Annotated in this window: 46 protein-coding genes and 1 pseudogene; 22 read left to right on the forward strand and 25 right to left on the reverse strand. The window is 45.0% G+C overall.

What is annotated here, in order from left to right; all coding sequences use genetic code 11:
- The 3 genes from ACX0G9_RS25020 to ACX0G9_RS25030 all read left to right on the forward strand — a co-directional run.
- The coding region (locus tag ACX0G9_RS25020; protein WP_459067706.1) for an alpha-L-fucosidase at positions 1-774 on the forward strand (774 nt) is incomplete at its 5' end.
- A 3-nt stretch (positions 775-777) separates the two neighbouring features.
- Positions 778-4,329, forward strand: coding sequence for a VCBS repeat-containing protein (locus tag ACX0G9_RS25025; protein ID WP_459067707.1), 3,552 nt, complete (start codon positions 778-780; stop codon positions 4,327-4,329).
- 232 nt (positions 4,330-4,561) lie between these two features.
- Positions 4,562-5,086, forward strand: coding sequence for a DinB family protein (locus ACX0G9_RS25030; protein ID WP_459067708.1), 525 nt, complete (start codon positions 4,562-4,564; stop codon positions 5,084-5,086).
- Here the strand turns inward: ACX0G9_RS25030 and ACX0G9_RS25035 are convergent.
- The 6 genes and pseudogenes from ACX0G9_RS25035 to ACX0G9_RS25060 form a co-directional block, all read right to left on the reverse strand.
- Positions 4,998-5,213, reverse strand: a complete 216-nt coding sequence (locus ACX0G9_RS25035) for a GDCCVxC domain-containing (seleno)protein (protein ID WP_459067751.1) — start codon at positions 5,211-5,213, stop codon at positions 4,998-5,000. The two genes, ACX0G9_RS25030 and ACX0G9_RS25035, sit on opposite strands and share 89 nt — an antisense overlap.
- A gap of 11 nt (positions 5,214-5,224) precedes the next feature.
- Complete coding sequence (locus ACX0G9_RS25040; protein ID WP_459067709.1) at positions 5,225-6,079, reverse strand: helix-turn-helix domain-containing protein; 855 nt, start codon at positions 6,077-6,079, stop codon at positions 5,225-5,227.
- A gap of 22 nt (positions 6,080-6,101) precedes the next feature.
- On the reverse strand, positions 6,102-6,656 hold the full coding sequence (locus ACX0G9_RS25045; protein ID WP_459067710.1) for a hypothetical protein: 555 nt from the start codon (positions 6,654-6,656) through the stop codon (positions 6,102-6,104).
- A 154-nt stretch (positions 6,657-6,810) separates the two neighbouring features.
- Positions 6,811-6,912: pseudogene (locus tag ACX0G9_RS25050) on the reverse strand (hypothetical protein); the annotation flags it as partial.
- Positions 6,913-6,924: 12 nt separating this feature from the next.
- Positions 6,925-8,319: a HAMP domain-containing sensor histidine kinase gene (locus tag ACX0G9_RS25055; RefSeq protein ID WP_459067711.1), complete on the reverse strand. Its 1,395-nt coding sequence runs from the start codon at positions 8,317-8,319 to the stop codon at positions 6,925-6,927.
- The gene (locus ACX0G9_RS25060; RefSeq protein WP_459067712.1) at positions 8,319-9,017 is read right to left on the reverse strand and encodes a response regulator transcription factor; all 699 of its coding nucleotides are present in this window, start codon (positions 9,015-9,017) and stop codon (positions 8,319-8,321) included. Before ACX0G9_RS25060 ends, ACX0G9_RS25055 begins: the two co-directional genes overlap by 1 nt.
- 168 nt (positions 9,018-9,185) lie before the next feature.
- On the opposite strand from ACX0G9_RS25060, the gene ACX0G9_RS25065 reads away from it, so the two are divergent.
- The gene (locus ACX0G9_RS25065; protein ID WP_459067713.1) at positions 9,186-10,061 is read left to right on the forward strand and encodes a universal stress protein; all 876 of its coding nucleotides are present in this window, start codon (positions 9,186-9,188) and stop codon (positions 10,059-10,061) included.
- A 61-nt stretch (positions 10,062-10,122) separates the two neighbouring features.
- Positions 10,123-11,763, forward strand: coding sequence for a tetratricopeptide repeat protein (locus tag ACX0G9_RS25070; protein ID WP_459067714.1), 1,641 nt, complete (start codon positions 10,123-10,125; stop codon positions 11,761-11,763).
- 49 nt (positions 11,764-11,812) lie between these two features.
- Here ACX0G9_RS25070 and ACX0G9_RS25075 read toward each other — a convergent pair whose 3' ends face one another.
- Complete coding sequence (locus ACX0G9_RS25075) at positions 11,813-13,195, reverse strand: chloride channel protein (protein ID WP_459067715.1); 1,383 nt, start codon at positions 13,193-13,195, stop codon at positions 11,813-11,815.
- A 313-nt stretch (positions 13,196-13,508) separates the two neighbouring features.
- On the opposite strand from ACX0G9_RS25075, the gene ACX0G9_RS25080 reads away from it, so the two are divergent.
- The 12 genes from ACX0G9_RS25080 to glgP all read left to right on the forward strand — a co-directional run bounded on the left by ACX0G9_RS25080 (position 13,509) and on the right by glgP (position 22,726).
- Positions 13,509-13,940, forward strand: coding sequence for a hypothetical protein (locus ACX0G9_RS25080; protein WP_459067716.1), 432 nt, complete (start codon positions 13,509-13,511; stop codon positions 13,938-13,940).
- 161 nt (positions 13,941-14,101) lie between these two features.
- A complete protein-coding gene (locus ACX0G9_RS25085) occupies positions 14,102-14,662 on the forward strand; it encodes a helix-turn-helix domain-containing protein (protein ID WP_459067717.1) in 561 nt (186 codons plus the stop codon).
- Positions 14,663-15,033: 371 nt separating this feature from the next.
- On the forward strand, positions 15,034-16,446 hold the full coding sequence (atpD, locus tag ACX0G9_RS25090) for a F0F1 ATP synthase subunit beta (protein WP_459067718.1): 1,413 nt from the start codon (positions 15,034-15,036) through the stop codon (positions 16,444-16,446).
- Positions 16,447-16,457: 11 nt separating this feature from the next.
- Positions 16,458-16,862, forward strand: a complete 405-nt coding sequence (locus ACX0G9_RS25095; protein WP_459067719.1) for a F0F1 ATP synthase subunit epsilon — start codon at positions 16,458-16,460, stop codon at positions 16,860-16,862.
- 2 nt (positions 16,863-16,864) lie between these two features.
- Positions 16,865-17,194, forward strand: coding sequence for an AtpZ/AtpI family protein (locus ACX0G9_RS25100; protein WP_459067720.1), 330 nt, complete (start codon positions 16,865-16,867; stop codon positions 17,192-17,194).
- Positions 17,184-17,498: an N-ATPase subunit AtpR gene (locus ACX0G9_RS25105; protein WP_459067721.1), complete on the forward strand. Its 315-nt coding sequence runs from the start codon at positions 17,184-17,186 to the stop codon at positions 17,496-17,498. The genes ACX0G9_RS25100 and ACX0G9_RS25105 overlap by 11 nt, the downstream gene beginning before the upstream one ends.
- Entirely contained in the window at positions 17,488-18,189 is a 702-nt protein-coding gene (locus ACX0G9_RS25110; protein ID WP_459067722.1) for a F0F1 ATP synthase subunit A, read from the forward strand. The genes ACX0G9_RS25105 and ACX0G9_RS25110 overlap by 11 nt, the downstream gene beginning before the upstream one ends.
- 7 nt (positions 18,190-18,196) lie before the next feature.
- On the forward strand, positions 18,197-18,466 hold the full coding sequence (locus ACX0G9_RS25115; protein ID WP_459067723.1) for a F0F1 ATP synthase subunit C: 270 nt from the start codon (positions 18,197-18,199) through the stop codon (positions 18,464-18,466).
- A gap of 7 nt (positions 18,467-18,473) precedes the next feature.
- A complete protein-coding gene (locus ACX0G9_RS25120; protein ID WP_459067724.1) occupies positions 18,474-19,232 on the forward strand; it encodes a F0F1 ATP synthase subunit B family protein in 759 nt (252 codons plus the stop codon).
- A gap of 25 nt (positions 19,233-19,257) precedes the next feature.
- Entirely contained in the window at positions 19,258-20,805 is a 1,548-nt protein-coding gene (locus ACX0G9_RS25125; RefSeq protein ID WP_459067725.1) for an alternate F1F0 ATPase, F1 subunit alpha, read from the forward strand.
- A complete protein-coding gene (locus tag ACX0G9_RS25130; RefSeq protein WP_459067726.1) occupies positions 20,805-21,695 on the forward strand; it encodes a F0F1 ATP synthase subunit gamma in 891 nt (296 codons plus the stop codon). Before ACX0G9_RS25125 ends, ACX0G9_RS25130 begins: the two co-directional genes overlap by 1 nt.
- An 11-nt stretch (positions 21,696-21,706) precedes the next feature.
- On the forward strand, positions 21,707-22,726 hold the full coding sequence (glgP, locus tag ACX0G9_RS25135; RefSeq protein ID WP_459067727.1) for an alpha-glucan family phosphorylase: 1,020 nt from the start codon (positions 21,707-21,709) through the stop codon (positions 22,724-22,726).
- A gap of 152 nt (positions 22,727-22,878) precedes the next feature.
- Here the strand turns inward: glgP and tkt are convergent, their stop codons facing one another.
- The 5 genes from tkt to ACX0G9_RS25160 all read right to left on the reverse strand — a co-directional run bounded on the left by tkt (position 22,879) and on the right by ACX0G9_RS25160 (position 32,189).
- Positions 22,879-24,882: a transketolase gene (tkt, locus tag ACX0G9_RS25140; protein ID WP_459067728.1), complete on the reverse strand. Its 2,004-nt coding sequence runs from the start codon at positions 24,880-24,882 to the stop codon at positions 22,879-22,881.
- A 408-nt stretch (positions 24,883-25,290) separates the two neighbouring features.
- Positions 25,291-26,043, reverse strand: a complete 753-nt coding sequence (gene ppk2 / locus ACX0G9_RS25145; RefSeq protein ID WP_459067729.1) for a polyphosphate kinase 2 — start codon at positions 26,041-26,043, stop codon at positions 25,291-25,293.
- Positions 26,044-26,134: 91 nt separating this feature from the next.
- Complete coding sequence (locus ACX0G9_RS25150; RefSeq protein WP_459067730.1) at positions 26,135-28,597, reverse strand: phosphoketolase family protein; 2,463 nt, start codon at positions 28,595-28,597, stop codon at positions 26,135-26,137.
- A 63-nt stretch (positions 28,598-28,660) separates the two neighbouring features.
- On the reverse strand, positions 28,661-29,698 hold the full coding sequence (locus ACX0G9_RS25155) for a class I fructose-bisphosphate aldolase (RefSeq protein WP_459067731.1): 1,038 nt from the start codon (positions 29,696-29,698) through the stop codon (positions 28,661-28,663).
- A gap of 598 nt (positions 29,699-30,296) precedes the next feature.
- Positions 30,297-32,189, reverse strand: coding sequence for a mechanosensitive ion channel family protein (locus ACX0G9_RS25160; protein WP_459067732.1), 1,893 nt, complete (start codon positions 32,187-32,189; stop codon positions 30,297-30,299).
- A gap of 123 nt (positions 32,190-32,312) precedes the next feature.
- Between ACX0G9_RS25160 and ACX0G9_RS25165 the strand changes: the two genes are divergently transcribed.
- Positions 32,313-33,551 (forward strand): cation:proton antiporter, encoded by a 1,239-nt coding sequence (locus ACX0G9_RS25165; protein ID WP_459067733.1) that lies wholly within the window; start codon positions 32,313-32,315, stop codon positions 33,549-33,551.
- 61 nt (positions 33,552-33,612) lie between these two features.
- Here ACX0G9_RS25165 and ACX0G9_RS25170 read toward each other — a convergent pair whose 3' ends face one another.
- The 11 genes from ACX0G9_RS25170 to ACX0G9_RS25220 all read right to left on the reverse strand — a co-directional run bounded on the left by ACX0G9_RS25170 (position 33,613) and on the right by ACX0G9_RS25220 (position 49,962).
- Positions 33,613-35,100, reverse strand: a complete 1,488-nt coding sequence (locus ACX0G9_RS25170) for a S41 family peptidase (protein WP_459067734.1) — start codon at positions 35,098-35,100, stop codon at positions 33,613-33,615.
- A gap of 73 nt (positions 35,101-35,173) precedes the next feature.
- Positions 35,174-36,490: a MutS-related protein gene (locus ACX0G9_RS25175; RefSeq protein WP_459067735.1), complete on the reverse strand. Its 1,317-nt coding sequence runs from the start codon at positions 36,488-36,490 to the stop codon at positions 35,174-35,176.
- 17 nt (positions 36,491-36,507) lie between these two features.
- On the reverse strand, positions 36,508-37,809 hold the full coding sequence (locus ACX0G9_RS25180; protein WP_459067736.1) for a MutS-related protein: 1,302 nt from the start codon (positions 37,807-37,809) through the stop codon (positions 36,508-36,510).
- An 11-nt stretch (positions 37,810-37,820) separates the two neighbouring features.
- Positions 37,821-40,130, reverse strand: a complete 2,310-nt coding sequence (locus ACX0G9_RS25185) for a Gldg family protein (RefSeq protein WP_459067737.1) — start codon at positions 40,128-40,130, stop codon at positions 37,821-37,823.
- Positions 40,131-40,138: 8 nt separating this feature from the next.
- Complete coding sequence (locus tag ACX0G9_RS25190) at positions 40,139-41,065, reverse strand: ABC transporter ATP-binding protein (RefSeq protein WP_459067738.1); 927 nt, start codon at positions 41,063-41,065, stop codon at positions 40,139-40,141.
- A gap of 74 nt (positions 41,066-41,139) precedes the next feature.
- Positions 41,140-41,949 (reverse strand): hypothetical protein, encoded by an 810-nt coding sequence (locus ACX0G9_RS25195; protein ID WP_459067739.1) that lies wholly within the window; start codon positions 41,947-41,949, stop codon positions 41,140-41,142.
- Between the two features lie 36 nt (positions 41,950-41,985).
- A complete protein-coding gene (locus tag ACX0G9_RS25200; protein WP_459067740.1) occupies positions 41,986-43,479 on the reverse strand; it encodes a RagB/SusD family nutrient uptake outer membrane protein in 1,494 nt (497 codons plus the stop codon).
- 10 nt (positions 43,480-43,489) lie between these two features.
- Positions 43,490-46,906: a SusC/RagA family TonB-linked outer membrane protein gene (locus tag ACX0G9_RS25205; RefSeq protein WP_459067741.1), complete on the reverse strand. Its 3,417-nt coding sequence runs from the start codon at positions 46,904-46,906 to the stop codon at positions 43,490-43,492.
- A gap of 146 nt (positions 46,907-47,052) precedes the next feature.
- Positions 47,053-48,237 (reverse strand): FecR domain-containing protein, encoded by a 1,185-nt coding sequence (locus tag ACX0G9_RS25210; RefSeq protein ID WP_459067742.1) that lies wholly within the window; start codon positions 48,235-48,237, stop codon positions 47,053-47,055.
- 96 nt (positions 48,238-48,333) lie between these two features.
- Positions 48,334-48,924, reverse strand: coding sequence for an RNA polymerase sigma factor (locus tag ACX0G9_RS25215; RefSeq protein WP_459067743.1), 591 nt, complete (start codon positions 48,922-48,924; stop codon positions 48,334-48,336).
- Between the two features lie 150 nt (positions 48,925-49,074).
- On the reverse strand, positions 49,075-49,962 hold the full coding sequence (locus tag ACX0G9_RS25220) for an NmrA family NAD(P)-binding protein (RefSeq protein WP_459067744.1): 888 nt from the start codon (positions 49,960-49,962) through the stop codon (positions 49,075-49,077).
- A gap of 100 nt (positions 49,963-50,062) precedes the next feature.
- On the opposite strand from ACX0G9_RS25220, the gene ACX0G9_RS25225 reads away from it, so the two are divergent.
- From ACX0G9_RS25225 to ACX0G9_RS25235, 3 genes are all read left to right on the forward strand, one after another.
- Complete coding sequence (locus ACX0G9_RS25225; RefSeq protein WP_459067745.1) at positions 50,063-50,410, forward strand: winged helix-turn-helix transcriptional regulator; 348 nt, start codon at positions 50,063-50,065, stop codon at positions 50,408-50,410.
- Positions 50,411-50,534: 124 nt separating this feature from the next.
- Positions 50,535-51,392: a hypothetical protein gene (locus ACX0G9_RS25230; RefSeq protein ID WP_459067746.1), complete on the forward strand. Its 858-nt coding sequence runs from the start codon at positions 50,535-50,537 to the stop codon at positions 51,390-51,392.
- Between the two features lie 62 nt (positions 51,393-51,454).
- Entirely contained in the window at positions 51,455-52,492 is a 1,038-nt protein-coding gene (locus ACX0G9_RS25235; RefSeq protein ID WP_459067747.1) for a DUF481 domain-containing protein, read from the forward strand.
- A 56-nt stretch (positions 52,493-52,548) separates the two neighbouring features.
- Here the strand turns inward: ACX0G9_RS25235 and ACX0G9_RS25240 are convergent, their stop codons facing one another.
- Positions 52,549-54,579, reverse strand: a complete 2,031-nt coding sequence (locus ACX0G9_RS25240; RefSeq protein WP_459067748.1) for a PLL family lectin — start codon at positions 54,577-54,579, stop codon at positions 52,549-52,551.
- A 95-nt stretch (positions 54,580-54,674) separates the two neighbouring features.
- On the reverse strand, positions 54,675-55,280 hold the full coding sequence (locus ACX0G9_RS25245; protein WP_459067749.1) for a response regulator: 606 nt from the start codon (positions 55,278-55,280) through the stop codon (positions 54,675-54,677).
- Between the two features lie 132 nt (positions 55,281-55,412).
- On the opposite strand from ACX0G9_RS25245, the gene ACX0G9_RS25250 reads away from it, so the two are divergent.
- Positions 55,413-55,749, forward strand: a 337-nt coding sequence (locus tag ACX0G9_RS25250; protein WP_459067750.1) for a hypothetical protein, incomplete at its 3' end; no start/stop codon positions are given.

Raw genomic sequence — 55,749 nt, forward strand, 5'->3', positions numbered from 1 at the left:
CAATATTTACGAAACCAGATCACCGAATTGCTAACCAACTATGGAAAAATTGATATTCTCTGGCTTGATTGGTCCTGGGATAAAAAGGATATTGGCTTGCATGGAAAAGGTGCGGACGATTGGGGGGCTGTAGAATTATTGAAGCTGGTTAGAAAATTGCAGCCTGGCATTATTGTCAATAACAGGTTAGGGCTTAGCGATTATTCTGATGGCGGTGATTTTGAAACCCCAGAACAGGTCAGCACAAAAGAATTGGAAAAATACAAAAGCAAGACCTGGGAGACCTGCCAGACTTTCTCCGGCTCATGGGGCTACTACAGGGATGAACATAGCTGGAAAACACACCGGCAATTACTGGATCTGTTGATCACTTCCACCAGCAATGGCGGGAACCTCATTTTAAATGTGGGGCCCACCGCCCGCGGTGAATTCGATTACCGGGCAAATAATGCCCTGGACAGTCTTTCGCAATGGATGTACGCCAACAGTCAATCCATTTACAATTGCAGTTATGCGCCTGACTTCTTCCAGTGCCCACAAGAGGGGAAACTCACTTATAATGCAGCCGCAAAAAAATTGTATTTTCACTTGTACGATTATCCTGCTACCGGTGTCCTTACCTTGCACGGATACAAAGGGCTGATAAAATATGCGCAGTTCCTGCACGATCATTCCGAATTACTGTTTACGGAAGACAATAACGATATTGTGTTGAAGCTCCCTGTGAAGAAGCCCGGGTATGAGATACCAGTTTTGGAACTGATATTGAATTAGTCTATGAAAGAGGCCTTACGTCATTTTTATCTGTCCCTGCTGGTATTGCTTCCGGCCGCTTGTAAACAGGGCAATCATCTCCTGTTTACAAGATTGTCTGCCGGAAACACTGGTGTGAGCTTTTCCAATACTATTACGGAGAACGATTCGGTGAATATACTTAGCTACTACTATTGTTACAATGGGGGAGGCGTGGGTATCGCCGACTTTAACAATGACGGGCTGCAGGATATTTTTTTTACGGGCAATATGGTTTCTTCGAAGCTATATCTCAACAAGGGTAAGATGCAGTTCGGGGATATTACGGCAGCTGCGGGCTTAACGACACATGATTGGATAATGGGCGTGTCCGTAGTTGATATAAATAATGACGGGTGGATGGACATATATCTGAGTGTTGCGGGACCCGGCCGGATGGGAAGACATCATAACTTATTATTTATTAACCAGGGGGGCGTCAATGGCAATATAACCTTTAAGGAGGATGCAGCCGGCTATGGGCTTGCGGACACCTCTTTCTGTGTTCAGTCCGCTTTTTTTGATTATGACCGGGATGGCGATCTGGATATGTATCTAATGACCAATGACGTGGACGGGGTAGAAAAGAGTTTTGTCAATCCTGCCGCTTATCCTGTTACCAGGGGGAAAACCGTAGATCGTCTCTACGAGAATATAGGGGATTCGGCAGGGCATCCTTTTTATAAAGAGGTTTCGGCAAAGGCAGGGATCACCGAAGAAGGTTATGGGCTCGGACTGGCTATCGATGATTTCAACGGGGATGGATGGCCTGATGTGTATGTAGCCAACGATTTTATGCCGAATGACCAGCTGCTCATCAATCAAAGGAATAAAACTTTCAGGGAATGCGCTGCGCAAAGCATGCGCCATCAGACCTATAATGGAATGGGGGTGGATATTGCCGATATCAATAACGACGGGAAGCCGGACATTATGGTATTGGACATGTTACCAGCGAATAATGAACGAAGAAAGACCATGATCGCAAGATCGGATTATGAGAATTTTTCCATGCGGAAAAAGGCCGGTTATGTGGATGAATATATGCGCAATACCCTGCAGTTAAACCAGGGGGTGAATGCCAAGGGCATCGTTTATTTTTCCGATATTGCCCAAATGGCCGGTGTGAATGCCACAGACTGGAGCTGGAGCGTTCTATTATGTGATTTTGATAATGACGGCATGCGTGACTGCTATGTTACGAATGGGTTTGCAAAAAATATCACGGACCTTGATTTTCTCAGCTACAACGCTGATAACAATACATTCGGGACTGCAGAAGATAAGATCAAAAGAACAAGAGACCTGCTGGGTAAATTAAAGGGCATTCATGTATCCAATTATATCTTCAGGAATAACGGGAACCTCGCCTTCGATGACATGACGGATGCCTGGGGAATAAGAAATGCTTCCTATTCCAATGGTGCGGCTTATGCTGACCTTGACAACGACGGAGACCTGGATTTAATTACCAGCAATATTAATGAAGAGGCATATATATATGAAAATAAGGAGAATAAGGAAAAGAATAAGAACAATTACCTGGGGATTACACTTAAAGGCAGCGAGAGCAATATCAACGCTTTTGGGACGAGTGTCGTTCTATATTGCGGTAAGGACAACTTCTATACCTACTATATGCCTGTCAGAGGTTATTTATCCAGTATGGCCGGACCACTGTGTATTGGCATCGGCCGCCATTCCATTGTAGATTCGGTCAAAATAATATGGCCGGATGGCAGAGGGCAAACTATAAAGAATGTGAAGGCCAATCAGCGGCTGGAGATCAGCTATAAGACGTCCCTGTCGCCGCAGCCGGGAAATGTTGCAGCGCAGCCCCTCTTTTTTAATGCCGGCGACCGGTATACTATTCATTACCGGCAGATAGAAAATGAGTATAATGATTTCAATGATGAATTATTGCTGCCCAGGTCGTATTCGAGGAAAGGCCCGGGCATAGCCGTTGGGGATGTAGATAATAAAGATGGTCTTGATTTTTTCATAGGGGGTTCTTCAGGAAATGCAGGCTCATTATTTACGCAAAATGCTAATGGAACCTTTGTGGAAAAGAAGATCAATCTGCAGGATGCGAATTGTGAAGATATGGGCGTCCTGCTTTTTGATGCGGATAATGACGGAGATGCCGATCTCTATGTAGTGAGCGGGGGCAACGAGTTTAAAAAAATTCCCGGGGCTTACCAGGACAGGCTATATCTCAACGATGGCAAGGGCAATTTTACTAAAAGCCAACCAGCACTTCCGGGCATGGTGTCAAGCGGCAGCTGCGTAATAGGAGCTGATTTCGATAAAAACGGCGACATCGATCTGTTCCGGGGCGGAGGGAACTCTCCCGGGTCATACCCGGAGTCGCCGCGTAGTTATTTGCTGAAAAATGAAAAAGGCCGTTTTGTCGATGTAACCGCTGAAGTTGCGCCGGCATTAATGAATATAGGCATGGTCACATCGGCGGTATGGAGCGATTTTGACAACGACGGTTGGGTCGACCTGATTGTAGTCGGTGAATGGATGTCGCCGGTGTTTTTAAAGAACAACAAAGGCAAATTCGTCGATGTTACCGGTCAGACCGGGCTGCATGCAGTCAATGGCTGGTGGAACAGCATCTACCCGGTCGACATTAATAATGACGGGAAAATGGATTACATAGTGGGTAACATGGGTACCAATGTTGATTACAGGCCGGCTAAAAACGAGCCCGTAGAATTATTTTATAATAAGTTCAACGGCAGCACCAAGGCGCAGCCCGTTTTATCCTGTTATATGGCCAACGAAACGGGCAGGAAAGAACGTTATCCGTTTGCTTACCGGGATGACCTGTTCCGCGTTATTCCATCCCTGAAGAAAAAATACTGGAACTACGATTCATATAGCAAGTCCGGTCTGGAGGAAGTCTTCAAGGCGGATGAATTATCCGGTGCAGCACACTATCGGGCCGATATTTTTGAAAGCTGTATCCTGATCAATAGGGGAAATGGAAAGTTCAGCATTTCTCCTTTACCTGCTGCCGCGCAAATATCCTGTATCAATGGGATCCTGGCGATCGATGCCGATAAGGATGGAAATATGGATCTGATCTTGTCCGGCAATTCACATTCCAATGAAGTGGTATACGGATGGATGGACGCTTCCCTGGGACTGGTGCTAAAGGGAGACGGAAAGGGAAATTTTAAACCCTTACCGGCAACAGTCAGTGGCCTGTTCCTGCAGGGAGATATGAAAAGCCTGGCTTGTTTATATGACAAGGGAGGCCATGAAGTCATCCTTGCGGCGGCGAATGCCGATAGCTTACGGGTTCTATGTCCTGCTCAAAAGAGCGGGAGGATTGTTTACGCCAGGCCCCTCGACGTCTACGCAGAAATAACCTACAGGAATGGTAAAATGTCCAGACAGGAGTTTTATTACGGTGCCGGATATTTATCCCAGTCAGCAAGGGCTGTTGAGATAAACGAACAGGTAAAAAGCCTGGATATTATCGATTCGAAAGGGAAGAGGCGTAAAGTGGAGCTGCTGCGCAGGTAGGCTATGAGGCTGGTTGTTGAACCAGCGCTCTATGCAAAGAATTCATAGTGGAGACATGGTAAGAAGCCAATGAAGCCGCATAGCAAGGTACGGCCTTTGGTGTCGCGTTTGACCCAACTTGTATTCAGCCTCGGCGCCGACTGAGCCGGAAAATGGGGTCCAGACTGCTGGGCCTGCAAATTCTTAGGTTACCCGTGTGTAAAACATTAGCTTTATAGACTAAATTGTATATATGCCTCGCCATCTTTTCTTCTTATTATGTGCTTTATTTTCCCAAAATGCGTTCTCTCAATCCGCAGACAAATTGTTCATGGACGCGGCCATTAGCAAATTGCAACATGCAAAGGCCTATACTCTAAAAGTAGCTGAAGCGATGCCAAAAAGCAAATACGATTTCAAGCCTACCGTAGAAGAAATGAATTTTGCCGAACAACTCCTCCATCTTGCAGAGAATCTGGACTGGTTAACATCCGGATATCTCCTTAAAGGAGCCGATACCCTAAAGGAATCCGATAAAAAGAAACAGAAAAAAGAAGAGATTATTGCTGTAGTAACCAGGGCTTACGACAATGCACTATACGCCCTGGCGCATTTCAATCCGGAGCATCTGGCCGATACGGTTAGTTTTTTTGCAGGACCTATGAACAAGCTCCAGATCATCAACCTGATCAATGATCATCAAACTCATCACCGCGCGCAGATGATCGTATACCTGCGCCTAAACGGCCTAAAACCGCCTGACTATGTTGGATGGTGATCAATCCTTTGCTCGAATTGATTTGAGGGGCACTTTGATCACCGTAACTGCAAAACACGAAGCAATCACCTTCTTTGGGCTTCAACCTTGCCTTACAGTTTTTATATACGTAAAAGAACTGATTTATATGCTATTATACTACCCGGTAGAACCTATACTACGAAATTGTATGGGCGATAATCCAGTTTTTGCTTTGAAGGCGTGACTAAAGTGTTGCGGACTTTTGAATCCGCATAAATATGCGATGGATGCAATGTTTTCTTTAGTTTCTTTTAGTAATTGCTGTGCGTGTTGCACCCGTAGTTCCAATAGGTACTGATGAGGGCTCAATTGAACGATGCGCCTGAATACACGATTGAAATGGTACATGCTCATACGGGCTTGGATGGCTGCATGTTCTAATGAGATGTCTTCGTCCAGGTGCTGCTGGAGATATATTTTCGCTTCTTCGATCCCTGGCAGATATAATGATTTCTGCCGATCAGAAATAGGTGATGAGGTACCCGTCGCATTTTCTTCCAGCAGACAGGTGAGCAGGTCCATCACGAGGCTCTCAATCAACAGGGTTGCTGTGTTTCCAAAAGTCAGGCAACCGAAGAGTCGTTGGTGTAGATATTCGGTTTTAGGCGTGGCGTCAACAAGCACGGAGTGGGTATCAGGGTCGGAAAAAAAATTGTTTAACCATTTTTTGTGCTGGGATTGAAGTTGGAGAAATAAATCGGATCCAAAGTATATGATGGTACATTCATCCGGCTGTTGGTGGTAATGTTTGACGCGATGGGTGAAGCGGGGCTTGTTTAGTAGAAATTTGCCTGTATAACAGTGGAGGTCATCGTTGAATACGTTGAATAGGAAGCTACCTTTCCGGGTGTAACAGATGGAGAATTTTTCCCTGTATTCTTCGCGTGAAAAGCCGCATTCCCGGCACTGGCATACGAAATCCCTGATCTGCATTTGGGATGAGGTATACAATTCCTGAATGACGGCTTCCATGTAATAAAGATAAGGAGAATTGCTACTTCCGGGTAGCGAAAAATTCTGACTGTTTGATCCATGACCGGCCGTTGTCTGCTGAATATTCACCTGACCAATAAAAGGACTTAGGCTGGACGTCGGAGAAGGACCAGCGTATGAGGCGCCCCAGTTCGTCCTGGCCTGTTTGCTCGATACGATCGGGATATCCCCGGACGATCAACTCGTTCCGGGCTCCGGTGACAGGGTTAAACCAGTCTATTTTCCATTGCCGGGTGGCATGATCAAAGGTACGGATGGTGGTGCCATAGCGGTTGTTGATTTTGCTGATGGCTGGACTACGGTGGTCAGGGCAAGGGCAGATAAAGATGTCCTGGATGGCGCGTCCTTCGAGGACCCAGGCTATGTGCCATTCTCCTTGTGATTTTTGCTGGGTTCCATCGGTATTTTGGTCGAGGGCGACTACGTTCCAACTGCCGATGATAGGGACATAGATCTGTGCAAAATTACCTAGTTCCAGGGATGGGCCTGGACTAACAAGCGCATCTATAAAGGGGTGGGTGGTATTGGAGGCCGTGTAGTGATTAGTAAGTTCCATATTTATTTTTAAGCAAGATTAGGCCGGGATTGAATGTTGTAGTTGCGAAATCTTGCTTTTTTTGACGGATCGACCTTTAATTTAAATAAATTCGTAAAAATGTTGGCAATAACTTTTTCAAAATTACGCGGAGGCGGAAGCGGGGGATAAATCCTTAAGGTATCATCTTCAGACAAGAAGGCGCCGGCACTTTTAGCATTTCCCCCGTAGGACGCAGCAAACCCGTATTTCGGTCAATCCCGAAGATGACGATGGTATTGCTTTCCTGTTACTGTTTAATATTACTGGCATTTGGAATGCCTATTAGAAAGGAGGAACCTTGTCCAACAATTGAATGAAGCGTAATTCTTCCTTTATGTAATTTTATAATCCGGTTTGCCAGGGAAAGGCCGAGACCAAAGCCTGGAATGGAATGTTCTTCATCAGTACGGTAAAAGGGCTGGAAAATATTTTCCCAATTTGTTTCCTCGATGCCCTCGCCTTTATCTTCTATTGTTATTATTATTTCCTGGCCATGAACAGCAAGTTTTATAGTCGCATGATGGTCGTCAGCGTATTTGCAGCCATTGGATACGATATTCTTAATCGCAGTAAAAAGGAGATCTTCATTACCAAAGACAAGCAGTGCTTCTTCTTCCTCGGGTAAATGGTCAAAATCAAGCGTAACGGACCATAGGTTATTCATTTTGGTCATTTCACCCGGCAATCTTAACAGGATTTCATCGATACGGATCAGATCAATTTCCAATCCGCTGGCAGTGCCTGAAGCCCTGGCGAATTCCAGCAGCGTCTGCGTCAACTTATTCAATTGTTGCACATCCTGATAAACGGAATGTATTACTTTACGGTAATCTTCCACATTTCTCATCCTGAGCAGGGAAACTTCCAACTGGCTGGAGATAGATGTAAGAGGGGTGGAAAGTTCATGAGAAGCGTTGGAAATGAACCGGCCCTGTATTTCAAAGCTCTCCTGCAATCGATTAAGTAATTGATTGAGGGTATCAGACAAATAATACCATTCATCTTTCTGATTTTTATTTACCGATTGTATTCTCCTCGTAAGGTTTCGGGCCGAAATTTCGTTCACCTCATCCGCAATTTTTCGCAAAGGACGGAGCAGGCTAATCGAGAACAAATATCCACCAATGACAGAGATTAGTATTCCACCCATAAAACTAAAGGACAAGACCGTTCTTAAGTGTCTTAATTTATCGTTCCCGGCCTCGTCATAAGCACCGGCAATTATAATCAGCTTGTTGTTCTCGTCTTCATAATAATAGGCAATTGCATCCTTTCGTTCTGCCTTGAAATATATTTTTCCATTTTTCCGTGCCTGGTCAACGAGGGATTTACTGACGGTAATTGTATCAGCAGGGCGGTCGCAATAGGAATAGATCATTTTATCCAATGAGTCATAGGCTTGCACCACTTTATCCCTCATAGCCACGGATGTAGAAGCATCTATTTTACGGATGATCTTCTGATCAAACATGCCACTTTGACTAAGTAACCGTCCGGTGGTGATTGCCCGGTTAATCAACCTCGTCTGAATATCCTTGATCCTGTTGGTAAAGGAGAAATAATAGACTGAACTACATACTAATGTCAGGATGGCCAACACCAATAAGGTGAATAGCAGTGTTATCCGGATTTTTACAGGCATTATACCCCGTTTTCTTTTAAGATATAGCCCATTCCCACGTGCGTCTGAATAAGCTTGTGATCGAAGAGCTTATCAACTTTGTTCCGTACGTAGCTGATGTATACATCAATCACGTTGGTATTGGTATTAAAATCGACATCCCATACATTGATAGCAAGATCAGCTCTTGAAATGACCCTGTTCTTATTTCTTAGGAGATATTCCAGTAATTGAAATTCTTTCGCAGTCAGCTTAATTTTCCTGCCGTCCCTGCGGACTTCTTTTTTGTCCAGGTCCATTTCCAAATCAGCCGCTTTTAATATGTTTCCGACTGGAATGTATTGTCCCAAAGTACGTTTGAGAAGAGCTCTTATTTTAAGGAGCAGTTCCCGGAACTCGAATGGTTTGATAAGATAATCGTCTGCACCGGCGTCATATCCTTCTATCTTATTCTCCAAGGCGCTCATGGATGTAAGCATGATGACGGGTATAAGCTGATTTTGATAGCGGATAGCCTTGCAGAGGTCATATCCGTTCATGCCAGGCAAATTTATGTCCAGAATGACGAGATCATATTTGTGAGAACTGAATAACATGTGGCCGATCTTTCCATCATATGCGACCTCGACATAAAAGCCATTTTCCGTGAGGCCCATATGTAGTGTGTCGGCGATTTTTTTCTCGTCCTCCACCACCAATATCCTTCTTTCATCTGTCATGTGCGAATGGGAACAATTTAGGTATGTCTGATCAAATATACAACTAATTGATTTGCCGGGAGATAGTCTCTAATCTAATTCTAATCTCCCTTTAATTGGATATTAATGTTGCGATGATAATTTGTCACATAGAAGAACCCAAAAGTTATTTTCACAAAAAGAGTTAGCATGCCAGTTGCATTTAATAAGGTACTGATTCCCGTTGATTTTTCGCTCAACACCAAGATGGCAGTAAAAAAGGCTGTCGGGCTTATCGAGCCTCAAAACTCCTTTTTACATTTGTTGCACGTCCTGAATCCAATGACGCCCTGGAAATTATTATCATCTATATCAATGGGAGGTTTTGAAAAAGTAAAAGTTTCCCGGAAATATCTAATCTGGGAAGCGGAGAAGAAATTGGCTGAATGGAGATTGGAGATCGAAGAGATTTTGCCAGGTGTCAAAGTGGTGACAAATATACGGAAGGGGGCATCTATTCAGAATATGATTGTCCAGACGGCTAAGTTGCTTGGTCCCGACTTGATAATCATCGGAAAACAGGATACACGCCGGCGATGGCCTTTTTCATCGGCTGCTTTGCCGGATTACATTGCCAAATTGAGTAATTGCCCGGTGCTAACTCTTAAACCCGGATCTATCCATCACAAAACAAAAATTATAGTTGTTCCTGTCAGGGATTTTGTCCCGGAGCGAAAACTGGAGCTGGCTATTATGATAGCTGGCAAATACCGGGCTCAGGTTCATCTGGTCACATTCCCTGAAATCAACAAATTAAATCAGGGGAAAACGTCTAAAGCATTCTTACAAACGTATCATCAGTTAAGAGAGAGGTTGCACCATCCCATTGAGCATATATCCATACCTAATCAAAATCCTGCGAAAGCCACATTGGATTATGCCAAATCTATTATGGCCGATATGATCCTGGTTAATCCGGAGACAGAAAGCGGTATCTCATCTTTTATCGGATCGAGGCATATCAGCGATCTGCTTCCCGGAAATTCGAAAATCCAGATCCTGGATGTTCAGCCTTATGTGAATTGAACAGGGAAAATCGAATAACACCATAAAAATCTCATATAACCAAACTAAAGGAAGAAAGTTTATGAAAAAAGTATTGTTTTTAGCACTTTTTGTGCCAGTAATGGGAAGGCTTGCAGCACAGCCCCTTCAGGATGCACAAAAAATATTAAACTACGAACGGTATGATAGTGCCATACATTTAATGCAAAAAGCTATTCAGGCTAACCCTAATAATACGGAGGCCTGGTGGTTGTTGACCCAAGCCTATTTAGGCAAAGATAAGATCAAACCAATAAAGGACAGCTTGCTTCAGCTGCCTGCAGGAAACAGGAATGCGCCATTTGTCCTCTGCGCTTATGGGTATGTCTTGCTGCAGGAACACAAAAAAGACAGTGCCGCGATTTATTTTAACAAAGCCCTGGAGGAAACCAGGGAAAAAGACCCGGCTATTTTATTAGCGATTGGAAAGGCTCAGGTAGATGCTCCAGCAGGGGATGCCAATTATGCAATTGACCTATTGAATAAGGCGTTAAAAAAGGATAAGCATAACGCGGAGTTATATGTTACACTTGGGAATGCTTACCGTAAGTTACAGAACGGAAGTGATTCCTATAAAGCTTACCAGAACGCACTCCAACAAGATAACAATTGTGCAGGAGCTTCTTTTCGATTGGGGAAGATCTTTATATCACAAGGGAATCCGGAAATGTACCTGAAGTATTTCAATGATGCAATCAGATCGGACCCAAACTATGCTCCTGCCTGGTACGAGTTGTACTTTTATTATTATTTCAGGGATGTCCATAAGGCTGCCGATTACCTTAATCATTATATCGAATCTTCGGATAAGAATATAAAAAACGATTACCTGCTAACTGACCTGATGTTCGTTTCAAAAAAATATGAGGATGCTATTAGAAATGCCCGCCGGTTAATTGACCGGCAAGGACAAAAAGCGGATCCGAAGATGTACAAACTGATAGCCTATTCTTATAAGGAGCTCAGCGATTCTTCGAACGCACGGGATTATATGCAGCAATTTTTCAAGTTGCAGAATGATACTGCTTTTGTCATTAAGGATTATGAAACGATGGGTGATATTTATTTCGGCCTGGCGCATATTTATGATTCTGCTGCCCGTTATTATATTAAAGCGGAGGAAATGGAGAAGGATAGTGCCAAAAAGATTGAATACTATAAAAAACTGTCTGAAATTTATAAGAAATTAAAAGACTATCCAAGCCAGGCTTTCTGGTTAGGAATATTTTATCATGCCAGTCCTAAAGCCACCAACCTCGACCTGTTCAATTGGGGATTGGCTAATTATCTGGCTAAGAACTATGAAATGGCAGACAGCGCTTTCGGTATCTATGAGTTAAAATATCCGGAGCAGGAATTCGGCTATTACTGGAGGGCCCGAAATGATGCGGCGATGGACACATCTATGAGTAGCGGGTTGGCCATCCCTCATTATCTCAAACTGATCGAAATTGCCGGTAAGGATACCGCCAATAGTACAAATCGAAGGCACCTCATTGAATCTTATGGTTACATAGCCGCCTATAATGCCAATTCCAAAAAGGATTATTCCACAGCCATCGAATACTTTGAGAAATTGCTTTCACTCGATCCGCAAAATAAAGAGGCAATGAAGTATATCGAAATTCTTAAAAAGAACCTTAACAAGAGTGAGAAGAATGAAACATCAAAAGCCGGGAAATGAGTTCCCGGCTAATTTTTGAATAGTTTTGGCATTCGGTAATGGCACAGACCTAAAATACACTTTCTTTGAACGACAAAGGTTTATTCTCATGCGTTAATTCACGGATATATTGAGTTTTCAAATGATCATAAAATGAATGTTTGTCAATAATCAACGCAGCCAGGCTGGATACCATGCCTGCCAGCATGAGATGGAAAATTACGTTATGCCGGTCTGTCATTTCCAAAACCAGGATAGCGGACGTAAAAGGAGTTCGTGTTACCCCGGTTAGAAATGCGACCATGCCGGAAAGAATCAATAAATTGGCATTGGTAGCGGAGAGCTGCAGCCAGCCGGAAAAAGTTGCTCCGATGCTGGCTCCGGCACTCAGTGCAGGAGCAAAAACGCCGCCGGATGCGCCTGTAGTAAATGAAAATACAGGCCCGGCAATGCGCAACAAGGGGATATACCAACTAGTATATTTATGCTGGGTAAACAAGGAGCTAGTCATCAATTCCTTTCCAGACCCCAATACCTTATCATCGACGAAAAAGGCCATGGCCGCTATCAGCAGTCCACAGACCGCTACATACAGCACATGATGACTGGTCATACGGAATTTGGCTTTCCAATGAAAAATTAAAAGCATCCATTTTGCCATAAGACTACCGGCCAGGCCGGCACATATGGCGACGATCAGCACATCCAGAAAAATGGAAGATGAAAGGTTGCTCACATCCGGGTAACCGAGGTATAAATAAGGACCTAATAAGACCTGAGCGGTCAGCCCGGCTATAATTACGGCCGTAAATAGAGCCGTCTTAAAATAACTGATATGTGTGCGTGTCAGTTCCTCCACAGCAAACACAATACCTCCGAGGGGAGTATTGAAGGCGGCGGCCAGTCCGGCGGCAGCCCCGGTCATGATCATATTGCGTTTGGATATTTTAGGCCACCAGGAAGGTAGCCACTGGTTGACTTTTCGAAAGATGGATCCGGCGACCTGAATAGTGGGCCCTTCCCTTCCAATTACACCCCCTCCCAGCGCCATGACAAGACTTGATAAGATTTTAATGAAAAGCACCCGCAAACTAAGGAGCTTATTCACTTTCTCATTGTTTTTAGGAGTAGCCAATTCAATCGACGCCATTACCTGGGGTATGCCACTTCCTCTGGAATAGGGGGAAAATCGGTTTACCAACCACCAGGCTGTGAGAAAACATAGCGGAGTTATTATAAAAAGAAGGCTTATGTTATTGTGAACTATATAAGCTGTACCTCTTTCAGCCATTGAAAATAGTTTGGTATATAATACTGCCACTAATCCCGTCAGGAGGGATGCTACCCAGAAAGGAAGCGCCTGTAATATTCCATTCTTTATTTTTTCATTTCTCAACCTTTCGAGTGAACGTTTTATCCGTTCCCTTATCCCTGCAATAATTCGCATTTTCATAAGATGTTCTTAAATCATTTTATCAACTCATTCTTAAAATACCGAAAATTACAATTTGCATGAACAAAATTAGCCATATAGTTGGACTTAAATCGTTTCTAATCAGATTCTAACCTTATTCTAATGGATGTTTATATCGCTGTCAATACATTTGATCTGGAAGGGTACGGTGATTTATCCGGGCTTCCATTCACCTTAAATCTAGACAAATGATGGGGAAATTTGATGGTTTCATGGGTATACCCGATAGGTTACCTTATATGCGCAAAGTATGCAATGCGAACTATTTATTAAAAAACAAAAACCTAATGGTATGTTACAGAATTACGACACCCTATTTTCGCGGGCAATGATGACAGGGCTTTTTATCGGTATTGTCGATACGATTATCTGCCTTTCTTATAATATTGGGTTTAGGGGAATGATCAAGGGGTATCTGCCTTCGACGCTGATCAACGTTTCGTCGCTTATTTTTGGGGTGAACCTTTTGCTACTGGTGACAGGGATGGTGTATGTGCTTTTTGTAAAGGCGTTTGGGCGAAAGGATTTTATTTTCTCCGGATTCTTTTTGGTCCTGACGATGTTTTGCGTTTGGCAGACACTGACAGTGCTCCGATATACCGATTTGACGGAGAACAGGGAGTTTAAGGAGTTGCTGATCGGGATCGTGCTGATCCTGGGGATCAGTGCATCGGCGCTACCCTATTTTTTGCGCAGTCGTTTTTTTGATAAATATATACTATAGGATCGGGGGATGATTTTTCTTATCTTGATCCGCCGTTAACACCTCGTTATTTGTGCCTGGTCATCTCTGCGATGTTCTTTTATATTTGTATATTCATGATATTGGGGGACGTTGAATTAACATGGTCCGGTAAGTTCATTTAATAAATAGAGAAGATCAAATTGAAAGTATATATCAAATACATGATCAGCCTGCGTTGTACGTTGATGGTAAAAAGTGAGCTGGAAAAGTTAGGTTTACAGTATGGGGCGATCGACCTGGGGATCGTGGAGTTGTTGAAAGAGCCGACCGTTGCACAACGGAATCAGCTTGCGCGCAATTTGGCAAGGTCGGGGCTGGAGGTGCTGGACGACAAAAAGAGTATTCTGATCGAGAAGATAAAAAATGTGGTTGTAGTGATGGTCCATTATGCAGATGAGTTGCCCATAGTTAATTTTTCCGAGTACCTCAGTAAGAAATTGAATTACGACTACAACTATCTTTCCAATATATTTTCAGAAGTGAAGGGGATGACCATTCAGCATTTTATGATCTTACACAAGATCGAAAAGGTAAAAGAGTTGCTATTGTATGACGAGCTGAATCTCACCGAAATATCCTATAAATTGCACTACAGCAGCGTGTCTCATTTGTCCAACCAATTCAAGAGGGTGACAGGCCTTTCCCCGTCTTTTTTCAAAAAAACGCGGGAAAAACGGAATGTCAACTTGGAAAACCTTTAGAGAATGGTAAAGGTAGATTTTTCCTGAAGTTACTTGCCTTTAATGGGATGATCCATGGGGGCGTTTGTCGGGATTTTCCCAATTGCCGATGCTTCTTAACCGGGCGTTGAAATGGCAATCGTCGTTTGCAATGAGGGTGGTTTAAACGTTGTTAAATGTGTGAAAGATGTAAACTATACTTTTTTTTGTGTAACAAATCATGCGTACAACTGTGTTATCTTATTATGAATTTCAAGCACCGCCCATCTGACGACAGGGCAGATTTGAAGCAATTCGGAAATAATACTACTCGCTGGGCTTAATTTTTGCATAAGTGATATTATCTTAATAAAGATTGTTTTCCGGGTAAACATTGAGCAATCAACATGTAAATGGATTTAAACACAAAAAGTATCAATACGGCAATTCAATACGGCAAAATAATATCTGTGAGAGGCAGTGTTATAGACGTAGCTTTTGAAAATGCTCTGCCACCTATTTATGCATTACTTCGTTCAGGTAAAGACAAGCAAATATTTATTGAAGTTCTGTCCCAATTGGATGATCAAAGGGTACGCGGAATCGCCTTGCATCCAACCCAGGGATTGTCAAGAGGCATGGTTGTAGAGACAGATGGGAAAGAATTAACTGTGCCAGTTGGGAAGAATATTTTGGGAAGGATGTTTGATGTTTTTGGAAATACAATTGACCAGCTTGAACCATTGCCAAAGGGCGAGCGACGAAATATTCATCAATCACCTCCGCCATTGTCAGAAAGAGCTGTTAAGTCGGAAATTTTTGAGACTGGCATTAAGGCAATCGATGTGCTGTTGCCGTTGGAGCGCGGTGGTAAAGCGGGATTGTTTGGCGGTGCAGGTGTAGGGAAAACGATTTTGCTTACAGAGATGATCCATAATATGGTTGGTCATAACCAGGGTGTAAGTATGTTCTGCGGTATCGGGGAGCGTTGCCGGGAAGGAAATGAACTGTATAACGCCATGAAAGATGCGGGTCTGCTGAAAGATATGGTGATGCTGTTCGGACAAATGAATGAACCACCGGGCGCACGTTTTCGTGTTGGTCATGCAGCATTAACCATGGCTGAATATTTTAGAGACGATGAACATCGCGATGTGTTATTATTGATCGATAATATTTTTCGTTTTATACAAGCCGGAATGGAAGTGTCCGGATTAATGGGGCAAATGCCTTCACGCCTCGGGTACCAGCCAACCATGGGAACGGAATTGTCGGAATTGGAAGAAAGGATTGCATACACAAATGCTGGCGCGATTACTTCCATACAGGCAGTATATGTCCCTGCCGATGACCTCACCGATCCTGCAGCCGTTCATACTTTCTCCCACCTTTCGGCATCGATTGCGCTGTCAAGAAAAAAAGCTAGTGAAGGTCTATATCCCTCCATCGATTTGTTGCAATCCAATTCAAAAATGGCTACGCCCGGTATTATTGGACAAAACCATTATAATCTTGCGCAGAAAATAAGGGAAACCCTCGCACAGTATGAAGAATTAAAAGATATTATTTCCATGCTTGGCATGGAACAATTATCTGTTGAGGACCGAAAAGTGGTAAACCGTGCAAGAAAACTGGAACGCTTCCTTACACAACCGTTTTTTTCAACGGAACAATTCAGCGGTATCAAAGGGAAACAAGTTAGCTTGAAAGATGCGCTGGATGGATGTAAACGTATACTGGCAGATGAATTCAAAGACTATCCCGAAAGCGCTTTTTATATGATCGGCTCAATAGACGAGGTGAAGAAAAAAGCTGCGGCCGAATAAAATAAAATAAAATGGATAAAATTAGTATGAGCCTTAAAATTCTTCTTCCGTTCAAAGTATTTGCCGACATTAAAAATGTGAGCCGGGTGGTAATGGAAACAGCTGAAGGGTCGTATGGTTTGCTGCCTCAAAGGCTCGATTGCGTTGCGGCATTAGTACCGGGTATTTTTACCTATGAAATGGAGACAGGTGGCCCCCATTATATAGCAGTGGACGAAGGTGTGATGGTCAAAGCTGGCAGCCAGGTGTTGGTTTCCGTCCGTAATGCGTTTGGTGGCGCAGATCTTGGCAGACTTGGTGACCTGGTAAAGAAAGACTTTAAAGTAAAGGTTGAAGACCAAAAGCAGGCAATTACTGTTATCGCAAAACTGGAAAGAGGATTTATTTACGGTTTCGACAAACTTCGTAACAGTTAAAAATGGAATCCGCTGGAAATGATAACAAAGACCATGCCTTTAGCGACGAGGTTGCCAAAAAAGAAAACCGAAAGCTAAAAGCCCTTCGTGAGAACAACGGAGTTTGGTTTGGTTTAGGTATGATGGGAATGGTGGGTTGGTCTGTGGCAGTTCCGTCCTTGTTGGGAGCTGCTTTAGGGCTTTGGCTGGATAAAAGGCACCCGCAATCATTTTCCTGGACTCTGAGCCTGTTGATCGTCGGTGTTATTTCAGGATGCATCATGGCCTGGTATTGGGTAATAAAGGAAGATAAAGGAATTCATAATAATAATAAAGACGATAATGATGGATGAAACTTATTATATGATATTGTCTTTTGCAGGTGGAATCTTGCTGGGGATAATATTTTTTGGCGGGCTTTGGTTCACAGTTAAAAAAGTAGTGGCCTCAAAAATGCCGGCATTGTGGATTTTAACAAGTTTCATTTTACGTATCAGTAGCACGTTGTTCGGGTTTTATTTTATTGGTTCTTCCAATTGGCAAAGATTGCTATTGTGTACGATTGGGTTTATTATAGCACGCTCTATTGTGCTTCGTTATACCAAATCCAACGATGAACAAATAGCTATCAAAATGGAGGCGAATCATGAAACTTAGCCCGGACCAAACCATTTTCTGGCATCATGGATTCATTACTATTAATCTTACCATTGTTACTACATGGGCTTTAATGCTGGTATTAATAATAATAGCACGGCTGGCCACGCGAAAGCTGAAAACAGATGTTACCATTTCGCGTTGGCAATGCGTGCTTGAAATGATCGTAACGGGAATCAACAACCAAATTAAAGATGTAGGTTTAAATAATCCCGAACAATATATCGGTTTTATCGGCACCTTGTTTTTATTTATATGTACAGCCAACCTCTGTATTGTTTTTCCCTGGTACACCCCGCCAACGGCTTCTCTTTCTACTACTACAGCAATGGCGCTTTGCGTATTCATCGCCGTGCCCTATTTTGGTATTGAAAAGAGCGGACTAAGCGGTTACCTGAAATCATATTTGAAACCGACGTTTATCATGTTGCCTTTTAACATAATCAGCGAGCTTTCGCGCACGCTTGCCTTAGCTGTAAGATTGTTCGGTAATATCATGAGTGGCGGAATGATCGTCGCTATTTTATTAAGCATTTCGCCATTTATCTTTCCAGTCATTATGAATGCACTTGGCTTGCTTACAGGCATGGTACAAGCTTATATTTTCAGCATCCTCGCAACGGTTTATATAACTGCGGCTGTTCATGATTCAAAAAAACAAATAAGGCAAATTCCGAAAAATAGTAAATAAAATTAAAATGGATAGTACAACTATTATCGCAGTAGCATCAATTGTAACAGCAGGTCTTACAACCGGCATTGGTTGCATGATACCTGCATTGGGGGAAGGCAAAGCGGTATCTTCAGCTTTGAGCTCCATAGCACAACAGCCCGATGCTGCGCCCACCATTACAAGAACATTATTTGTCGGGCTGGCAATGATCGAATCGATAGCAATATACTGCTTCGTGGTTTCGATGATACTCATATTTGCCAATCCTTTCTGGAACCATATCATCGCAAAATAATCATGCTATGAAAATCGATTGGTTTACCGTAATAGCCCAGATCATCAATTTCCTCGTACTGGTGTGGCTGCTCAAGAAGTTTTTGTATAAGCCGATACTCAATGCCATTAATGAACGTGAAAAAAAAATAACGGATCAGATAAAGGAGGCGGATAATAAAAAAGCGGAAGCCACCAGGGAACAGGATGATTTTAAAAAGAAGAATGAAGAATTTGATCGGCAAAAAAAAGAATTGATGGATAAAGCAGTGGCCGGTGCAAATGCAGAAAAACAGAAATTATTGGATGTAGCAAAAACTGAGGCCGGTACATTACGTGCCAATATTGATAAGGCAGCAAAGGAAAAACAGGAAAGTGACCATATTGAATTTGTTCAAGGAATAAAAAAGCAGGTTTTTTCAATTACCCGAAAAGCGCTTACGGATATTGCTTCCATAAGTTTGGAAGAGCAATCGACAAACACATTCATTAAACATTTAAAAGATTTAAAGGATGAGGAGAAGCGACAGGTCATAAATGCTTTCAATTTAAACTCAAATACTATTATCGTGAGGAGCGCATTTGAGCTTCCTTCAAAACAACAAGGTGAAATTAGTACTGCTGTGGATGCAATTCTCCATACAAAAACACAATTACAGTTTAAGATTTCTCCGGAAATAATTAGTGGTATCGAGCTTTCAACCAATGGGTATAAAATGGCGTGGAGTTTTTCGGAATACCTTAATTCATTGGAAAACAATATTTCTGATACAATGAAACAAAAATAAAACCCACAAACAGAAATCAAAGAACATGCCGCCACCTGATTTAAATAGTGTCCCGGACAACACATTCATCCAATTAGAAAAGGGAATAGAAGAGTATAGTTTTCTGCTGAAACCCCGTGAAGTTGGTTTAATAACCAGTGTGTCAACGGGTATTGTTAAAGTATCGGGCCTGCCCGGCACCGGCTTTGAGGAATTGCTGAAGTTTTCCGGCAATCTTTTTGGTATCGCGTATAATATCGATGAAGATGAAATAGGCGTAATTCTTTTGGGAAAAGAATTTTTGCTGAAGGCCGGAGACGAAGTAGAGCGGACTGGCAGGGTAATGGATATTCCGGTTGGTTATTCATTAATTGGAAGAGTTATTGATCCGTTAGGACAGCCAGTAGATGACAAAGGCCCGATCATTTGCAAAGAACGATTTCCTATTGAACGCCCTGCCCATGCAATTATGGAGCGAAGCCCGGTAACTGTTCCATTGCAGACTGGTATTAAAGTGATTGACGCTTTGATTCCTATTGGTCGTGGTCAACGTGAATTAATTGTTGGCGACCGGCAGACAGGGAAAACTGCTGTCGCTATTGACACTATCCTCAATCAGTTCGATAAGAATGTATTGTGCGTTTATTGCGCTATCGGACAACGTGCTTCTGCAGTGGCAAAAGTCATTGCCAACCTGAGAGAAAAAGGCGCCATGGCATATACAGTGGTGGTTGTCGCGGAAGGTAATAATTCTCCGGGATTGGAATATATCGCGCCTTATGCTGCTACCAGCATTGCAGAATATTTTATGGAACAAGGACGCGATGTACTGATTGTGTACGATGATCTTACCCATCATGCGCGTTCCTATCGTGAACTTTCTTTATTGTTAAGAAGGCCGCCGGGACGTGAAGCATTTCCAGGGGATATTTTTTACATACATTCCCGACTATTGGAAAGAGCTACGCATTTAAGTGACAACCTGAAAGGTGGATCGCTTACGGCTTTGCCTATCATTGAAACAGAAGCGCAAAATATTTCCGCCTACATTCCTACCAATCTTATTTCTATTACCGATGGGCAAATATATTTATCGCCTAAACTTTTTGAGTTGGGCATTTTACCTGCAGTTGATGTCGGTAAATCTGTTTCACGAGTTGGTGATAAAGCGCAATTACCGGCTTATCGTTCCGTCGCCAATCTGAAATTGGAATATGCCCAGTTTGAAGAGCTGGAAACCTTTGCTCGTTTCGGAACGAGACTGGATGAAAACACCCGAAAGACAATTGAGCATGGAAAGCGGATACGCGAATGCCTTAAACAACCAGAACTTCAACAGATGCCGGTTTCAGAACAGATTGTGATTTTGCTTTCGCTAAAGAACGGGCTCATGGATAATATAGCGATTGACAAAATTCTGGATGCAGAAGATGCTTTGCTCAAAAACTTTAACGACTTTCCTCAGGAAATCATCAAACAACTATTTTCAAATGCCAAGCTAAGTGATGATGATACCAAGGCCCTATTGAAAATTTCTGGAACGATACTTGGCCCCTTTCAAAATAAGCCAAAGCCGGATCAAAATAAAAAGTAATGGATACGTTGGAGGATTTACGAAGCAAAACAGAGGGTGCAAAAGACCTTAAATCCGTTGTCGGCGCAATGAAAGCGATGGCGGCATCCAACATTGTTCAATATGAAACCGCTGTTGGTTCACTTGCTGACTATTATCACACTATTGCTTTAGGCATCATCGCTTATTTCAAGGCGGAGAAAATTAAGGCTATAAATGAAAAAGAGGTGACAAAAAAGGAGCCGGAAACGGTGACTTGCGCCATTGTGTTCGGATCAGACCAGGGGCTTGTCGGGCAGTTTAATGACACGATGGCCAATTTTGTGTCCGCTTCACTTAAAGCATTGCCGGGTAAAAAAGAGCTCTGGGTTATTGGTGAACGTGTTCAATTGCTATTATTGGATGAAGGTTTTACTGCTTCAAAATCATATCCTGTGCCAAGTGATATTAACGCCGTTACTCCGTTGATAACAGAAATTTTAAACAAGAGTCAGGAAAGCCAGGGAAAAGAATGCATAAAAGAATTTTATATTTTCAATAATCAGCCAAAGCCCGGTTCAGGGTATATTCCTGTGATGCAACGATTTTTGCCATTGGATGAGAAATGGAAAAATACATTGCAAAAAATTCAATGGCCGACAAAATTACTTCCGCAGGTTGCAGGAGGTGCAAAGCAAACATTGGCTGCGCTTATTCGCGGATATCTTTTTGCTTCACTATTTAAAGCTTGTGTAGAATCATTAGCCGGGGAAAATGCAAGCCGGTTGGATGCCATGCAACGTGCTGAAAAAAATATAAGTGATTTGTTGGATGACCTTGGAAAAAAATACCATCGCCTGCGCCAGAGTTCAATTGATGAAGAGTTGTTTGATGTGGTAGCAGGGTTTGAGGCTTTGAACAGCCGGAAATAAAATATAACAGAATGATGAGCAAAGATCAATATAATATCAGGGAGATGAATAGTTGTTTGCCCTCTGACAACGAAGGCTTTAACTCTCTTATGCAGCTTGCGTTTGATTTGCAGTGGTCATGGAACCATGCAGCGGATAGGTTATGGAACGAGCTTGACCCGCAGCTTTGGGAACTTACACATAATCCCTGGATTATTTTGCAAACAGTATCTCGTGACCAATTGGACAAAAAATTAGCAGACCCTATTTTTATTGGCAAAGTGAACACACTATTAAAAGAGAAAGAAGTAGAGTATTCAAGTCCTGCTTTGTTTCAGCAAAATCATCCGAATGCGACGTTAACCTGTATTGCTTACTTCAGCATGGAGTTTATGCTTAGTGAAGCATTGCCAATTTATGTTGGTGGATTGGGCAATGTCGCAGGTGACCAGTTAAAAGCTGCAAGTGACCTTGGAGTGCCTGTAGTGGCAGTGGGGCTGCTCTATCAGCAGGGTTATTTTAGGCAGGAGATAGATAAATATGGAGGCCAGCAGGCAATGTTTCCGTATAATGATCCGGGACAGTTGCCTGTTATTCCGTTGCGTTTGCCCAATGGCGAATGGTTGCGTTTAGAAGTCAAATTAGGAGGTTATACTGTTTGGTTGCGTACATGGCAGGTTAAAGTCGGCCGGGTGAGATTATATTTATTAGACAGCAATGATTTGGTCAATCTGCCGATGCACCGGGAAATAACGAGCGAGGTATATGGTGGCGACTCTGATATGCGTATTAAACAGGAAATACTTTTAGGGATTGGCGGATGGAAAATGCTTGACGCACTTGGTGTTAAACCTGAAGTGTGCCACATGAATGAAGGGCATGCTGCATTTCTTATATTGGAAAGAGCGAACAGCTTTATGAAAGCTACAGGCGTTTCATTCGAAGTGGCGCTGGCAGTAACAAGAGCAGGTAATTTATTTACGACGCATACTGCCGTTGCCGCAGGCTTTGACCATTTTAGCCCGCAACTGATGGAGAAATATTTTTGGTAATTATGCTACGGAAGAACTCAAAGTTAATTTAAAAGATGTATTGGCGCTTGGGCGTTTAAATCCTGATAATACTTCCGAAAGTTTCAATATGGCTTACCTCGCCATTCGCGGCAGTGGAGTAGTAAATGGTGTAAGCTTCACTTTTGTTTGTACTACATTGAAATCAAAGCTTGCGCTTTCTCTACTACATTTTCTACAGTAAAGCCATACGCTGCCATCACTTCTTCACCTGGCGCAGATTTCCCAAACCTGGAAATGCCGATTATATCCCCTTCATCGGTTACGTATTTATGCCAGCCCAATGGAGATCCTGCTTCTACTGCCAATCGTTTCCGTAATGACGCTGGAAATATTTTTTCTTTATAAGTTTTATCCTGTTTTTCAAATAATTCCCAGGATGGCATACTGACCACACGTGCGGCTATGTTTTGTTCCTTTAATTTTTGCTGAGCTGCCAGCAACAATTGAACTTCCGAACCCGTTCCGATCAAAATAATGTTTGGCTGTGTTTCTGATTCCGAAAGAATGTAAGCCCCCCTTTCCAATTCAATGGCTTTTGTATATTTTTCCTGGTCAATTACCATAATTTCCTGACGGGTTAGTATTAAGGCAACGGGGCCGCCGGAGTGTTCAATGGCTACCCGCCAGGCTTGTACGGTTTCATTGGCATCGGCAGGGCGGATCACCATTATATTGGGAACAGAGCGTAAACTGATCAGTTGCTCTATGGGCTGGTGGGTGGTGCCATCTTCACCTAAAGCAATACTATCATGTGTAAAAACATAAATGGTGCGGATTTTCATAATCGCTGCCAGCCGGATAGGGGGCCGCATATAATCAGAAAATATCAGGAATGTAGCGCCGTAAGGAATAATGTATTTACTAAGCGATAATCCATTTAAGATAGCACCCATGGCGTGTTCTCTTATGCCAAAGTGAAAATTGCGGCCTTCATAATTTGTGGCTGAAAATGATTTGTATTTTGCTAAGATCGTGTCCGTAGAGGGAGCGAGATCAGCAGAACCTCCTATTAAATTTGGTAAATAATCAGCCACCGCATTTAATACTTTGCCTGAGGCTTTGCGTGTCGCCATTTTTTCCCCGCCTTTAAAAACCGGTAGCTTTTGTTTCCATCCTTCCGGTAATTTATCGCTGCTCAATAACTCGTATTCATTGGCCAGTTCCGGATATTTTGCTTTGTATCTTGTATAAAGAATGTTCCAATCCTTTTCTTTATCTATTCCCTTCTTACCTGCTTCATGATAATAATTCAATACCTGGTCGGGCACTACAAAATATTTATCAGGGTCAAAACCAAAATTAGCCTTCACGAGCTTCACTTCCGGCTCACCTAACGGAGAACCATGCGCAGCAGCCGTATCTTCTTTATTGGGGCTACCATAACCAATATGTGTTCGCACTTTTATCAGCGAAGGACGATCGGTTTCTTTTTGTGCGTTTTTTACTGCTGCTGTTAAAGCATCTAAATCATTTCCATCTGCAAGTACCTGTACATGCCAGCCATATGCTTCAAAGCGTTGTGCCAGGTCTTCATCAAATGCAATGCTGGTATTTCCTTCAATAGTTATATGGTTATCATCATACAAATATATCATGTTCCCTAACTGTAGATGACCTGCTAAAGAAGCCGCTTCGGAGCTTATACCTTCCATCATATCGCCGTCGCTGCAAATACTGTAAATTTTATAATTGAAAATGTCAAAGCCAGGTTTATTATACCGGGATGCCAGATATTTTTGTGCAATGGCAAACCCCACACCGTTGGCAAATCCCTGCCCTAATGGACCAGTCGTTACTTCAATGCCGGGTAACAATCCGTATTCAGGATGCCCCGCCGTTTTACTGTGTAGTTGCCGGAAGTTTTTAATATCGTCGAGCGTAATGGGATAACCTGTTAAGTACAAATAACTATATTGCAACATGCAGGCATGGCCGCAGGATAAAATAAAACGATCCCTGTTTGGCCATTCAGGATTTCTGGGATTGTAGTTCATGCTTTCCGACCATAAAATATGGCCAACTGGTGAAAGCCCCATAGGCGTTCCGGGATGACCGGAATTTGCTTTTTGTACCGCATCCGCAGCAAGAATACGAACGGTATTGATCCCTTGTTGTTCAAGTGTTTCTGTTTTCATGATCTGTTAATTAATTTGCTTTTGCAAAAATTTATTCTGATTTATAATCATATCTGCTGAGTTTTATAACGCACGGCTATTTCTACAATTTTATTCAGAGTAAGCCCTTGAAATATGATGGAAATGATGACCACGAAATAGCGGCTTGAAAGAATAATTTTCCGGGTGGTAGATTCAGGAAGCATTAAAGCCTATCGAAATGGTAACCACTCCTATGACACCTGGTAGTTTTATAATGCGTTCATTCAGGTAAGAATAAACAGCACTGGTAATAATAAGAATTGTAATTATTATTAATAAACCCAATAAAAAAATTTAATATAGCTTATTGTTTAATTCATAACTTTTGTATGATTTAAAAATTGTTTTGTATTTCTTAATCCCTTTATCGAGAAGCCTTACCGTCAGTCAATACAGTTTTTCCTTGATGTTTTCGAGGGTAGCCGTGTACACCAGTTCGTCAATGTGTTCCAGTTTGGTTTCGTCCTTGTTGTGATATTTCAGCTGCTTTAAAAGATGGGTAATAATGGCAATATGGGCTATTTTTTTATCTTCAGCATTGACAATGAACCAGGGGGAATATTCGAAATTGGTCTTCTCCAGCATTTTATCCCTTGCATCCGAATATTCTTTCCATTCCTTCCGGGCATCCTTGTCAATAGGACTGAGTTTCCATTTTTTCAGGGGATCTGTTTCCCGGGAGTCGATCCTTTTTTCCTGTTCTTTTTTGCTGATGTCCAGGTAGTATTTCAGGATGATGAAGCCTGCATCGTGCAGGATCTTTTCGAATAATTCCACCTCCGAAAAGAAGGATTTGTATTCTTTGTCGCTGCAAAAATGCATCACTTTTTCCACGCCGAGACGATTGTACCAGCTTCGGTTGAAAAGGGTTAATTCCCCCTGGATGGGCAGATGAATGACATAGCGCTGGAAATACCATTCTTTTTCCTCCCTGTCCGAGGGTTTGCCCAGGGCAACCACCTTTGTCTCCCTCGGGCTAAGATGTTTGATGATGCTTTTTATGGTGCCGTCCTTGCCGGCGGTGTCCCTGCCTTCCAGGATCACCAGCAGCTTGAGCCTGGAGGAGATGATTTCCTTCTGGAGCTTGACCAGCTCCACATAAAGCCCATGTGCCGTTTTTTTTCTTTCTTTTTTTATCATATAGATGGTGTTAATGCATATTTATTATTTTGTTGATCGGCTGATTCTGGCGCCGAACGGTCAGTGTCGCTACCCAACCTGAAGAATCCTTTCATTTTACCCCCCATTTCCAATTACGGATCTCAGGAAGATCCTGGCCATGTTTATTGATATAGTGCTTGTGCTCGATGAGTTTGTCGTGGATGAGCTGTTTCAGATAATCTCCTTTACTGCCCAGATCCGGCAGCCGATCCACTACGTCTTTAACGAGATGAAAGCGGTCCAGCTCATTTTGTACCCGCATGTCAAAGGGTGTCGTGATGGTGCCTTCTTCCTTGTATCCCCTTACGTGCATTTTGTGGTTCGTGCGCCGGTAAGTAAGCCGGTGTACCAGCCATGGATAGCCGTGAAAACCGAATACGATGTGTTTGTCGGTGGTGAAGAGCGAATCATAGTCGGCATCGGTCAGGCCATGGGGATGTTCCAAAGAGGGTTGAAGCTTCATCAGGTCGACGACGTTGATCACACGGATCTTCAGCTCTGGCAGATACAAGCGTAGAATGGATACTGCCGCCAGTATTTCCAGGGTTGGGGTGTCTCCGCAACAGGCCATGACTACGTCGGGTTCTGACCCCTGGTCGTTGCTGGCCCATTGCCAGATGCCGATGCCTTGTGTACAATGCACGACTGCCTGATCCATGGTCAGCCATTGAGGTAGGGCATGTTTCCCAGCGATGACTACGTTGACATAGTTCCTGCTTCGCAGGCAATGATCGAAGACGGACAACAGACAGTTGGCATCCGGCGGCAGGTACACGCGGACGATATCGGCTTTCTTGTTGATCACGTGGTCCAGGAAACCGGGATCCTGGTGTGTGAATCCGTTGTGGTCCTGCTGCCAGACATGGGAGGCCAGCAAATAATTCAGGGAGGATATATCCCGTCTCCAGGGTAGTTCCCTGCATACCTTCAACCACTTGGCGTGCTGGCTGAACATGGAGTCGACGATTCGGATGAAGGCCTCGTAGCTGTTAAATAGCCCATGTCGACCGGTCAGCAGATAGCCTTCCAGCCAACCTTCACATTGATGTTCGCTCAGCATCGAGTCCAGTACGCGTCCCTGGGGAGCCAGAAATTCATCGCCCTTTTCGGTGCGCGCGTCCCATTGGCGATCGCTGGCTTCGAAGACGGCGCCCAGCAGGTTGGACAGCGTCTCATCGGGACCGAAGATGCGAAAATTGCGCTTGTCCTGGTTCAGCCTGGTGACGTCGCGCAGGAAATTGCCCAGTACCATGGTATCTTGTCCTTGCTGTTCGCCGGGGGAAGGCACATGGACGGCATGGTCATGAAAGTCGGGCATACGAAGGTCGTGCAACAACAATCCCCCGTTAGCATGCGGATTGGCGCCCATACGCCGGTCGCCCTTTGGCGCGAGCTCGGCCAGCTCCGGTAGGAGGCGGCCGTTCTTATCGAATAGTTCACAGGCCCTGTAGCTTTTCATCCAGGTCTCCAGTAAGGGAAGATGGTCGGGATGGTCTGGGTCCACCAACAGCGGCACCTGGTGGGATCGGAAATTACCTTCGATAGGTAAGCCGTCCACGACTTTAGGTCCTGTCCATCCCTTGGGGGATTTCAGGACGATCATCGGCCACCGGGGTCGGGTGGTATCTTTTCTGATCCGGGCATTAGCCTGTATTCGTTGGATCTCCTTAATCACCTGATCCAGGGATTCGGCCATAAGCTGGTGCATCTTTTCAGGGTCATCCCCCTCTACGAACCAGGGTGTCCAGCCATTACCTTCCAGGAATTTTTCCAGTTCTTCGTGCTCGACGCGCGCCAGCAAGGTAGGATTGCTGATCTTATAGCCATTGAGATGAAGGATAGGAAGCACGACGCCATCGGTGACCGGGTCAAGGAGCTTATTGGACTGCCAGGAAGTGGCCAGCGGGCCTGTTTCTGCTTCTCCGTCGCCGATGACGCAGGCGACGATCAGCCCGGGATTATCGAATGCCGCACCGAAGGCATGGCTGAGCGAATAACCCAGTTCTCCACCCTCGTGGATAGACCCTGGTGTGGTTGGCGCCACGTGACTGGAAATGCCGCCGGGAAAAGAGAATTGGGAAAAGAGTTTTTTCAGGCCCTCTTCGTCCTGCCCAACGTTCGGATAAACTTCACTCCAGGTGCCTTCCAGGTAGGTGTTGCCCACGAGGGCCGCGCCGCCGTGACCGGGACCTGCGACATAGAACATATCCAGGTCAAACTTTTTAATGACCCTGTTCAAATGGACATAGATGAAATTCTGGCCGGGCACCGTGCCCCAATGACCGACCACCAGCGGCTTTACGTGTTTCATGGTCAGCGGCTCCTTCAAAAGCGGGTTGTCGTAAAGGTAGATCTGCCCGACGGATAAGTAATTGGCCGCCCGCCAGTAGGCGTCCATACGGTTAAGGAGTTCTGGGGATATAAAGTTTTCCGGTTCCTCCTGACTTCCCGGTTGGGCGAAAGGTACTTTCTGAGTCGCAATCGATCCGTGGCCAAGAGTCACCTGATCGGTGGATAAGTCATTTGTATGCATAATTCAGTAGGTTTTCAAAAAATGCTAAAATATCGTTAGTTAAATAATGTACCCTGTCGGCTGTCATATTGTTGCTTCGAAAGCGGTCTCCATCAATGTGCTGTATTCGCCGCGACAGGCGGCGCGGTTGCAAAATGCGCGGTGATATAGGGCCTTTTGTGCGGCAGGTACGTGGGTTGGAATACCCTCCCAGATCTCCAATGCGGGCTGCTGAATGGCACGGGCAAAGGAGAAGGTGAGTGTCCATGGAGCCGGTGCATAGGCGAGCGCATGCAGGGCGTTGAGACGTGCAGAGGCGAGCTCGGCGGGTTGGCCGCCTGATAAAAAGACGATCCCGGGAACGGCGGTAGGGACTACGGATAAAAAACAGCTTAAGGTGGCATCGGCTACTTCTCTGACAGTGGGTTGCAGGGCGCGCGACAGATCCGGAAGGATCATATTGGTTTTTAAGATCAGGCCCTCAAGCATGACTTGTTTATAAAGGAGTTGGTGGAAGACTGCTTGCAGGACTTCGCCGGTTACTTTGGAGCAACGCTCTATGGAGTGGGATCCTTCCATCAATACTTCGGGTTCTACTATCGGAACCAGCCCGGCCTCCTGGCAGAGGGCGGCGTAGCGGGCGAGGGCGTTGGCGTTAACGTCGATACATTCGCTGCTGGGGATGTTATCGCCGATGGCGATGACGGCGCGCCATTTTGCAAAACGGGCGCCCATGCGGTTGTATTCGGTGAGACGTTCGCGCAAGCCATCCAATCCTTCGGTTATCTTCTCGCCCGGCCGGCCGGCGAGCGCTGTTGTTCCGGTATCCACTTTGATACCCGGGATGATTCCGGCATTTACCAGGATTTTGAGGAAGGGAGTGCCATCCGTGGTTTTCTGGCGGATGGTCTCGTCATAGAGGATGGCACCGTTGATGCAATCGCCAAGGCCGGGAGTAGTGACGATCATCTCCCGGTAAGCCCGTCTGGCCTCCACCGATTGCGGAATGCCGGCGGCGGCAAAACGGCGGTTGCAGGTTGGTGTGCTTTCATCCATGGCCAAAAGTCCTTTGCCGTTGGCGACGAGTGCCCTGGCGGTCGATATGAGTTGTTGAGTGTTCATGGAGATGGTTTTATTATTCCGATGTCAGGAAGACACCGTTGCCGGTGGCTATGCTGGGGAGCAAATCGATCGTGCAATACGGGACACACGCGCCCAGCAAACCAATGCCACGAATGATAACGAAAATGAGTCCGGAAAATGGGCTTTTGCTTTTCATGAAATTCCTCCTGGTTGTATATTTGGATACAAAGTTCATGCATCCTTGGGCGGTTGCCGTTACAGATTTATGGAAAGAAGTTGTATATATCACTGTTTATTTATTCCGGGGCTTAGTTAGAAGAGCTTGATAGCAATGCCTTTTTGTCTATATAGACAGAGGCACTCGGTCCAATAACTCATCGGTTTGCCATCCGTTTCACTAAACCAGATGATTTTAGCTTTAAACCGGTTATCTGGTATGTATACTGAAATTTCAAGTTTTTTTGGGATCGACTCCCAATTGCCGCAAATACTTTCCCGGGACGATTTTGCCTGACCGAGACAAACTTTCGCCAATAAAATCGTTAAAATGAGCTGGAATAAACACTTTAGTACCATTAATTCAGGGCTATTGGCAATGGTTTTTGTGATAATGACTTTGTATAAAAGGAATGACGGCTTATGGTTTTGGCTTTATATCGTCGCCTTTGTTTTTAAAGATGAATGGAGGGGCCTCATAGTCTTTGGGCAGGTAGCCCGGCGGAATGGTGTTTTGATTACCGTCCCGCATGGAATGGTAATGTGGGGACATGATTTCGATCCCGGCTTCGTTGCAACTGTCCTGGATATGCTGATGCAACTCTGAGTAAATGGACGCTTGTTTATTGGCTTCGCGCGTATAAGCATTAAGCTGATAAGAAACATAAAAATCATCCAGACTTGTCTGTAATACGAATGGGGGCGGGTCTTTAAGAAGGAAGGCTGTTCTGTTGGCCGCTTCGATCAGGGCCTGGTGCATGTCTTTCCAGGGGACGTCATAACCGATGGTGACAGTTGTATGGAGAATAAGCCCTTTTTCTTCCGGTTTGGTATTGGTGGAATAGTTGATCGTGCTGCTGGACAGTACAGTGGCGTTGGGTACAGTGATGTCCTCATTCTTGATGGTGCGTATCCGGGTCACGAGCATATTCTTTTCCATGACATCACCGGTCACCTCCCCAATCCTTACCCGGTCACCGATCTTAAAAGGTCGCATATAAGTAATGACCAGACCGGCCACCAAATTGGTAATAGCGGAAGAAGACCCGAGCGAGATCAGGATCCCCAGGAATACAGAGACCCCCTTAAAGGAAGGGGAATCCGAACCCGGCAGATAGGGAAATATGAGGATGACCAAAAAAGCGTATAGCAGGAATTTTAAAATATTATAGGTAGGATGGGCCCATTCTTTGTGAAAACCTTTTAGTTGGATGCGTTCCTTTTCAACCTCGGTGGACAGATAGCGAATCCCCCGTATGGCATATTTGATAATGAAATAGATCACGAGGATGGTGAAAAGGTTGGGCATGAAATCAATAATGCCGCGAAATGCGGATTTCGCAGGCGTTAGGATCCAGCTTAACAAAGTGTCCGTCCATTTCTCCGTGACGGCAAAAATGCCCGAGGATATCAACAAAGCCAGATAGACAGAAAAAGCGATTGTCACGATGCGAAGAAACTTATTGACGCCTAATACGAATTGCTCCAGTTTATCAGGGCTTAAAAGCCGGATGCTGCGGACTGTCAGTCCTTTCAGGTACGATCCTCTATGTTCCCTTATGAAACGACCGGATCGCTGATATAGTTTATTAATGAGAAAGATCAGTAAGATAAGCCCGGCAAGAACGAGCGCCATCAGTCCAAAACGCCGGAACCAGTTTTGGAGACTATTGGCCTCTCTTTCTTTGATCACTACCGAGGTGATTCTTGTGTGGTAGGCTTGTGCGAGGGAATCCGTACTTGTATTGGCCCATAATGCATCGATGAGGGAAATGCTCATGATCGTCAAATCATTCCTATATACCATATCATAACCATTCTCTGTCGGTACAATGAACAGTGAATCGGGAAAAAAACTATACATTTTATATAATCTGCCGATCCGTTGAGACACGGCACCGGCACGGTCTTCGGCGCTAAAAGAACCGATCCGGGCATAGAGGTAAAACAGGGTGTCATAGTTAAGGATCACAGGATACCCTATTGCATTTTTCTTTAGGGAATCGATCTTTCGTAACTGTTCCACCCTGCGAAGGGAATCCCTGGCGGCAATCTTGTTTAACTGTGCCTGTAACTCACGTGTCTTGCCGGCATCGCCGGCGGCCATTTTTAATTCCGATTGCAATTGCTGCCGGACGGCAGAGTCGATAATGGATTGCTCCTGGTGCTGCAGGATCAACTTTTCAGTGATGTGCGAGGTGTCTTGCAAGATAGAATCCTTTTTTGCCGTATCCTTCTTCGGTCGTTCTTGGCCGGTGGCGTGGAATGCCTGCAGGATGCACACCGCAAAAATAAAAATATAGAGCTGTTTCATGTACATGAATTCGGAAATTGCAAAATGGCAATACCTTTTCAAGATAGTTAAAATAAATCTTATTTATAACTTCTGATCGGTTAATCATTTCCAAACTTTACCCGAAATCCTGTATTTTTAAGCATGGACACTCAGGAGATACTAACCATCACCATTGTTCTTGCAGCACTGTTTGCATATATCAACCACCGGTTCATTAGGTGGCCCCCCACGATCGGTATCGCAGCTCTTTCTCTCCTGTGTTCTCTTCTCCTGGTGTTGTTCGGAAAGCCGCAATATTTTGTAAGCGCAAAGGCGATCCAACTGGCCTCTTCTGTAGATTTTAAGGATCTGCTGATGAATTTCATGCTCAGTTTTTTATTATTTGCAGGCGCCATCCACGTGGATGCAGCCAAGCTGAAGCGGGAAGCCTGGCCTGTGATCCTGTTAGCGACGTTGAGTACTATTCTTTCCACTGTCGTGATCGGTACGCTTGTCTGGTATTTTTTCGGTCTTTTTGGCATTCCCATTCCTTTTATCTATTGTTTGCTTTTCGGGGCCCTTATTTCTCCCACAGACCCTATAGCGGTGTTAAGTATTCTTAAAGAGGCGAAAATTCCTTCTTCGCTGGAGCTAAAGATCTCCGGTGAATCGTTGTTCAATGATGGGATGGCTGTGGTGATCTTTATCAGCATTGCACAGGCTGCTTATTCCCCGACGCCGGATTTTTCGGCGCTGGTTATTGGAAAATTGTTCCTCCGGGAGGCGCTTGGCGGTTTATTGTTTGGTACAGTACTGGGATATATCGGTTTTTGGGCGTTGCGCTCCATTAACGATTATAAGGTAGAAGTCTTAATCACCCTGGCAATCGTGATGGGCGGATATTATGCGGCGGGGCATTTGCATGTTTCGGGTCCGCTGGCAATGGTAGTGGCGGGGATCATTACCGGAAATAAGGTCAAAGCTGGGGGGATTTCAGCGATCAGCCTGGATTATGTAAACAAATTTTGGGAGATCATCGATGATATATTAAATGCCATTTTATTCTTATTTATCGGTCTGGAGATGTTGATTATCAAAGTTAACTCAACCGTTCTTATCATAGGGGCCATTACGATACCCACACTGCTGTTAACCCGATGGCTTTCTGTGGGTATCCCGGTGTTCCTGCTTCGCCGGAAGATCAACTTTGAGCCATGGGCCATTACTATCCTCACGTGGGGAGGGTTGAGGGGTGGCATATCCGTTGCGCTGGCGCTATCTTTAAGCCCTTCCATGCACCGCGATGAATTTGTACTGATCACTTATATGATCGTCGTCTTTTCGATATTGGTACAGGGCCTGACAATCGGAAGTGTTGCAAAAAGACTCCAAAGACCCTGATCCGGGGATCGGCAAGGCTGAAATCAATTCTAATGAAAATATCCCACTAAAGTACCGCTTTCTATTTACTCCCTCCGTTGATCAATTCCATCGTATAACTCAGCTCAGGGTCTTCGCTGCTCCGCACAAACCCGATAAATTTTTCCATCGGCATTTCTTTGTCGGGGAGTACACCCCGGCCATTGTCGGTTGTAGAGTTGAAAAAATACAATTCGGATATGGGAATGGTGAGAATCGACTTTGTATGGGGTAACAGGTAATTCAGGAACCAGGCGGCGGTAGTGGCCTGCTCACCGCTGCCGGTTTCTTTTCCGACAATAAGACCGCGTTTGTTCTTCTGCACCAATGAGGCGAAATAGGTGGCAGCTGATACGGTTCCCCCGCCGGTCAGTACATATACGTTTCCGTTAAAGGCATCTTTATCCGGTGGGAAATTCTCCAGCTGTCCTTCTTTCAGGCGGGCATTGCCGATATAAAATCCGGAAACACTGTCTTTGTCAAAACGCTGATACAGGAAGTTCTTGTTGTTCCGGATATCATCATCAGACATTTTTCTGCTGCCATCGGCAATGGCATATTCAGGATAGGCTATATCAATAGTCCGGGCCCTGTAATTATAGACATTGTGAAAGGGTTTTGCAGACAGGAAAGAATATAAGAGGGCGGAGATCGCCGGGTTACCGCCGCCATTGTTACGAATGTCTATGATTACCTGCTTGTACCCCCGCTTGTTCACTTCTTTAAAAAAAGTACTGAACTCTTTATAGGCATAGGATTCATCTAAGTTGAAGGAATTGACAGTGAGCATACCGGTCTTTGTTGCATCCTCATAACTATCGAAGATCCAATAAGCACGCTGCAACTGGTTTACCGGGATTACAGACAGTTTGCCCGAATGAAAACCCCGGGTAGGCGTGGAAGATGCCATGCTCAATTTCTTTACGGATTTACTGGCAGGATCGAGGAATTCTATCTCATAATTTTTAAGATCGTAATTGCGCAGGCTCATGACCATCTGGAAATTACTATACATCCTGTCCGTTCCTGTAGTGATCAATCCATCACTGTACGCGAAAGAGGTGAGCGAATTGATAATGTCTTTCACGGGTTGTTTATTGATGCTTACCAATTCTGCTGCATAAGGTATTTCGCCGCCCTTGATATTCACCAGCATTTTACCGCGTTCGATCATTATCGGGAAAGGGAAAAAATTGAGGGTTCGGTATATTTCTTTGGTATTGTCATCCGACCAGCGGAAATTGGTGTGCACGTCCCTGATCAATTGGATGGGAGAATATTGCAGCGCGGCGAACACATTGTTTTGTTCAGCGGCCTTCTTTATCAGGGAATCCACTTTGCGTTCGAGGGTGGCCGAGTCGATGAACTTGTACGGATTGGGGTGCTGTTCTTTTAAGATCTGCATCGCCAGCCGGTAGTCCGCGATCAGCCCTTCCCTGGTGAGATTAGGCAGTTCTTTAATCTGTGCGGTGGTGTTGAGGCACAAGGAAACCAGTATGGCGGTGACGCCATATTTCAGAAAATAATTCATACTTATAATTTTATTACGTTGTGATTAATCAGGCATAGGATAATCAGGCATAGGATAACCAGGTATCGGATGATTAGGTATTGATCAATTCGAGGATTCCTTCATTACGGATGATCATCATGCCTTGTCTGTCTTCGGTGATGCCTTCCTCCAGCTTAAAGGTATAACGGGGGCGCGGGCCGTCCATTAAGGTGGGCAGGAACCTGAACTGGATATTGGGAGTGCTTTTCAGCACTTCACCCACTTCAATAATATGGGTAGATACCACAAAAAGACAATCCTGGTATTCAGCAAAGGCTTCAGTAACAGCCAGGGTCCCGTCGTAGGCATCTTTTACATTGGTGCCTTTGAACAGTTCGTCGAACATCAGCATCAGGCGTAGTCCGCTGGCGGCAGCTTCGGCGGCCTGTTTTACACGCACCACTTCCGCATAGAAGTGGCTGTATCCGAGGCCGATATTATCGGCGACGTTGATAGAGGAATATAACCCATCACGAACGGAAAACTCCATTTGTGAAACTGCCACAGGAAACCCCATTTGCGCCAGATAAAGGCCGATCCCGAGGGATTTCATCAGGGTGGATTTTCCTGCCATGTTTGCCCCGGTGAGAAAGAGTACATTGTCGTTTTCCTGTAATAGAAGGTTATTGCCTACGGCACCGTCAATACAGGGATGCGCCAGGTCTTTCACCTTCAGGATGTTTAGCTCAGGCGGTAATGCCATCGCATAGGAAAACCCCTTTTTTACCGCCACACTGCTCACTGCTATGTTTAGATCCAGTTGGTAAATAAATAGCAGCAGGTTTTCCATCTCCCCGTATAACCTGCTTTTCAGCAGGTATTCATAAAACGCGAGCGTTTTCACCGGCAGCGCCTGATAGATATCTATGTTCCGGAGGCGCTCCAGGTGTGGGTTTTCGAGCATCTTTTTTATCTCGTTGACCCTGTCAGCAAAGGGCCCGCCTGCGGGATGCAGCAATTCAACGATTCCCGCGCATCTTTTGATGGTGACAATAGTAGCCTGTAATCCCTGAATATTCTTTTTATACCGTTCATCGCGCGTGAGGCCGGAGAGTAGTTTTTTGATAACGGTATTGATGAAGATGGCCGGTGCGCTTTTACCAGCGCCTGCATCCAGATATTCCCGCATCAGGGTTATCTGCTGCACATCAAAAGGAAAGGAAAGGGATTGTTCCTGGAAAAACCGGAAGATGCTGCTCCGCTCATTGATTGCTGCTACATGGGTCAACGGGTTACGGAACATGTCATCCATCAATTGCTCTGCCCCCCTCGTTCGCACCTGGTTGAATAAGTGATACACAGATCCCTGGCGGAACTTGCCCAGCAGGTTTAATTCATCCAGTGTCTGCCTGTCTATTCTGAAACTCATAAGGGTTGATTTTTAGGTCAGACGGCCCTTTTACGGCCGTTCTTCAATATTTCCAAAATGCCTTCGTTGCGAATGATGATCATGCCATGCCGATCGCCGGTGATGCCTTTCTCCAGTATATAAGTATATTCCGGGGTATTTCCCATCATGCGCGTCGGAAGATATTGAAACCCGATTCCGGGTTGTTTGGTCAATTTCTCCCCGGCCTCCACAATATGAGAAGAGATAATGAACAGGCTATTTTTCTTCCGGGCAAATGCTTCGGTGATCTCCACTGTGGCCTCATGTGCATCTTTTACATTGGTGCCCCGGAACAACTCATCAAATATGATGAATAAAGATTTTTGGGCGTGCAGCTCCGTTGCCACTTTCTTTACCCGCAAGACCTCCGCATAAAAGTGACTGGCACCAATACCCAGGTTATCCGGCAGGTTAATAGTGGTGTAAATGCCATCCATCACCGAAAACTCCATAGAGGCAGCTGCCACCGGAAATCCCATATGCGCCACATAGACGGCAGTGCTCAGTGCACGCAGGAAGGTAGACTTACCCGCCATATTGGCGCCGGTAAGGAAGACCAGATTCCGGGCGGCATCCATGCATATATCATTGCCGACAGGATTCTTTAGCTCGGGATGATAAACGCCTTTCAGCTTTAGGGTTGTGCTGCCTTTTTCCAGCGCTTTTGGGAAAATGAACTGGTGATCTGACGCTACTTTCGCAACAGACATATACACATCGAGGTAATAAATTGAGCCCAGCAATTTTTCAATCTTGTTTCGCTCCCGCGTTCTGAACAGCAGGTCATAGGCGGTTACGGCGGCATAGGATAATTTGCCTTTTTGTTTTTCCCGGAGGGCAGGTTCCAGGGCCGGGTCTGTCAGCAGGGCTGCAATGGATTCGCGCTCCGGTGTATACGCTGCGATGGCGGCAATTTCATTTTTTCCGATAAATTCCTTTACCTGCTGAATAAGCCCGATAACCGCCGCTACGCCATTATTAATTTCCTTTTCGCTCAATACGCTTTGCCGCGTGCCCTGTTTTTTCTGCTCATCTGCGGTGATCAGGTACTTTTCTGCCATATCGAACAAGGCTGCTTCAAATGGGAAAGGCTCTTTCAGTCGGGCAAATTGTTCAATAATGCTACTGCGGCGGTTAATGGCAGTTTTATCCGCTAAGGGATGACGGAACATTTCTACCAGTACCGCTTCTGCACCCCGGGTATGGGTATGATTATACAGATCATAAATCCCGCTCGCATCTCTTTTGCCAAAGATCCTCAGATCATCTATCGTTTGTTCATCTGTCAATAAATGCATGGTTAAACTTTTTATTTTCTTTTACGCCTGATCAGCAGCACAGTACCCAGGATCAGCACCAGGGCGGGTAGCAGATAAACGAAGATAATTCGCTGGACTCCTGCCGTTTCCGGACTAATGGTCAATAATACGTCGATGAAATCAGGACGGGGGGTATACACCGGGAACCGTCCATAATCCATCCAGTTATATAAAGCGACACCAACAAAACTGCCACCTTGCCGGAGGTTGCTCATCCAATCTGCATCTCCTGCAACCAGGATACGTTGTTCTTTATTGCCAACCTGCCTGGTCATAGCAATAAGTGTCGGGAAGGAATCTTTCTTATAATCCCCTTCCGCTAAATTGAAAACCGGAGCCACTGAATCCACCACTAGTGTGCCTGCTTTCACCCATACTCTATTGGGATGTGTCATCATGAGTGGTTTCACGGTAAAACCATTTCCAGGCGCATAAGCAACTTCGACCGTTCCGGGCATATTCAGATCAGCAGTATCCACCCCTTTTTTTCTCAATTTAATGAGGCTCGGGTCTTCTGCCAGGAAGACCATATTCCTGTTAAGATAAGGCCTTATCATATTGGGCACTTCATCTTTGGAGAGTTCCACCATGGTACCTGGCTTCAACTCAACGCCTATAAGCCGGAGCAGGGGATTCAATACATGTTGTTTCCCCGGCTCACCAATGATCATCATATTGCCGCCTTTGTCGATATATTGTTTCAGCTTGCTGATGGTAGTGTCACTCAATATAACTTTTGGATCGGCCACGACCAGGGCCGTAAGATCTGCTGGAATATCCTGCCTGTCCAATGACAGGGTATCAAAATTATATCCGTGATTGATCAATGCGGACCGCCTGTCCTTGGCCAGGGTATGGGAATTGAATTCACGTTCCCCTCTTTTATTAATATCACGCTCCAGATTGCCGGTAACATAACCTACCCTGGGCAGGTCCTTACCCAATAATCGTTTCAGGGCAGCCGCGGTCGTATTTTCATCGGGCCAGAAATTGGGGTCATCAAAAGTCCGGAGGAAGGTGGTCCGGCCTTTGTATTTTAGTTCCATTACCAGACGATAATCTTCGGGTTCCGGATCAAATTCTTTGTGGATTTCCTCCGGCGGCATAAACCTCGAAACATTTATCTCGTAACCCCGCGCTATTTCTTTGGCTGTTTCTTTCATGGTTTTTCCGGGCCAGATGGAGTGGTCTTTCCAGTAATCATAATAATATCTGTATGTGAATTTGATATCCGGTTTGAAACGGACGTACTTTTCCCAGACATCATCGAGGTAGGCATTCCGGTTGGCCGGAAATCCATTAGCGGCGCCTCCACCCAGCAAATTGCAATACAAAACTATTTCCAATGGTTCATTACCCAGCTCTTTTACAATTTCCTGTGCCTTTGGGTGAAGGGTATTCAGCTTGTTGCGGGTGGCATCCCAATATCCGATCATGCCGGGCCTCGATGAAATATAACCGATCGTGAGCGTGCTCAGGAACACCAGCATGTACCTTCTTGCTTTTACATACCAGGGAGAAGATTCGCGTCCCCCTTTCAGCTTGAATAAAGTAAATCCAAGGAACATATAAACAACCAATATAAAATAGATCACATCCTTCGTGGTGACGAGTCCGTTCAGCATTTTGTTTGTTCTGCCGGCGAGAGACAGGAAATAGGTAAGGTCGCGTACAAAATCATATTCCTGCCATAGTTGACCGACATAAGAAAGTGTGAAAAGCAGCGTAAATGTCCCAATCGCCGATACGATCTGATAGGTAGAGAGGCTGGACATGAACAATCCAATGGCCGAATAGGTACATAAAAGGAGGAAGTAACCCAAAGAAACGGAGACCAGAAAGGTCAGATCGACCGACTTGATACTAAAAATAGCGGTTGTCATGAAGATACCTACAATTGTTAGCAGCAGCAGGTTATAGATCATGATGGACAGGTATTTTCCCAACACGATGGAGCGTAATTTAACCGGTGAAGAGTACAGCAATTTAATGGTGCCATTGTTTACCTCCCTGCTGATCAATCCCATGGTGAGAAGGGGAACGAATAAATATAAATTCCGCATTACATTACTCGTAAAGGCGCCGGTTGGTGAAAAAATACCGATGGTGAGTGTAAGGCCCCAGTCTTTGAACTTAGGATCGTTCCGCATAGCCACGTCCTGCCAATTGGCAAGCGGGTAGATGGCACTGGCAAAGAATATCCCGCACTGTACCATAAATGCAATGGTTAAAAACCAGGCTACAGGGGAATAGAAGAGGTTGCGAAGCTCTGTCTTCGCGATCTTGAATATCATTTTCATCGGTAAACTTATTGAAGGGATTGAGAAGATAATTGTTTGAAGATATCGTCGAGCAGGCCTTTATCGAGACCGATCTCCCGCAGGCGCCAGCCCTGTTGTATGCTGGCAGCAATGATCCGTTCGGAAATTTCCTGATCGCCATCGAAATAAATCCTGACCTGGCGGTCGCTGAGAAAATCAACCTTTGTGACGCCTTTTATTTGCTGCAATTCGGTGACCGGCGGGGGATTTTCAAAATGTGCCAGTATACTGTGGGGTTGTATATAGTTATTAAAAGCATCCATCGAATCAGAGAATACGATCCTGCCGCCTTCAATCATGATCACTTCCCTGCAAAGCAGGTTTATTTCAGACATGATATGGGAGGACAACAGCACGGTATGATCAACCGCAATTTCTTTGATCAGTTTCCTGGCTTCAATCAGCTGGTTCGGATCAAGGCCATTGGTAGGTTCATCCATAACCACCAATTTTGGCTTATGGATGATGGCCTGGGCAATACCTACCCGCTGCCGGTATCCGCCCGACAGGTTCCTGATCAGCCTTGTACTGAAATGGGAAATTCCTGTCCGTTCCTTGGCCTCCTCCATGGCAGCCCTGATCTTATTTTTTTCCATTAAACGTAGCTCTGCGCAATAGCTGAGGTATTCATCTACGGTAAGATCGGTGTACACCGGCGGGTTCTGCGGTAAAAACCCGATATCCTTTTTGGCTATTTCCGGTTCTTCACGCACATCTACGCCGTTGATAAAGACCTTGCCTTCCGTCTGGTTCAACACGCCGCACATAATGTTCATGGTAGTTGACTTGCCCGCACCATTGGAGCCTAAGAGACCCACGATTCCGGTTTGACCGATCTCAAGATTAATATCCCTGATGGCCCAGGAACTGCTATACTTATGTGATAGCTTTTCTATTTTTAGTATGTTGCTCATAATTGGTGATGGCTCATAATTAATTTAAGATGAATAAATGCATAAGGGGTGATAGACCTATAGCGTCATTGTTTTTAATAATGTGAGAGTAAAAAGGCTGCCGGGGCGTTGTCGCCTGTGCCATCCGGCTTCCCTACCAGGGCGATCGTAAAACTCCGGTATATCCATAGGTTGGGATTTGGCCCGCCGGGATTATTGATTTGGTCAGTGGTATAACTTGCTAATAAAGTACCCGAAGCAGCATCCCGGAATTCAAAAACGTAATCAGCCAGAGAACTTTTCACTGCGTAACGATTAAAATCAGTGATGGCCTTGTAGCCCAGGCTGGTCACTTCCGACCCATTGACCGCTCCCTGAATGTTGACACTGATAGCGCCGCTGCCCAGGGAAAGATTTACAAACCTTATTCCCATCGCACTATCATCCCGTGGAAAGAACGGTATGATATCATGAACCAATAGGGTGTCAGGCGCATCGATCGTGCCTGTCAGAAACAGCGAGCTTATGGAACCAACGGGTAGGTCCACCATAAGATCGAACAGTGGCTTGTCTTTTGCCAGCGTATCGGGATAATTGAACAGTCTTATCCGCTGGGAACCGCTGTACGCATTGAACTGGTTCTGATTTTTGGCGTATCCTTTATAAGCGAGTTGAGTCGCTGTATAAAAGGTGACGGGACCATCGCTGGCGAAGTTGGTCGACAGGATGCTGCTGCCTGTCACCCCATTCGCAATCGTAAGCGATGCCGTACCGGCAGGAATGCTTTCTTTTGCACAAGAAATCAAAAACATTACAGACAGCATGGTCACGAACGATAAGTGAATGGCTCTTTTGCCGCTGAAACGGTTATATGAATGATAGGAGGGGTAGGGAGAATTTGACATATAATTAGTTATTTTGGTTTAGATAGTTGTTTTGGTTTAGAAATAACCCGGGTTTTGCAAGAGGAAATGGTTGGTGGTGATCTCACCTTGCGGGATCGGATACAGCAACTGGTAATCTCCCAGCCAGGGCAATTTTAAGGGGATGGTTGTCAGCACAGTTTGTGCGCGCCCTGTCCGTTTGAGATCGAACCAGCGATGGCCCCATTCAGTAAATAATTCTACCTGGCGTTCATGCGCAATGGCTGTTACCACCTGGTCTTTGTTGAGAGAGATGGGCAGGTCGGGCAGGCCCGCCCTGTTGCGAATGCTGTTGAGATCAGTTATGGCTGCAGGAGGGCCTCCCGGAGCGCCCAGTGCGGATGCCTCTGCACGGATGAAATACATTTCGGATAGACGTAGCACCATAAAATATTCTTTGGCCGCACCGGATGAAAGGTTAGCTGCGCCGATCTTATACTTAGCAGGATAGAATGAAATGTAGGGAAGCCCCGGGTTATTGCTATTATCGGTGCTGTCTATCCAATCTATCCTTCGGTGGTCACCGGGTTCAAAAGCATTCATCAGCTGGTCCGATAACCTTATAAAGGTGCTTCCGGTATGTAGAGGGTTAGGTAACATGCTATAACCTTGAGGGGTGGCATCCTGCACCGTACTATTCTGGTCGGTTTGTTTCAGTTGCCAGATGGCTTCCTTGCTGGTGCTAAGGAAAACCTGGTTCAAATCTGTTTCCAACGCATATAGATTGTTATTATTAATAACATCGGTGGCAGCGGCAGCGGCATTTGGGTAATCGCCCTGGTAGAGATAGACCCTTGCCAAAAGTGCAGTAGCTGCCCATTTATTGGGCCGGCCCCTTTCATTTAGCACAGCATAATCCGACCGAAGGGAAGCCTGTGCCTCTTTCAGGTCTGCGATGATCTGCTGGTATATCTGCTGCTGTGGGGTTCCTGGCATGGTAGCTGTTTTATTAAAGTCTACCGTGAGCGCGAGGGGTACATCTCCAAAAAGATTGGTGAGATAGAAATAGGCCAGTGCACGCACAAATTTTGCCTCACCTGTGAGTTTTTTCCTCGCGTCATCCCCGAGTAACACAGATGTAGATGCTGCTATTCCTTCGATCACTGAATTGGCTCCATAGATCGTATTATAAGCAGTATTCCACAGTTTGTAGGTATTTGTGGAATAGGTAATATTCAATTTGTTGGTACTAAACAGATAATACTCCAGTGTTCCGGGACCATCTGAATTATATAATTCCCCCGAAGACAAAGACCCCAACAAACTGACAAGCCCTGCACTCCACACGTCTTGCGAAGCCGTGGAGATGGTGGACTGATCCTTACCATTGATCATACGGGTATAGATCCCTGCCATAGCCCCTTGCGCCTGTAGATCCGTGACGAACACCTGTGCCGTGGTAATGGTATTTTTAGGTCCCGGAATACTGACCAGTTTCTTGCAGGATGGCTGCAGAAGAGCACACAAAATGCAGATGAGCGATAATAGTATGGTTTTTTGTTTTATTAGCATGGGACGACATTTAAAAAGTAAACGATAAGTTACCAACAATGATCCTGGCCGGAGGCAGGCTAGAGGGATCGAGTACATTGGGATCTATGCCTTTGTACCGGGTGATGGTAAAAATATTATTGGCATTCACCGAGAACCGGCAGCTCTTGAACCCTGCTTTTTTTATAAATTTCTCTGATAAGGTATAACCAAAGACAATATTGTTCAGCCGAAGAAAAGACCCATCTGTATAACTGCCATCTGAGTTCACCAGTAATGCGGTTGGCATGGTGGTAAAACGAGGGTAGATCGCATGATCCCCGGGTGTACGCCAGTAACTTTTGAGTGCATCGGCCGGCAGGTACATATTTATCATCTTGCCTGGCGGATAATTACCAAAAAGATTCACCTGCATCTGTTTGCGGAAAATAAAAACAAGTCCCAGATTAAAACCTTTATAGGACAGCTCGGTCCTGAAACCCCCATCATATTTAGGGTTGTAGTTCATGGCCACATACCGGTCGTCCGTTGTTTCTCCGGGTATCTGGTTGAAGTTCGAAGTGATAAATCCATCTTTATTATAATCGGCAAAACTGTAATCGCCGGTTAACGGATCTATTCCAATATAATGAAGCATATACCTGGTGTTCAACGATTGGCCTATCTTATATTGGGTGGCATAGGGAGATGATTCAAGACCGGGATAGGCCAGTAATTTGTTCTTGCTGAATCCAATATTGAAGGCGGCAGACCAGGAAAATTTCCTATCCTGAATAATCCTGAAATCCAGCGAGATGTCGATCCCGGTGTTTTCCACTTTAGCAGGAGAGTTGGCTACTACGGAAGGAAAACCGGTGTAAGCAGGGGTTGGAAGGGTAGTTAACTGATCGCCGGAAACGTTACGGAAATAAACAACATCGAGGTTAAGCCTGTCTCTCAAAAAACCCAGGCTTACCGCAGCTTCCAGTTTTTTATTGGCTTCCCAGTGATAATCCTGGTTTACTGCGTGGATGGGAACAAAGGGGCGGACCCCATCATAATCGTACAGCGTACCAGAGGGACCTCCGGTAGTGGTCGCCCATTGCGATAAGTATTGATAATCACCAATGCCATCGTTCCCGGTTAGCGCATAACTGCTCCGGATCTTGAAGAAACTGAACCAGGATGGCAGGATCTGCCTCATCCATTTTTCCTGCGAAATATTCCAGGAGGCGCCCACAGACCCGAAATTCCCATACTGTCTGTCTGTTGCAAAACGGGAGGATCCATCCCGTCTTCCATTAAAGTTAATGATGTATTTATTTTCCCAGTTGAAGTTGATGCGCCCGAATGCAGCTGCATACTTATATAAGCCATAACCTTCCGTTGACTGCTGGAACAATGCATTACCGACACTTTGGATCAGTTCATCATTGGTAAAGCCAAATGCGGTAGTGTTAAGCGTGCTGGTGGACTGGCTTTCCAATGAGGCCCCTCCGAAGATCTCCAGTCTTCCTTTCCCGATCAAACGGGTATAGGTCAGGAGCGGGCTCAAACTCCAGTTGGCGAACTTTGAACTTCCGTAAATTGCTGTACCCAATGACCCCAATGCGGGGTCGGTGGAAGAAATGGGAATGAACCAGTCGTTCGTGCTTTGCGCATTGCTATAGGATGCAGTACCACTGAATTTAAGACCCTTTATGATATCATAACCAATCGCAAGGCTGGTTTGGAGATTATTGGTTTTGGTGATGGATGGCTGCAGTAACCTTGTGAAGGGATACCTGTTTCCCACCGATGCGTTTGTCCCCACATTCCACTCGGCATAGTTCATCCTTCCGGTACTGTCGTATACCGGAGGCGCATTGGGTGGCAGGGCCATGTCGTTAATAGCTATTGCATCCACAAATGTATACGTATAACCGATCCTTAGTGTGGCAGATAATTTCTGGTCCTGGCTGATATGAGAAAAGGTGGCGGCTGTGGTCAGGGCTTCCTCCTTTCCGCTCTGATCAAAAACACTTTTTTGTGTAGAATAATTACTGCTGAGCCTGAATGCGTTCTGGTAATCGCCTCCTGATACCTCTCCGTTTATATTGGTGGACCGACCAAGGGTCAGTAACTTATTTTGCCAGTCGGTATAGCGCGTAGTATCCCATGCTACCAGGTCCGGTGCATTCGAGATATCAGGCACTATCCCATCGTTCCTGAATGCCTCCCTGCGTACGGCGAGGTACTGCTGCGTATTCATCATTTTACTATGATGCGGCACATCGGTGACCCCCTGTTGAATACCCATCATAAAGGAGGTCTTCCCTGCCTTCGCCTTTTTGGTGGTAATGATGATCACACCGTTTGCTGCACGGGAGCCATAAATGGCTGTTGCATCACCATCCTTCAATACTTCGATACTTTCAATATCATTTGGATTCATGCCAAAGAGAATGCTCTGGCCTCCAGCCTGTGAAATACCTCCCTGCACAAAACCAGGAGATACACCCGACTGGTATTGGATCGCACTACTTACGTCAAGTGCAGCACGGGGAACACCATCTATGATGTACAAGGGCTCACCTGAAAATGTTTTGTTCAGTGAGTTCCTCCCCCTTATTTCTATTTTAACAGGGGAACTGGCGTTACCTTGAGTGGGTGTAATGATCATGCCAGGCACTCTACCCTGTAATGCCAGGAGAGGGTTCATAACTGGCTGGTTCCGGATCTCCTCTCCGCGCACCTTGGTAATATTGCCGGTGGCCAGTCGTCTGCTGGTAATACCATAGGCTTGTACGACGGCCTCATCGAGGTTATTGGTAGCGATCTTCATGGCCACTCCCAGTGTATTACCCGTTGCCCTGACCTGCAGGGAAACCGATTCATAGCCTATAATAGAGAAAGTAATACTGTCATCCCCGTTCACGTTCTTCAGGGTGAATAAACCCCTGCTGTCCGTTTGAGTTCCTTTGCCGGCATGGTTCAGCACAATACTCACACCCGCCAACGGTCCTGTTGTTTTTTCGTCAAACACGGCACCGGAAATATCGCGGCCCATAGGATCCTCAAAGGACGAGTTGGGCTGTCCTTCCGGTTTACGAAAGATGACGATGGTGGAATTGATAAAGGTGTATGTCAAAGGCTGTTTGACCAGGATCGTTTTAAGGAAGGCTTCAATAGGTTGGTTCTTCGCATTCACCGTAATGGTGGCGATAGTGTCTACCTGTTCGGGGTTATAAAGCACATCATAGTTGGTTTGTTTTTTTATTTCGTTAAATACCTGTTTCAGGGTAACGTGTTTACCGCTGAATGTGACGTATACATTAGCAGGGGCGGATTGTGCCACTGCATCCGCCGGTACCTGCAGTACAACGGCCATCAGCAGGATGATCGTTAGGGTCCGGTAAAATCGCTTTTTTGAAATGATCGGCGGGCCTTTTTCAACGGCGAGCTTGTTCTCATGGGGCATTTTTCGCATAAAAGTAGTTTGGTTGAGTAATTGATCGGGTCGGACACAGCTCCGCCCATTGCTACAGTAGTAGTTTTTCTGCATACCGGCCATTTTCCGGGCCCGTACGTCAATCGGTTCTTTAGGTTTTTTTTGGAATAAGGCTTATGGCATGATTAAGGCAGGATGATTAGTTTTCCTCCTTCGATCCTGAAACGGAGACCCATTTTTTCCAATGTCATGAGGGCTTCCGATAATGTAAAATCTCTTCTGATGGCTCCGCTTAGTACAAAATCCGGGACCTTTTGGTCATAGATCACCTCCACATCATACCAACGGGCAAATTGCCGTAATATCTCATCGAGTTTAGTATAGTTGAACTGGAATGAACCCTCCTTCCAGGCCACCGCCATTTTCAGATCGGCATTTTCGGGCAATTTCATCTCCTGGCCACTGATCCGAACCTGTTGTCCGGGTTTCAGCACAACGCCTTTTTTGTTTGTTGCAGTGCCGTCGGTTAAAGGCCGATTCACTACCTGAATACTTCCTTCCAGTAAGGTGGTATTGATATACGGTTCATCAGCATAGGCGTTCACGTTGAAGCTTGTTCCCAGGACTTCCACCCCTGTTTTACCATTGATGTCGACCATAAATGGTTTTTCCTTATTCTTTGCCACTTCGAAATAGGCTTCCCCGGTGATGGTCACTTTTCGTTCTTTTTCAGAAAAGATAGTTGGATAGCGGATAGAACTGGCTGCATTCAACCATACCTCTGTGCCATCCGGTAGTTGTACATGGAACTGACGGCCTTTGGGCGTGCTTAGCAAATTATAGACTACAGCCTCGCTGGCCTTACCCGCAGGGGCGTAGGACACCTTATGATTGTTCAGTTCCACCCTTGCCCCGTTCTGTGTGGCAATCAAACCATTCCGCATGCTGTCCAGAACAATCAGTGAGCCGTCTGCGAGGGTAAGCACAGCGCCCTGCTTGCCAGGTTGCGGGTCGGCGGGTTTTTGCTGAACAAGGACCGGTTGCTCCGGACTTTGCGACCACCAATATCCAGCCAGGCTCAGCCCCAGCACGACCGCGGCCGCGGCCCACCATCTGAAACGGCTGGTCAGGCTTCTGACGGGAGCAGGCGCTGCCTGTTGTTGCAGGATGGCGGCCAGCACCTTGGCCTGTTGTTCTTTGTCGGCCAACTCATCATAAGTACCCGAATGCAGCAAGGCTTCTACCTGTTGCTGCCATTGGGGACGAAATTCATCCTGTGAAAGAGTTTCCCACAAAACAAAGAACTCTTCCCGGCTCAGTTCTTCCGATATGTATCGATCCAATAATTGCTGTACAGCTTCTGGTGTCATTTGCGGGCGAAATTTATAGGCCTATAGTATGAAGACAGATAACTCGTTCGAGTGGGTGTGTTGTCTCCAAAAAAAATAATTGAAGGAGATATGGAATTAACCAAAAAGGATATGGAAGAGTAAAAGGTATAAGGAAGCGTAGCCGTTGGCTTTGAGATATTGACGTAAAGCGGCCAGCGCTTTTACGATATGGTCCTTTACCGTTGACCGGCTGATCTGCATTTCCTCGGCTATCTGTTCATAAGTATACCCCTGGAAACGACTCAGTTGGAATGCCCGCTGCTGCTGGGGGGGTAACTGTTGCATGCCGGATTTTACCAGTTGGTCCAACTCCCGGTAGGTTACCTGGTCTGCCTTTCCGGGTTCCTGACCCTGGTGCAGTAAATAAGACTGATAGGCTAGTTCCACGTCCACTCTCGACAGACGGTTCAATACTTTATTACGGGCGGCAATAAATAAATAGGAAGAGAGGTCATTGATCTCTGCGGCTTTTTCATGTTCCTGCCACAAACGGGTGAAGATTTCCTGTACAATGTCTTCTGCCAGGGTCGCCGATTTGCTGATCACCAATATGGAAGAATAGATCCGGGGCCAGTAGTTATTGAATAAGAGGGTGAAGGCCTCCGCGTCTCTTTTTGCCAGGCGCGTTAATAATTCCCGTTCGTTATGCAGAGCGACATTTACCAAGTTATTCCGGTTATTAGGAGTAAAAAATAAGGAACCAGATCCAGGATAAGAGAGTAATGGCCGTTTTGCAATATAGTTATTTTTGGAAAAACTCCCGCAATGTCTTTCTCCCGGCAAGGCTAAATATATATTGGCCTGACCCAAAAGGCATCATTTGCGGGACATCGCCATTTTAAAATCATGTTCCGCGAAATATTCCAGGGTAGTCGGAGTTATGGTTTCAGGAGTCCTTTTTACCCGATACAAACCATCGTTTACATTTTTCCACATGACATTCATGGCATCGGCCACACTTTCTGAAATGCCGTATTGCATCAATGCCCTTTTGTTATCTTCGAAGGATATTTCCACATAATCCAATCCGGGTTTACCAATCGCTCTTCCAATAATACCCGCCATTTCTCTTTGTGTATAATCTCTGTTACCCAATAGGTCAAGGGAAGTTTTTCCTATAAAATCCAGCTTGTCCAAGCTATTGGCAGCCACCCCTGCAATATCCTGAGTGGCAATAAATCCTGTTTTAAGATCTGCTTTTAAAGGCGACGCTATCCTGTTCTTGTATTTGATCATGTCGATTTGATTTAGGAGATTTTCCATAAAACCGGTGGGACGCAGGGTGAGAACATTAATATCGTCTGGCAAAAAATTTAATCTTTTTTGCATTTTGCCTAATCCTGCTACCAGGCTGCCATTTTCAGTACCCTCGGTTCCCAGGGAGGATAAGTAAACAATATTTTTTACGCCGGCATGGTTGATGGCTTCCATTTGCGCCTGACCTATTTTCTCCTGGAAGATTAAAACATCTGCAGCCTGCATATTGGGCGGGATGATTAGGAACACAGCCTCGGCACCTTCAAAAGCTTTACCTAAAAAGGCTGTATCAAGCATATTGCCCAAGGCTATTTCGGCTCCCTGCCGTTTTAGTGTTCCCAATATTTCAGCATTGCGTGCAATAGCTTTTACATGCCTGCCCCGTGCTAATAATTCAGAAACTGTCTTTGAACCGACTTTGCCTGTTGCTCCTGTAATGACTATCATATGACTTTTATTTAATGATTTTAGTTTGTACAAATTTAAATGACTATAGTATCTTTGAGGTAGCCGTTACCTAATGTATACCGGTTACACAGAAGATATCATGAAAAAAATTGAAGAGTACAAACAGAGCATTATTCACCTGCGCGATGCGATAGAAATCATAAGCGGGAAGTGGAAACTGATCATCCTGCTGGTTTTACAGCATAAACCCTTTCGGTTTAAAGAACTAATGAGGGAAATCGACATCAGCCCAAGAATGCTGTCCAAAGAATTACAGGAACTTGAAGTGAATGGGTTAATAACGCGGACGGTTTTAAGTACTAAACCTATAAGTGTAGAGTACGCTATCACAAACCATGGGAAAACATTAAATGTAGTGACAACGAGTATAAAAGAATGGGGAAAGAAACATAGACAAAAAGTATTGTCCCGATTCGGTACCCCTTAGAATTCCGTAAATAAGGAGATGAGCATTAAGCCGGTAACTGAATTAATGGACGAATTAGGGTCTTCACAGGCATAGTTTGTAATTTGTTTCATAATATTGTGTATTAAAAAACCGCGCTAAAAATATGAGAATTCTTATTCGTTACCTGCTATCCCTTGTTGTATTCCTGCAATGTAGCTTCTTTTCGATCCGATCTCTCGCCCAAGCTAAGCCGGATGTGATAATCATGCTTAGCGGAGAAAAGAAGACGGGAAAAGTGCTCTCCATCAATGATACGTCCATCAAATTTTCCTATGCGGGTGAAAGCCTGGAATATGAACTAAAAAAGGAGCAGATCACCAGGATAGAATTCGGCAGCGGCCGCGTGGAAGTGATCAATTCGCCAAATGCAGGGCCAGTGGTGAATGATAAACCGGCTGCAACTACCGCTCCGTCCCCGGAGCAGCATAATAATAAGGTTGCCGTACTTCCATTCGAAATAATGTCCAATGATCCGTCCCTGTCAGTGGAATCCCTCAGTAAGCAGGTGCAGGTAACTTGTGTCAATGCGCTTCGCAGCACCGGACCTCTCCAGACCATACAGGATCCTAATGTTACCAATGCATTACTGGCAAAGAGTAAACTGGGAGTTGGGGACCTGGCCACAAAGACGCCAAAGGAGTGGGCGGAATTCCTAGGTGTGGAATATGTTATTATGGGTTCTTATTCCATACAGAATAAAGGAACCGTCTCTTCCAACAGCGGTTATTCTTCCAGAGATACCAAAAAGAGCGATGACAAGGAAAAAAAGTCGACCTATTCTTATAATGGAGGTACATCCTACACTTCGGCCAGCTACGATACCCGTGTAACGCTCAATATCTACAACCTGGACGGGAACAGCATTTACTCGAATACCCGCGAGCCTGCCTTTGGCAGCATCGACTCTTATGAGCCGGCATTGAAGTACATGATAAAAAGAACACCTTTAGGGAAAAAATAAATCAAATAATATTTTATTTTTAGTATACACAAATTTGCTACTTTAGAGGCAGTTGTAATTTTATGTACAAAAGGGAATCTTGCATTTTAAAAATCTGTTTTTTCTGTTTTCTGCTATTCTCCATTCAGATCGCAGCGCTGGCCCAAAAGGATACGGTGATCGTCAGGCAGGGGGACATTCTGGTCGGTGAGATCAAGTCGATGGTCAACGGTATAGTGCTTCTTAAGACGCCCTATTCACCCGGAGACATTGCTATTAATTGGAATGATGTCCTTTCATTGAGAGCTGAAAGGCAATATCGGGTTTCCGACAGCAAAGGCAGGATATTTAAAGCAAGTGTGCGGATCGACAGCACCAATCGTACAAAGGCCATCTTTCAAACAGCCGATTCTACTTTTTGCATCGACAAAAGCAATATCGACCAGGTAGTAGAATTTGTCAATCCGCGGGCACGGGACAGATTAACGCTAAAAACCAACCTTGGTTATACCGCAACCAAGTCCGATGGCACAAAACAGTTCAGCTTCGGGTTAAATGCGAATTATAAAGTCAGCAAATGGGACCTTTCGCTAGACGTCAATGCTTTTGCAACACAGTCAGACTCTATAAAAGGAAGCCGGGGAGATCTGACCCTCAGCGAAAAATATATTTTACCCCACAACTGGTTCTTTATCGGTCAGTCGTCCCTTTTCTATAGTTCTGAGCAGGATGTCAGCAGCCGCTTTACCCAGATGTTGGGCACAGGGTTCTATCTGCGGCGAAAAAATACCAATAAGGTCTATATATATGCCGGGTTCCTTTATAATAGGGAGAAATTTACTGTTTCGGACAGTGTTTTCAACAGCGCTGAAGCTTTTGCTGCGATGACTTACTCATACAACATTTTCAAACGTATCGATATTGCATCTACTATAACAGTATCGCCAAGTCTGACAGAGTCCGGCCGCTTGCGTAGTGGTGTTCATTCAGAGATCAGCTATGAGCTGTCCGACCATTTTAATATTGGTATCGAATATACCCTCAACACCGATAGTAAGCCGCCTCTCGATACTAAGAAGAATGATTATATCTATGATTTTACTATTGGGTGGAAATTGTAGTTTGGGTGATCTCAAGACATCGCTGATTACGTTGTATAGGGCAACTCCATTAGCCTTTATGCGTACCAGTAGGCATCCCATATCGACCCGTCTCCACCAATCCAGAAGGTCTCCATACTATTCGGAATTCTGGAAACGGCTGTAATGCTGCCGCTTTGAGAAGCCAGATCAGGCGGTGCGAGTTGAAAGTAATTCCATTGGGTCATGCCCTCATACCAATACGCATCCCATATCGACCCGTCTCCACCAATCCAGAAGATTTCCATACTGTTCGGGATTCTGGAAATAACCGTTATGTCGCCATTTTGAGAGGCCATTGCCGGTGGCGCAAGCTGAAAACGATCCCACTGCGTCATACCTTCATACCAAAACGCATCCCATACGGAGCCGTCCCCGCCGATCCAGAAGATCTCCATGCTGTTAGGAATTCTGGAAATGGCCGTGATGCTGCCATTTTGCGCGGCCCAATCCGGTGGAGCAAGCTGAAAGCTATCCCACTGGGTCATACCTTCATACCAAAATGCATCCCACACGGAACCATCTCCACCGATCCAAAAGACTTCCATGCTGTTCGGAATCCGGGAAACGGCCGTAATGCCACCGCTTTGCGAAGCCATTCCCGGAGCGGCAAGTTGAAAACGATCCCACTCGGTCATACCTTCATACCAAAATGCATCCCATACTGAGCCATCCCCACCAATCCAAAAAATTTCCATGCTGTTAGGAATTCTTGAAACAGCTGTGATTCCCCCGCCTTGCGAGGCCATACCCGGAGGGGCAATCTGAAAGCTATCCCACTGCGTCATTCCTTCATACCAAAAAGCATCCCACACCGATCCATCTGCGCCAATCCAAAAAATCTCCAGGCTGTTTGGAATCCGGGAAACTGCAGCGATTCCTCCACTTTGAGAAGCCATACCCGGAGGTGCAATCTGAAAGCGTTCCCATTGGGACATACCTTCATACCAAAACGCATCCCATACGGAGCCATCCCCTCCAATCCAGAAGATCTCCATACTATTTGGTATTCTCGAAACGGAAGCAATGCAGCCATTTTGAGCCGCGAAGTTTATTGGCGCAAGTTGGAATTGTTTCCAGATATTATGATAAGGGGAATAATTACAAGCATTGTCAGGAGCCGGACACAGGTTTGCACTATTTTGCATAACAAGGGGGCAGATATAATAACTGAATGAAAAACCACCCGGAGGGGTCAATTGATTGGTCCCAAGGTATTGATTGGAATCATCAAAATAAGCCCTGTGGAGGATTCCGCAATTGATATCACAGGGATCGCAAACTTCAGGATTGCTGATGTCAGCCTCGGGATCGACGATCATCTCTGCAATTTCGTGACTAACCACCATAGCATAAACATCTGCAAAGTCCTGTAAGGTCAGCCTGTTGGCATATACACCAAAAACGGCGTATGGGGTATCAGCCTTGCTATGATAACCGCTATTGCCTCCTACGTTCGGAGCCGATACACCCTGCGGGCTCACAATGACAATACAGGTTTCCGGAGGAAATTGATTAATTGAAACAATATCGTTTACCCAGTTTTGCAGATCGCCATCGTCGTATGTGGTTCCTGAAAGATTTACGGAATAGGATATAATGGCAGGGGAAATAGTGGAGCTATTGGAACCGTATTGGGCAGCATATTGCATAATAGGAACAATAGCATGTTGAGCATAATTAACGATCATATTCATGTCTGCATCCGGGATCACAAAATTTCCTGAAGGGGTTCGGAACGTTACCTGTACAAAATGAATATTGCCGGTAAATAAAGCCCCTCTGGAAGCGAATTGCAGTCCTGGTATTCTGTTCTCTCTGAGGTAAGCAGCCAGGGCAGGATGGTCATTTAACGACGGGTCATTATATGAAACACGATGAATTTTTGAAAGAATGGAGGCAGGGATAGTCGTTTCGAATGTTGTAGAAGATTCTTTATAGGGAAAAAGATGCGGAGCATTCTTCTGAAGGTATTTCAGGTTTTTTACGACCCGGGTAAAATCTCTGCCTTTGCCAGCGGGGACTGTCGCTGGAAACAAACCTTCGTTCTTTACATATTGACTGGACATGGTTAATAATTTTAAGATACAAATGTATCTCTGCTTCCAGCCGGAAACAATACCATAAATATGGTAATTATGGAGAGAAGGCTTCTGTTAGTCGCTCAATTGACATCATATAACGGAGCGATCTGCAATACATCCCTGATATGGCTGGCCTTGGTTTTATCCAGGATCCTGCGTTTGTAAGTGGCAATGGTGGTCCGTTTTACATTTAAGGTATCGGCAATTTCTACGGTTGTCATTCCTTTCAGTAAATAATGTAATGTTTTTAGTTCCTGGACCGATAAGGAAGAGAATGGGTTTTCGTGTTTTTTCGGGTCTGTTTGTCGCCTGGTCTGTTTGTCGCTGTTAAGGAACCGCAATAATATTTCGATGGTTTGTTTTTCCGGATCTCCTTTCGAGGCATAGTAGTGCACTCCAAATTGTTTCACGACATTGGCAAATACATCCGGTGACTGCATCGAAAATATCATGATCTTTAAATCCGGATATAATTTTTGAATATTGGGAAGAACCTCCAGGGTATTGCCATCGGTAAGCAGCATATCCAAAATAACATGGCTATACTTTTTTTTGGATAAGTCTTTCATAAGCGCACTGCATGTTCCGACCTCCGATATTTCCTGGAATCCATAAGACTCACAGATAACTCTAAGCGCTCTGCGGATCATACTATGATCATCGGCCAATAAAATAATGGGAACCATGTAGAGGATAATGTTTAGGTACTAAGTGGAAAAAAAGACAGATTCCAATATACATCTATTTTTGAATATGTAAAAGTCCTTATTTTTTAAAATAATAATCCTTACTAACTTTTGCTCATTAAACCTTAGTCTATGCGTGAGCAAAAGCCTGAATCCAGTCCAGGTGCAATAATGGATAGGATTCACCATGAATACCAGGATTTAATAATGTCCTCCACCTATTATTCTTTGGAAGACTTGTTCAATTCTCCCAGGATCCACCTAAAGGATTTCTGTAATAAATTTACACCGCACCCAAGAAGCAGCGAATTGAGATTTCTCGCCGAGGAGTTCGGAAGGAAGTACGGGATCTGGATGGATAATGCCAAACATCATATTAGTTGTGCCTTATACCTTTATCCTGACGCTGATTTCGACCGGATGTTAACAATGATGAAAAACCTTACTATCGGCTTTTTTCTCAATGATG

The sequence above is a fragment of the Flavitalea flava genome, assembly GCF_054461575.1.

Excerpts from the sequence above, each read along its gene's own strand:
- ACX0G9_RS25025 (WP_459067707.1), top strand. The coding sequence starts at position 778 with ATGAAAGAGGCCTTACGTCATTTTTATCTGTCCCTGCTGGTATTGCTT.
- ACX0G9_RS25030 (WP_459067708.1), top strand. The coding sequence starts at position 4,562 with ATGCCTCGCCATCTTTTCTTCTTATTATGTGCTTTATTTTCCCAAAAT.
- ACX0G9_RS25040 (WP_459067709.1), bottom strand. The coding sequence starts at position 6,079 with ATGGAAGCCGTCATTCAGGAATTGTATACCTCATCCCAAATGCAGATC.
- ACX0G9_RS25045 (WP_459067710.1), bottom strand. The coding sequence starts at position 6,656 with ATGGAACTTACTAATCACTACACGGCCTCCAATACCACCCACCCCTTT.
- ACX0G9_RS25055 (WP_459067711.1), bottom strand. The coding sequence starts at position 8,319 with ATGCCTGTAAAAATCCGGATAACACTGCTATTCACCTTATTGGTGTTG.
- ACX0G9_RS25060 (WP_459067712.1), bottom strand. The coding sequence starts at position 9,017 with ATGACAGATGAAAGAAGGATATTGGTGGTGGAGGACGAGAAAAAAATC.
- ACX0G9_RS25065 (WP_459067713.1), top strand. The coding sequence starts at position 9,186 with ATGCCAGTTGCATTTAATAAGGTACTGATTCCCGTTGATTTTTCGCTC.
- ACX0G9_RS25070 (WP_459067714.1), top strand. The coding sequence starts at position 10,123 with ATGAAAAAAGTATTGTTTTTAGCACTTTTTGTGCCAGTAATGGGAAGG.
- ACX0G9_RS25075 (WP_459067715.1), bottom strand. The coding sequence starts at position 13,195 with ATGAAAATGCGAATTATTGCAGGGATAAGGGAACGGATAAAACGTTCA.
- ACX0G9_RS25080 (WP_459067716.1), top strand. The coding sequence starts at position 13,509 with ATGTTACAGAATTACGACACCCTATTTTCGCGGGCAATGATGACAGGG.
- atpD (WP_459067718.1), top strand. The coding sequence starts at position 15,034 with ATGGATTTAAACACAAAAAGTATCAATACGGCAATTCAATACGGCAAA.
- ACX0G9_RS25095 (WP_459067719.1), top strand. The coding sequence starts at position 16,458 with ATGGATAAAATTAGTATGAGCCTTAAAATTCTTCTTCCGTTCAAAGTA.
- ACX0G9_RS25100 (WP_459067720.1), top strand. The coding sequence starts at position 16,865 with ATGGAATCCGCTGGAAATGATAACAAAGACCATGCCTTTAGCGACGAG.
- ACX0G9_RS25105 (WP_459067721.1), top strand. The coding sequence starts at position 17,184 with ATGATGGATGAAACTTATTATATGATATTGTCTTTTGCAGGTGGAATC.
- ACX0G9_RS25110 (WP_459067722.1), top strand. The coding sequence starts at position 17,488 with ATGAAACTTAGCCCGGACCAAACCATTTTCTGGCATCATGGATTCATT.
- ACX0G9_RS25115 (WP_459067723.1), top strand. The coding sequence starts at position 18,197 with ATGGATAGTACAACTATTATCGCAGTAGCATCAATTGTAACAGCAGGT.
- ACX0G9_RS25120 (WP_459067724.1), top strand. The coding sequence starts at position 18,474 with ATGAAAATCGATTGGTTTACCGTAATAGCCCAGATCATCAATTTCCTC.
- ACX0G9_RS25125 (WP_459067725.1), top strand. The coding sequence starts at position 19,258 with ATGCCGCCACCTGATTTAAATAGTGTCCCGGACAACACATTCATCCAA.
- ACX0G9_RS25130 (WP_459067726.1), top strand. The coding sequence starts at position 20,805 with ATGGATACGTTGGAGGATTTACGAAGCAAAACAGAGGGTGCAAAAGAC.
- glgP (WP_459067727.1), top strand. The coding sequence starts at position 21,707 with ATGATGAGCAAAGATCAATATAATATCAGGGAGATGAATAGTTGTTTG.
- tkt (WP_459067728.1), bottom strand. The coding sequence starts at position 24,882 with ATGAAAACAGAAACACTTGAACAACAAGGGATCAATACCGTTCGTATT.
- ppk2 (WP_459067729.1), bottom strand. The coding sequence starts at position 26,043 with ATGATAAAAAAAGAAAGAAAAAAAACGGCACATGGGCTTTATGTGGAG.
- ACX0G9_RS25150 (WP_459067730.1), bottom strand. The coding sequence starts at position 28,597 with ATGCATACAAATGACTTATCCACCGATCAGGTGACTCTTGGCCACGGA.
- ACX0G9_RS25155 (WP_459067731.1), bottom strand. The coding sequence starts at position 29,698 with ATGAACACTCAACAACTCATATCGACCGCCAGGGCACTCGTCGCCAAC.
- ACX0G9_RS25160 (WP_459067732.1), bottom strand. The coding sequence starts at position 32,189 with ATGAAACAGCTCTATATTTTTATTTTTGCGGTGTGCATCCTGCAGGCA.
- ACX0G9_RS25165 (WP_459067733.1), top strand. The coding sequence starts at position 32,313 with ATGGACACTCAGGAGATACTAACCATCACCATTGTTCTTGCAGCACTG.
- ACX0G9_RS25170 (WP_459067734.1), bottom strand. The coding sequence starts at position 35,100 with ATGAATTATTTTCTGAAATATGGCGTCACCGCCATACTGGTTTCCTTG.
- ACX0G9_RS25175 (WP_459067735.1), bottom strand. The coding sequence starts at position 36,490 with ATGAGTTTCAGAATAGACAGGCAGACACTGGATGAATTAAACCTGCTG.
- ACX0G9_RS25180 (WP_459067736.1), bottom strand. The coding sequence starts at position 37,809 with ATGCATTTATTGACAGATGAACAAACGATAGATGATCTGAGGATCTTT.
- ACX0G9_RS25185 (WP_459067737.1), bottom strand. The coding sequence starts at position 40,130 with ATGAAAATGATATTCAAGATCGCGAAGACAGAGCTTCGCAACCTCTTC.
- ACX0G9_RS25190 (WP_459067738.1), bottom strand. The coding sequence starts at position 41,065 with ATGAGCAACATACTAAAAATAGAAAAGCTATCACATAAGTATAGCAGT.
- ACX0G9_RS25195 (WP_459067739.1), bottom strand. The coding sequence starts at position 41,949 with ATGTCAAATTCTCCCTACCCCTCCTATCATTCATATAACCGTTTCAGC.
- ACX0G9_RS25200 (WP_459067740.1), bottom strand. The coding sequence starts at position 43,479 with ATGCTAATAAAACAAAAAACCATACTATTATCGCTCATCTGCATTTTG.
- ACX0G9_RS25205 (WP_459067741.1), bottom strand. The coding sequence starts at position 46,906 with ATGCGAAAAATGCCCCATGAGAACAAGCTCGCCGTTGAAAAAGGCCCG.
- ACX0G9_RS25210 (WP_459067742.1), bottom strand. The coding sequence starts at position 48,237 with ATGACACCAGAAGCTGTACAGCAATTATTGGATCGATACATATCGGAA.
- ACX0G9_RS25220 (WP_459067744.1), bottom strand. The coding sequence starts at position 49,962 with ATGATAGTCATTACAGGAGCAACAGGCAAAGTCGGTTCAAAGACAGTT.
- ACX0G9_RS25225 (WP_459067745.1), top strand. The coding sequence starts at position 50,063 with ATGAAAAAAATTGAAGAGTACAAACAGAGCATTATTCACCTGCGCGAT.
- ACX0G9_RS25230 (WP_459067746.1), top strand. The coding sequence starts at position 50,535 with ATGAGAATTCTTATTCGTTACCTGCTATCCCTTGTTGTATTCCTGCAA.
- ACX0G9_RS25235 (WP_459067747.1), top strand. The coding sequence starts at position 51,455 with ATGTACAAAAGGGAATCTTGCATTTTAAAAATCTGTTTTTTCTGTTTT.
- ACX0G9_RS25240 (WP_459067748.1), bottom strand. The coding sequence starts at position 54,579 with ATGTCCAGTCAATATGTAAAGAACGAAGGTTTGTTTCCAGCGACAGTC.
- ACX0G9_RS25245 (WP_459067749.1), bottom strand. The coding sequence starts at position 55,280 with ATGGTTCCCATTATTTTATTGGCCGATGATCATAGTATGATCCGCAGA.